This is a genomic window from Streptomyces sp. NPDC088157 (assembly GCF_044741545.1).
Lineage (GTDB): Bacteria > Actinomycetota > Actinomycetes > Streptomycetales > Streptomycetaceae > Streptomyces.
Window position 1 is genome coordinate 1 of the sequence record NZ_JBIUSU010000018.1, and the last position, 57,041, is coordinate 57,041.

Annotated in this window: 48 protein-coding genes and 1 pseudogene; 34 read left to right on the forward strand and 15 right to left on the reverse strand. The window is 71.2% G+C overall.

Annotation, left to right across the window (positions count from 1 at the left end):
• The 4 genes and pseudogenes from ACIPFH_RS41955 to ACIPFH_RS41970 all read left to right on the forward strand — a co-directional run.
• Positions 1-168, forward strand: a pseudogene (locus tag ACIPFH_RS41955) (4-hydroxy-3-methylbut-2-en-1-yl diphosphate synthase); the annotation flags it as partial.
• Positions 169-451: 283 nt separating this feature from the next.
• Complete coding sequence (locus tag ACIPFH_RS41960) at positions 452-1,300, forward strand: GNAT family N-acetyltransferase (protein ID WP_401835204.1); 849 nt, start codon at positions 452-454, stop codon at positions 1,298-1,300.
• Between the two features lie 21 nt (positions 1,301-1,321).
• A complete protein-coding gene (locus tag ACIPFH_RS41965) occupies positions 1,322-1,852 on the forward strand; it encodes a GNAT family N-acetyltransferase (RefSeq protein WP_356261223.1) in 531 nt (176 codons plus the stop codon).
• A gap of 106 nt (positions 1,853-1,958) precedes the next feature.
• The gene (locus ACIPFH_RS41970) at positions 1,959-3,659 is read left to right on the forward strand and encodes a proline--tRNA ligase (protein WP_401835207.1); all 1,701 of its coding nucleotides are present in this window, start codon (positions 1,959-1,961) and stop codon (positions 3,657-3,659) included.
• A 257-nt stretch (positions 3,660-3,916) separates the two neighbouring features.
• Here ACIPFH_RS41970 and ACIPFH_RS41975 read toward each other — a convergent pair whose 3' ends face one another.
• Genes ACIPFH_RS41975 through ACIPFH_RS41985 form a run of 3 tightly spaced genes read right to left on the reverse strand, consistent with a single transcriptional unit; the run spans position 3,917 to position 5,937 of the window.
• Positions 3,917-4,816 carry an aminoglycoside phosphotransferase family protein gene (locus tag ACIPFH_RS41975; protein WP_401835208.1) on the reverse strand — a complete coding sequence of 300 codons (900 nt, stop codon included), beginning with the start codon at positions 4,814-4,816 and terminating at the stop codon, positions 3,917-3,919.
• A gap of 27 nt (positions 4,817-4,843) precedes the next feature.
• Positions 4,844-5,359: a ferritin-like domain-containing protein gene (locus ACIPFH_RS41980; protein WP_401835210.1), complete on the reverse strand. Its 516-nt coding sequence runs from the start codon at positions 5,357-5,359 to the stop codon at positions 4,844-4,846.
• A complete protein-coding gene (locus ACIPFH_RS41985; protein WP_401835213.1) occupies positions 5,356-5,937 on the reverse strand; it encodes a hypothetical protein in 582 nt (193 codons plus the stop codon). Before ACIPFH_RS41985 ends, ACIPFH_RS41980 begins: the two co-directional genes overlap by 4 nt.
• A gap of 217 nt (positions 5,938-6,154) precedes the next feature.
• On the opposite strand from ACIPFH_RS41985, the gene rimP reads away from it, so the two are divergent.
• The 9 genes from rimP (at position 6,155) to ACIPFH_RS42030 (ending at position 18,550) form a co-directional block, all read left to right on the forward strand.
• The gene (rimP, locus tag ACIPFH_RS41990; protein WP_401835214.1) at positions 6,155-6,697 is read left to right on the forward strand and encodes a ribosome maturation factor RimP; all 543 of its coding nucleotides are present in this window, start codon (positions 6,155-6,157) and stop codon (positions 6,695-6,697) included.
• 2 nt (positions 6,698-6,699) lie between these two features.
• Complete coding sequence (gene nusA, locus ACIPFH_RS41995; protein ID WP_356261238.1) at positions 6,700-7,686, forward strand: transcription termination factor NusA; 987 nt, start codon at positions 6,700-6,702, stop codon at positions 7,684-7,686.
• Between the two features lie 122 nt (positions 7,687-7,808).
• Positions 7,809-8,105, forward strand: coding sequence for a YlxR family protein (locus ACIPFH_RS42000; protein WP_401835216.1), 297 nt, complete (start codon positions 7,809-7,811; stop codon positions 8,103-8,105).
• Positions 8,106-8,252: 147 nt separating this feature from the next.
• Entirely contained in the window at positions 8,253-11,390 is a 3,138-nt protein-coding gene (gene infB / locus ACIPFH_RS42005; RefSeq protein ID WP_401835218.1) for a translation initiation factor IF-2, read from the forward strand.
• A gap of 186 nt (positions 11,391-11,576) precedes the next feature.
• Positions 11,577-11,870, forward strand: a complete 294-nt coding sequence (locus ACIPFH_RS42010; protein ID WP_356261253.1) for a DUF503 domain-containing protein — start codon at positions 11,577-11,579, stop codon at positions 11,868-11,870.
• A gap of 44 nt (positions 11,871-11,914) precedes the next feature.
• Positions 11,915-12,364, forward strand: coding sequence for a 30S ribosome-binding factor RbfA (rbfA, locus tag ACIPFH_RS42015; protein ID WP_356261245.1), 450 nt, complete (start codon positions 11,915-11,917; stop codon positions 12,362-12,364).
• The gene (truB, locus tag ACIPFH_RS42020; RefSeq protein WP_401835221.1) at positions 12,364-13,272 is read left to right on the forward strand and encodes a tRNA pseudouridine(55) synthase TruB; all 909 of its coding nucleotides are present in this window, start codon (positions 12,364-12,366) and stop codon (positions 13,270-13,272) included. Before rbfA ends, truB begins: the two co-directional genes overlap by 1 nt.
• A 256-nt stretch (positions 13,273-13,528) precedes the next feature.
• A complete protein-coding gene (locus tag ACIPFH_RS42025; protein WP_401835224.1) occupies positions 13,529-17,464 on the forward strand; it encodes a trypsin-like peptidase domain-containing protein in 3,936 nt (1,311 codons plus the stop codon).
• Between the two features lie 141 nt (positions 17,465-17,605).
• Complete coding sequence (locus tag ACIPFH_RS42030; protein WP_401835227.1) at positions 17,606-18,550, forward strand: bifunctional riboflavin kinase/FAD synthetase; 945 nt, start codon at positions 17,606-17,608, stop codon at positions 18,548-18,550.
• Positions 18,551-18,625: 75 nt separating this feature from the next.
• On the opposite strand, the gene ACIPFH_RS42035 is transcribed toward ACIPFH_RS42030, so the two are convergent.
• From ACIPFH_RS42035 to eccE, 3 genes are all read right to left on the reverse strand, one after another.
• Positions 18,626-22,402, reverse strand: a complete 3,777-nt coding sequence (locus ACIPFH_RS42035) for an SCO5717 family growth-regulating ATPase (RefSeq protein WP_401835230.1) — start codon at positions 22,400-22,402, stop codon at positions 18,626-18,628.
• Positions 22,403-22,730: 328 nt separating this feature from the next.
• Positions 22,731-23,525 carry a hypothetical protein gene (locus ACIPFH_RS42040; protein ID WP_401835232.1) on the reverse strand — a complete coding sequence of 265 codons (795 nt, stop codon included), beginning with the start codon at positions 23,523-23,525 and terminating at the stop codon, positions 22,731-22,733.
• Positions 23,522-24,826, reverse strand: a complete 1,305-nt coding sequence (gene eccE / locus ACIPFH_RS42045; protein ID WP_401835234.1) for a type VII secretion protein EccE — start codon at positions 24,824-24,826, stop codon at positions 23,522-23,524. The genes ACIPFH_RS42040 and eccE overlap by 4 nt, the downstream gene beginning before the upstream one ends.
• 223 nt (positions 24,827-25,049) lie before the next feature.
• Here eccE and eccB point away from each other — a divergent pair, with 223 nt between their 5' ends.
• From eccB to ACIPFH_RS42105, 12 genes are all read left to right on the forward strand, one after another.
• A complete protein-coding gene (eccB, locus tag ACIPFH_RS42050; RefSeq protein ID WP_356255850.1) occupies positions 25,050-26,576 on the forward strand; it encodes a type VII secretion protein EccB in 1,527 nt (508 codons plus the stop codon).
• 14 nt (positions 26,577-26,590) lie between these two features.
• A complete protein-coding gene (gene mycP, locus ACIPFH_RS42055; RefSeq protein WP_401835237.1) occupies positions 26,591-27,868 on the forward strand; it encodes a type VII secretion-associated serine protease mycosin in 1,278 nt (425 codons plus the stop codon).
• A 51-nt stretch (positions 27,869-27,919) separates the two neighbouring features.
• Complete coding sequence (locus ACIPFH_RS42060) at positions 27,920-28,321, forward strand: hypothetical protein (protein ID WP_401835239.1); 402 nt, start codon at positions 27,920-27,922, stop codon at positions 28,319-28,321.
• 78 nt (positions 28,322-28,399) lie between these two features.
• The gene (locus ACIPFH_RS42065) at positions 28,400-28,927 is read left to right on the forward strand and encodes an SAV_915 family protein (RefSeq protein WP_401835242.1); all 528 of its coding nucleotides are present in this window, start codon (positions 28,400-28,402) and stop codon (positions 28,925-28,927) included.
• Positions 28,927-29,229, forward strand: a complete 303-nt coding sequence (locus ACIPFH_RS42070) for a DUF6317 family protein (RefSeq protein ID WP_401835244.1) — start codon at positions 28,927-28,929, stop codon at positions 29,227-29,229. The genes ACIPFH_RS42065 and ACIPFH_RS42070 overlap by 1 nt, the downstream gene beginning before the upstream one ends.
• A complete protein-coding gene (locus ACIPFH_RS42075; protein WP_401835246.1) occupies positions 29,229-30,503 on the forward strand; it encodes a hypothetical protein in 1,275 nt (424 codons plus the stop codon). The genes ACIPFH_RS42070 and ACIPFH_RS42075 overlap by 1 nt, the downstream gene beginning before the upstream one ends.
• Positions 30,481-31,017, forward strand: coding sequence for a hypothetical protein (locus ACIPFH_RS42080; RefSeq protein WP_401835247.1), 537 nt, complete (start codon positions 30,481-30,483; stop codon positions 31,015-31,017). Before ACIPFH_RS42075 ends, ACIPFH_RS42080 begins: the two co-directional genes overlap by 23 nt.
• A 213-nt stretch (positions 31,018-31,230) precedes the next feature.
• Entirely contained in the window at positions 31,231-31,614 is a 384-nt protein-coding gene (locus tag ACIPFH_RS42085) for a hypothetical protein (protein ID WP_401835249.1), read from the forward strand.
• Positions 31,614-33,323 (forward strand): WXG100 family type VII secretion target, encoded by a 1,710-nt coding sequence (locus tag ACIPFH_RS42090; protein ID WP_401835251.1) that lies wholly within the window; start codon positions 31,614-31,616, stop codon positions 33,321-33,323. Before ACIPFH_RS42085 ends, ACIPFH_RS42090 begins: the two co-directional genes overlap by 1 nt.
• Before the next feature lie 124 nt (positions 33,324-33,447).
• The gene (locus ACIPFH_RS42095) at positions 33,448-34,626 is read left to right on the forward strand and encodes a S8 family serine peptidase (protein ID WP_401835254.1); all 1,179 of its coding nucleotides are present in this window, start codon (positions 33,448-33,450) and stop codon (positions 34,624-34,626) included.
• A 48-nt stretch (positions 34,627-34,674) separates the two neighbouring features.
• The gene (locus ACIPFH_RS42100; protein ID WP_356255877.1) at positions 34,675-35,013 is read left to right on the forward strand and encodes a WXG100 family type VII secretion target; all 339 of its coding nucleotides are present in this window, start codon (positions 34,675-34,677) and stop codon (positions 35,011-35,013) included.
• A gap of 48 nt (positions 35,014-35,061) precedes the next feature.
• Positions 35,062-35,367 carry a WXG100 family type VII secretion target gene (locus ACIPFH_RS42105; protein ID WP_401835257.1) on the forward strand — a complete coding sequence of 102 codons (306 nt, stop codon included), beginning with the start codon at positions 35,062-35,064 and terminating at the stop codon, positions 35,365-35,367.
• Positions 35,368-35,457: 90 nt separating this feature from the next.
• On the opposite strand, the gene ACIPFH_RS42110 is transcribed toward ACIPFH_RS42105, so the two are convergent.
• From ACIPFH_RS42110 to eccCa, 6 genes are all read right to left on the reverse strand, one after another.
• Positions 35,458-35,631, reverse strand: coding sequence for a GntR family transcriptional regulator (locus tag ACIPFH_RS42110; protein WP_401835290.1), 174 nt, complete (start codon positions 35,629-35,631; stop codon positions 35,458-35,460).
• Positions 35,632-35,869: 238 nt separating this feature from the next.
• Entirely contained in the window at positions 35,870-36,085 is a 216-nt protein-coding gene (locus tag ACIPFH_RS42115; RefSeq protein ID WP_401835259.1) for a hypothetical protein, read from the reverse strand.
• A gap of 38 nt (positions 36,086-36,123) precedes the next feature.
• Positions 36,124-36,672, reverse strand: a complete 549-nt coding sequence (locus ACIPFH_RS42120; protein WP_401835261.1) for a hypothetical protein — start codon at positions 36,670-36,672, stop codon at positions 36,124-36,126.
• A gap of 68 nt (positions 36,673-36,740) precedes the next feature.
• The gene (locus tag ACIPFH_RS42125) at positions 36,741-39,005 is read right to left on the reverse strand and encodes a DUF6571 family protein (RefSeq protein ID WP_401835263.1); all 2,265 of its coding nucleotides are present in this window, start codon (positions 39,003-39,005) and stop codon (positions 36,741-36,743) included.
• On the reverse strand, positions 39,005-39,523 hold the full coding sequence (locus ACIPFH_RS42130; RefSeq protein ID WP_401835265.1) for a hypothetical protein: 519 nt from the start codon (positions 39,521-39,523) through the stop codon (positions 39,005-39,007). Before ACIPFH_RS42130 ends, ACIPFH_RS42125 begins: the two co-directional genes overlap by 1 nt.
• A 230-nt stretch (positions 39,524-39,753) precedes the next feature.
• Complete coding sequence (gene eccCa / locus ACIPFH_RS42135) at positions 39,754-43,719, reverse strand: type VII secretion protein EccCa (protein WP_401835267.1); 3,966 nt, start codon at positions 43,717-43,719, stop codon at positions 39,754-39,756.
• Between the two features lie 279 nt (positions 43,720-43,998).
• On the opposite strand from eccCa, the gene eccD reads away from it, so the two are divergent.
• A complete protein-coding gene (eccD, locus tag ACIPFH_RS42140; RefSeq protein WP_401835270.1) occupies positions 43,999-45,510 on the forward strand; it encodes a type VII secretion integral membrane protein EccD in 1,512 nt (503 codons plus the stop codon).
• Between the two features lie 237 nt (positions 45,511-45,747).
• On the opposite strand, the gene ACIPFH_RS42145 is transcribed toward eccD, so the two are convergent.
• Positions 45,748-46,044: a DUF397 domain-containing protein gene (locus ACIPFH_RS42145; protein WP_401835271.1), complete on the reverse strand. Its 297-nt coding sequence runs from the start codon at positions 46,042-46,044 to the stop codon at positions 45,748-45,750.
• Positions 46,045-46,381: 337 nt separating this feature from the next.
• Here ACIPFH_RS42145 and rpsO point away from each other — a divergent pair, with 337 nt between their 5' ends.
• From rpsO to ACIPFH_RS42170, 5 genes are all read left to right on the forward strand, one after another.
• Complete coding sequence (gene rpsO / locus ACIPFH_RS42150; protein WP_020128575.1) at positions 46,382-46,669, forward strand: 30S ribosomal protein S15; 288 nt, start codon at positions 46,382-46,384, stop codon at positions 46,667-46,669.
• 390 nt (positions 46,670-47,059) lie between these two features.
• Positions 47,060-49,279 (forward strand): polyribonucleotide nucleotidyltransferase, encoded by a 2,220-nt coding sequence (locus ACIPFH_RS42155; protein ID WP_401835292.1) that lies wholly within the window; start codon positions 47,060-47,062, stop codon positions 49,277-49,279.
• On the forward strand, positions 49,276-50,655 hold the full coding sequence (locus tag ACIPFH_RS42160) for a pitrilysin family protein (RefSeq protein ID WP_359128503.1): 1,380 nt from the start codon (positions 49,276-49,278) through the stop codon (positions 50,653-50,655). Before ACIPFH_RS42155 ends, ACIPFH_RS42160 begins: the two co-directional genes overlap by 4 nt.
• A gap of 44 nt (positions 50,656-50,699) precedes the next feature.
• Positions 50,700-51,458, forward strand: a complete 759-nt coding sequence (gene dapB / locus ACIPFH_RS42165; RefSeq protein ID WP_401835274.1) for a 4-hydroxy-tetrahydrodipicolinate reductase — start codon at positions 50,700-50,702, stop codon at positions 51,456-51,458.
• A 1-nt stretch (position 51,459) separates the two neighbouring features.
• A complete protein-coding gene (locus ACIPFH_RS42170) occupies positions 51,460-51,915 on the forward strand; it encodes a hypothetical protein (RefSeq protein WP_401835277.1) in 456 nt (151 codons plus the stop codon).
• Positions 51,916-51,991: 76 nt separating this feature from the next.
• Here ACIPFH_RS42170 and ACIPFH_RS42175 read toward each other — a convergent pair whose 3' ends face one another.
• Both ACIPFH_RS42175 and ACIPFH_RS42180 read right to left on the reverse strand, forming a co-directional pair.
• Positions 51,992-52,546, reverse strand: coding sequence for a hypothetical protein (locus ACIPFH_RS42175; protein ID WP_401835279.1), 555 nt, complete (start codon positions 52,544-52,546; stop codon positions 51,992-51,994).
• 89 nt (positions 52,547-52,635) lie between these two features.
• The gene (locus ACIPFH_RS42180; RefSeq protein ID WP_401835281.1) at positions 52,636-52,872 is read right to left on the reverse strand and encodes a hypothetical protein; all 237 of its coding nucleotides are present in this window, start codon (positions 52,870-52,872) and stop codon (positions 52,636-52,638) included.
• Positions 52,873-53,060: 188 nt separating this feature from the next.
• Between ACIPFH_RS42180 and thyX the strand changes: the two genes are divergently transcribed.
• From thyX to ACIPFH_RS42195, 3 genes are all read left to right on the forward strand, one after another.
• Positions 53,061-53,801, forward strand: a complete 741-nt coding sequence (thyX, locus tag ACIPFH_RS42185; RefSeq protein WP_401835283.1) for an FAD-dependent thymidylate synthase — start codon at positions 53,061-53,063, stop codon at positions 53,799-53,801.
• Between the two features lie 215 nt (positions 53,802-54,016).
• On the forward strand, positions 54,017-54,916 hold the full coding sequence (gene dapA, locus ACIPFH_RS42190; protein WP_401835285.1) for a 4-hydroxy-tetrahydrodipicolinate synthase: 900 nt from the start codon (positions 54,017-54,019) through the stop codon (positions 54,914-54,916).
• Positions 54,917-55,043: 127 nt separating this feature from the next.
• Positions 55,044-56,729 carry a ribonuclease J gene (locus tag ACIPFH_RS42195; protein WP_401835287.1) on the forward strand — a complete coding sequence of 562 codons (1,686 nt, stop codon included), beginning with the start codon at positions 55,044-55,046 and terminating at the stop codon, positions 56,727-56,729.
• The last annotated feature ends 312 nt before the right edge of the window (positions 56,730-57,041 follow it).

Genomic DNA, 57,041 nt, shown 5'->3' on the forward strand with positions numbered 1-57,041 from the left:
GCCTCCGGCAACGGCAAGGGCCAGATCTTCGTGAAGGGCGAGGTCATCAAGACCGTCCCCGAGTCGAAGATCGTGGAGACCCTCATCGAGGAGGCCATGAAGCTGGCCGAACAGATGGAGGCGGCCGGTACCCCGTCCGGCGAACCGTCGGTCTCCGTCGCAGGCTGACCCGCCGGCTTCCGGACGCCGGCCGGGCTGCGGTCCTTCGGCCCGCCCGGCGTTCGCACGCCCCGGGCTTCCGCTCCCGGCCGGCTGAATGCAGCCCGTCCGGCGTTTGAGGTCGAGGCCCGTTCAGGGCCGACAGCGGGGGCCTGGGGACGACAGACCCCCGAAGACGGCACGGCGAGCCGATGCTCGCGGCAGGCGAACGCCGACCGAACACAGGGCAGCACGCCAAAGCTTCCGCAGGTACAGTGCGGAGATCAGCAGACCTGAGTGTGAGGCCCCGCGCGTGTTGACCCAGACCACCTCCCGGGTCCTCGAACCGAGCGACCTGGACGCCGCGCTCGCCGTCCTCGACCGCGAGCCGGTCGCCAACGCCTTCGTCACCTCCCGGGTACAGGTCGCGGGCCTCGACCCGTGGCGGCTCGGCGGCGAGATGTGGGGCTGGTACGAGGACGGCATGCTGACCTCGCTGTGCTACGCGGGCGCCAACCTCGTCCCCATCTGCGCGACGCCGAGGGCGGTGCGGGCGTTCGCCGACCGCGCCCGGCGCGCGGGCCGCCGCTGCTCCTCGATCGTCGGCCCCGCCGAGCCGACGACCCAGCTCTGGCGCCTCCTCGAGCCCCACTGGGGTCCCGCCCGCGAGGTCCGCGCCCAGCAGCCCCTCATGGTCACCGACCGCATGCCCACCGACATCGCCCCGGATCCCTACGTCCGCCGCATCCGCAAGGACGAGATGGACGCGATCATGCCCGCGTGCGTGGCGATGTTCACCGAGGAGGTCGGCGTCTCCCCGATGGCAGGCGACGGAGGCCTGCTCTACCAGGCCCGGGTCGCCGAACTCGTGGGCGCCGGCCGCTCGTTCGCCCGCCTCGACGACCGGGGCAGGGTCGCCTTCAAGGCGGAGATCGGCGCGGCGACGTCCCACGCCTGCCAGATCCAGGGCGTGTGGGTGGCCCCGGAGTACCGGGGCCAGGGTCTGGCGGCCCCCGGCATGGCAGCGGTCCTGCGCTACGCCCTGGCGGACGTGGCCCCCGTGGTCAGCCTCTATGTGAACGACTTCAACACCCCGGCGAGGCGCACCTACAGGAGGGTGGGCTTCCAGGAGGTCGGCGCTTTCATGAGCGTCCTCTTTTAGGCCCCCTGTAGGCTCCCCGCCATGGACCTCGTGATCGGCCCCTTGGACCTCCCCGCCCATGTGGACGAGGCCCTGGCCGTCCAAGCGATCGCCTTCGGACTGGGCCCCGACGAGGTGGCCGTGCGCAGACAGATCGTCCTGCGCCACATGGCGCATCCGGGTGCGAGGGCCTTCGGCGCGACCGCCGGGGACAGACTGGTCGGCTTCGTCTACGGCATGCCCAACGACCGCACCCACTGGTGGTCGACGGTCGTGCAGCCCTACCTCCGGGCCCAGGGCAACGAGCACTGGCTGGACGACTCCTTCGTGATCACGGAACTGCATGTGCACCCCGCCCATCAGAACCGCGGCGCGGGCCGGGCCCTGATCACCACGATCACCGACACCGCGGCCCAGCCCCGCTCGATCCTCTCCGCGATCGACACCGAGAGCCCCGCTCGCGCCCTCTATCGCGCTCTGGGCTACCAGGACCTGGCCCGCAGGGTGCTGTTCCCCAGCGCCCCCCGCCCGTACGCGGTGATGGGCGCCCCGCTTCCGCTCCTGCGCGGGTAACGGATTTCCGGCCCGCCACGCTCCCGGCTAACCTCCTAGCCATTACCCTCCCCACTCTCGGTTTCGCCCGAGCGGGGGGACCCCCATCGGCAGGAGTACGAGAACCATGGCGAACGCACCGGTCCAGCGCATGTCCCAGTTGATGGCGAAGACGCTGCGCGACGACCCGGCGGACGCGGAGGTCCTCAGCCACAAGCTCCTCGTCCGGGCCGGCTACGTCCGCCGCACCGCCGCCGGCATCTGGTCCTGGCTGCCGCTCGGCAAGAAGGTCCTCGCCAACGTGGAGCGCATCGTCCGCGAGGAGATGGACGCGATCGGCGCCCAGGAGGTCAGCCTCCCCGCGCTGCTGCCGCGCGAGCCCTACGAGGCGACCGGCCGCTGGGACGAGTACGGCCCGGAACTCTTCCGCCTCCAGGACCGCAAGGGCGGCGACTACCTCCTCGGCCCCACCCACGAGGAGATCTTCACGCTGATCGTGAAGGACCAGGCGTCCTCCTACAAGGACCTGCCGGTCATCCTCTACCAGATCCAGACGAAGTTCCGTGACGAGGCCCGCCCCCGGGCCGGCATCCTGCGCGGCCGCGAGTTCCTCATGAAGGACTCCTACTCCTTCGACACCGAGGACGAGGGCCTCGCCCGGTCCTACGCGCTGCACCGCCAGGCGTACCAGAAGGTGTTCGAGCGTCTCGGCCTCGACTACCGCATCTGCGCCGCGACCGCGGGCGCGATGGGCGGCTCCAAGTCGGAGGAGTTCCTCGCCCCGGCCGGCGCCGGCGAGGACACCTTCGCGGACTGCCCGAACTGCGACTTCGCGGCCAACACCGAGGCGATCACGTACGAGCTGAAGCCGGTGGACGCCGACGGCGTGGCCGCGCTCGAAGAGATCCCGACCCCCGACACCCCCACCATCGAGACCCTCGCCGCCTCCCTGGGCGTCCCGGCCTCCGCGACGCTGAAGAACCTCCTCGTGAAGGTGGACGGCGAGATCGTCGCCGTGGGCGTGCCCGGCGACCGCGAGGTCGACCTGGGCAAGGTCGAGGCGCACTTCGCCCCGGCCGCCGTCGAACTGGTCACCGCCGAGGACTTCGTGGGCCGCCCGGACCTGGTCCGCGGCTACGTCGGCCCGCAGGGCCTGGAGAAGGTCAGGTACATCGCCGACCCGCGCGTGGCGCCCGGCACTTCCTGGATCACCGGCGCCAACAAGGAGAACACCCACGCGAAGAACGTCGTCGCGGGCCGTGACTTCGAGGTCGGCGAGTACGTCGACGTCGTCGTCGTCAAGGAGGGCGACCCCTGCCCGAAGTGCGGCACCGGCCTCCACCTGGACCGCGCCATCGAGATCGGCCACATCTTCCAGCTGGGCCGCAAGTACGCCGACGCCCTCAAGCTCGACGTCCTCGGCCAGCACGGCAAGCCGGTCCGCGTGACCATGGGCTCCTACGGCATCGGCGTCTCCCGCGCGGTCGCCGCCCTCGCCGAGCAGAGCGCCGACGACAAGGGCCTGTGCTGGCCCGCCGAGGTCGCCCCGGCCGACGTGCACGTCGTCGCCGCGGGCAAGGCCCTGCAGACCGAGCTGGCGCTCGACGTCTCCGAGCGGCTGCGCGCGGCCGGTCTGCGCGTCCTGGTCGACGACCGGCCCGGCGTCTCCCCGGGTGTGAAGTTCACCGACTCCGAGCTGATGGGCGTACCGAAGATCCTGGTGGCGGGCCGCCGCTCCGCCGAGGGCGTCCTGGAGCTGAAGGACCGCAGGACCGGTGAGCGCGAGGAGCTCACGGTCGACGAGGCGATCGCGCGGCTGACGGCGTGATCCGACGCAACGTCTCAGGGAGTTCTGCCGGGGCGTATGGCTGCCTCACGGACTTCTCTCAGGCCGTTCCCCGACCGTAGGGCGTAATGACGTCACCGCGGAGGGGAACGGTCATGGCGCCCGGAGGAACGGGGGCCGCGGCAGCGGTCCGCGGGGTTGTGCGGCGCCGGCCGCCCTGGCCGCGGCCGTGACGCTCGCCGCGGCGGCCGGGGTGTTCGCCCTGGTCGGCACCATGCGGGCCGACGCCGACACAGTGGTTAAAGCCAGCTCGCGAACTCGAGCAGCAGCTCGGCGTCCCGCGTCCGGCCGACCCGCCGCGCCCGGACCCCCGACTCCACCGCCCGGAACAGCGTCCAGCCCCGCAGTCGGTCCTGGTCCAGTTCGAGCGACTCCGCGAGCCGCTTCACCCGGCGCCGGGTCGTCGCCGCTCCGGACGGTGAGGCGATCAGGTCCTCCACCCGGTCGCGGACCAGCCGGGCCAGGTCGAAGGCGCATTCGCCGACCACCGGATCCGGCCCCACGGCCAGCCACGGCATCCGGTAACCGGCCAGCACCTTGCTCTGCCGGAACGTGCCGTGCAGCAACCGGTGCTCGGGCGGCGCCGCCAGCAACTCCGCGCGGGCGGCGAGCGCCGCGTCCACCAGGGCGGCCACCTCGGGATCGGCCTCCGCACTGGCGCGCATCGCCGCCGCCTGCCGTCCCGTCCGGTCGGCCACGGACTCGAAGGAATGGCCGGCCGGTGGCTCCACCCACAGCCGCCGCAACGCCCCCGCCGCCTCCAGCAGGGCCTTCGCCTCGGCCAGCGACCGCACCGACACGTCGGGATGCAGCCGCTCGAGCAGCAGCGCCCCCGCGGTCTGCGGTCCTTCCAGCAACTGGACGGCGCCCAGGCCGTCCCAGTGCGCCAGCGCGGCCCGCTCGGCCTCCGGCCGGAACCGGGGCGGGGCCAGCTTCAGCACGGCCGGTGTCCCGTCCACCCGGCGCACGAGCACGACCAGGCTGGTCCGGCCGCCCGGCACCTGCACCCGGTCGACGGTCGACTCGCTCAGCGCCACGGCCAGTCGGGCCGTCTCCGGCAGCTTCTCCAACCAGCCGTCACCGTCCGGTGCCGTCTCACCGAGCGCCCTGACCAGACGCTGCGGCGGTTCGAAAGCCATGCGCGAGTCGTTCCCTTCGCTCTTCGGTCAAGCCGCCGGTGTCCCCGAGGGCGCCGCCGCCGTCGGCGTGGCCGCTGCCGGTGCGGAGGCCGAGCCCGTGGCCGGATCCGTACCGGTCCGCTCGGCGAGACCAGGGAAGGCTACGCTCCCGCCGCGCCAGCGCACCGCACGGACCGCCGCCTCCCGCAGCGCGCCCGCGGCCTCCCGGCGCCGTGCGTCCCCGGCTGCCCGCACCAGGTCGGAGTACACCCCGGCCACGCGTTCCTCCAGCTCCGCGGCGAGCCGGACCGCCGCGGCCGAGTCCGGCACCGGGAACGGCAGCGCGTAACCGGCGCTCGCGGCGACCGGTTCGGCCCCCAGGTCGCGCACCTCGCGCCCCAGCGCGTCCCGGCGCGCGCGGTGCGCGTCGTAGGCCGCCCGTGCCTCGGAGCGCCGCCCCTCGCCGATCCGGCCGCCGACCACCCCGTACCCGTACACGGCGGCGTGTTCGGCGGCCAACGCCGCCTGGAGTGCGGTCAGTTCCGGACTCGTCTCCTCACTCATCGCGTCCCCTCCGTCAGCAGATAGGCGTGCGCCGCACCGGCCGCCGCCACCGAGGCCAGCAGCCGGGCCAGTTCACCGGGGACGTCCAGCAGCTCCGTGGCCCTGCGGTCGGCGAGCGCCCGTTCGGCGGCGGCCAGCTCGGCGAGTGCGGCCGTGTCGGTGATCGGCACGGCGGACGGCACGGCCGCGGCACCGGCCGTGGGATCGGCGGATGCGGACGAGGCGGAGGTCGTGGAAGGAACCGTGGGGGAGTTCGTGGAGGAAGCGGAGGGGGACGTCTTCCCCGCACCGCCGAACGCCTCCATGTGCCGTACGAGCTCCGCCCGCAGCGGCTCCAGCCGCCCCGTCAGCGCCGGATGGACGGCGAGGACGGCGTCGTACCGTGCCACCAGCACGCTGCTCTCCCGAGCCGCACGCGCGCGTGCCCGGTCGGTGGCCGACGGGGTGCGGCTCGCGCTCTTCTCGGTCTCCTGCGTACCGGACGAGCAGCCCACGAGCAGCGCCGCTCCCGCGGCCGACGCGAGCAGGGATCTTCGGCGCGGTCCCGACGGGGTGCGCGAGGGGAGGGGCAACGGCACGGCGGACGTCCTCGGGGAAGTCGTACGGAACTGGTGGGCGGCGGGCCCGTGATCACCGTACCCGCGCGCCCGGCCCGCACCACTCAGCGGCACCGCACCGCGAGGGGCCGCCACCCTCCGTGCACAGGTGGACGGCAACACACCCTGCGACCGGATACCCTTTGACCAGACACGCGCCCCATCCCACAACAGCACACGCGGCCGAGGAGTCACCCGGATGAGCACCACCCAGAGCGAGAGGCTGCGAGAGCTCCTGGAACCGCTCGTCGTCTCCCAGGGACTGGATCTGGAAGAGATCGCCGTGGACTCCGTCGGACGCAAGCGGGTGCTGAGCGTCGTCGTCGACTCCGACTCCGGAGCGGACCTGGACCAGATCGCCGATGTGAGCCGCGCGCTCTCGGCGAAGCTCGACGAGACGGACGCGATGGGCGAGGGCGAGTACACCCTCGAAGTCGGCACCCCGGGCGCGGAGCGCGCCCTCACCGAGCACCGGCACTACCTGCGCGCCGTCGACCGGCTGGTGCGGTTCCAGCTCACCGAGGACGGCGAACTGGTCGCCCGGATCCTCGCGGTCGACGACGAGGGGCTCGACCTCGAGGTGCCCGGCGTGAAGGGCCGCAAGGCCACCGCCCGCAGACTCTCCTTCGGTGACATCGACAAGGCGCGCGTGCAGGTCGAGTTCAACCGCAAGGACAAGAGCGACAAGAACGTGAACGACGAGAACGACAACGACGAGAACGAGATGGAAGAGGAGGCGTAGCCGTGGACATCGACATGAGTGCCCTGCGGGGCTTGGTGCGGGAGAAGGAGATCTCCTTCGACCTGCTGGTCGAGGCGATCGAGTCGGCCCTCCTCATCGCCTACCACCGCACCGAGGGAAGCCGCCGTCACGCGCGCGTGGAGCTCAACCGGGAGACCGGGCATGTGACCGTGTGGGCGAAGGAGGACCCCGAGGACCTCGAGGAGGGGCAGGAGCCCCGGGCGTTCGACGACACCCCGTCCGACTTCGGCCGTATCGCCGCCACCACGGCCAAGCAGGTGATCCTGCAGCGCCTGCGCGACGCCGAGGACGACGCGACGCTCGGCGAGTACGCCGGCCGTGAGGGCGACATCGTCACCGGCGTGGTCCAGCAGGGCCGCGACCCGAAGAACGTGCTCGTGGACATCGGCAGGCTGGAGGCCATCCTGCCGGTGCAGGAGCAGGTCCCCGGTGAGACGTACCGGCACGGCATGCGGCTGCGGTCGTACGTCGTCCGGGTGGCCAAGGGTGTGCGCGGCCCGTCCGTGACGCTCTCCCGCACTCACCCCAACCTGGTGAAGAAGCTCTTCGCCCTGGAGGTGCCGGAGATCGCCGACGGTTCGGTCGAGATCGCCGCCATCGCACGTGAGGCCGGTCACCGTACGAAGATCGCCGTCAGGTCCACCCGTTCGGGTCTGAACGCCAAGGGCGCCTGCATCGGCCCCATGGGCGGCCGGGTGCGCAACGTGATGGGCGAGCTGAACGGCGAGAAGATCGACATCGTCGACTGGTCCGACGACCCGGCCGAGATGGTGGCGAACGCGCTGTCCCCGGCCCGGGTCTCCAAGGTCGAGGTCGTCGACCTCGGGGCCCGCTCCGCGCGGGTGACGGTGCCGGACTACCAGCTGTCGCTGGCGATCGGCAAGGAAGGGCAGAACGCCCGGCTCGCCGCCCGGCTGACCGGCTGGCGCATCGACATCCGTCCGGACATCGAACAGCCCTCCGAGTAGCTCCGAGCAGCAGAGGAATAGATCTCGGCCTGCCGGGGCTCAGATCACGACAGATGTAACGCGGCACCTGTTCGAATCCTGACCCGAAGGGGTGAGGTCGCCGCGGGGAGGTAGACTTAACAGTGTCTGGCCGGACGCACGCCGGAGCATGCCCTGAGCGCACCTGTCTGGGGTGCCGGCAGCGGGCGGCCAAGACGGAGCTGCTGCGCATCGTGGCGATCAAGGACGCATGCGTCCCCGATCCACGCGGTACGCTGCCCGGCCGGGGTGCGTATCTGCATCCCGCCCCGGTCTGTCTCGACCAGGCGGTACGCCGCCGGGCGTTCACGAGGGCGTTGCGAGCCCCGGGAGCGCTCGACACAAAGGCGTTGCGCCAGTACGTCGAGCAGACGACCGTTGCCGAACAGGCAACACCGTAAGAAGGCGTCGCACGGAACCTCCGTGCGGCTCTGGTACCCCGCGAGTTGGAAGTAGGTCGAGATTGCGATGAGCACTCGATGAGCACGCGATGAGTACGCCCATGAAGTAGCGACGGTCCGGACACACCCGGACCTAAAAGGAGCGAAGTGGCTAAGGTCCGGGTATACGAACTCGCCAAGGAGTTCGGGGTGGAGAGCAAGGCCGTCATGGCCAAGCTCCAGGAACTCGGTGAATTCGTCCGTTCGGCGTCTTCGACCATCGAAGCGCCCGTTGTCCGCAAACTGACTGATGCCTTCCAGGGCGGCGGCAAGCCCGCCCCGCGCAAGGCAGCCCCCAGGCCCGGCGCGCCTTCCCCGGCGCAAGGAGCCCGTCCGGGCCCGGCCGCACCGCGGCCGGCCGCCCCCAAGCCTCCCGCGGCGCAGACGCCCGCGGCCCCGGCTGCTCCGGCGGCCCCGGCCGCCTCGTCGGCCCCCGCGCCGGCGGCCTCCGGCCCGCGTCCGGGTCCCAAGCCCGCGCCGCGTCCGGCCCCCGCCGCCCCGGAGTTCACCGCTCCGCCGGCTGCTCCGGCCGCCCCCGCGGCTCCGGCCCAGTCGTCCGGCCCGAGGCCGGCCTCCCAGGGCCCGCGCCCCGGCGCGCCCCGTCCCGCCGGCCGTCCCGCGCCCGGTCAGGGTCAGGACCGTGGCGACCGCGGTGACCGCGGTGACCGCCCTGACCGCGGTCAGGGCCAGCGTCCGGCCGCCGCGCAGGGCCAGCGCCCCGGTGGCGCCGGTGCCCCGCGTCCGGGCGGTGCCCGTCCGTCGGGTCCGCGTCCGGGCAACAACCCCTTCACGTCCGGCGGCAACGCCGGCATGGCGCGCCCGCAGGCGCCCCGTCCGCAGGGCGCCCCGCGTCCCGGCGGCCCCGGTGGCGCTCCCGGCGCGGGTCCCCGTCCGCAGGGCCCCGGTGGCCAGGGCGGCGGTCCTCGTCCGCAGTCTCCGGGCGGCGCGCGTCCGTCTCCGGGCGGTATGCCCCGTCCGCAGGGCGCAGGCCCCGGCGGTCCCCGTCCCGGCGGTCCGCGTCCGAACCCGGGCATGATGCCGCAGCGTCCCGCTGCCGGCCCGCGTCCCGGCGGTGGCCCCGGCGGCCGCGGTCCGGGTGGCGGCGGCGGTGCGGGTCGTCCCGGCGGCGGTCGTCCGGGTGGCGGCGGCGGTTTCGCCGGTCGTCCGGCCGGTCCCGGTGGCGGCGCACGTCCGGGTGGCGGCGGCGGTTTCGCCGGTCGTCCCGGTGGTGGCGGCCCCGGCGGCGGTGGCGGCTTCGGTGGCGGCGGTGGCCGTCCCGGTTTCGGCGGTCGTCCCGGCGGTCCCGGTGGCCGTGGTGGCACGCAGGGCGCCTTCGGTCGTCCCGGCGGTCCCGCGCGTCGCGGTCGCAAGTCGAAGCGGCAGAGGCGCCAGGAGTACGAGGCCATGCAGGCCCCGTCGGTCGGCGGCGTGATGCTGCCTCGCGGCAACGGCGAGACCATTCGCCTGTCGCGCGGTGCGTCCCTCACCGACTTCGCCGAGAAGATCAACGCCAACCCGGCGTCGCTCGTCGCGGTCATGATGAACCTCGGCGAGATGGTCACGGCCACGCAGTCCGTCTCCGACGAGACGCTGCACCTCCTCGCGGGCGAGATGAACTACCAGGTTCAGATCGTCAGCCCCGAGGAGGAGGACCGCGAGCTGCTCGAGTCCTTCGACATCGAGTTCGGCGAGGACGAGGGCGAGGACGAGGACCTGGTGGTCCGTCCGCCGGTCGTCACCGTCATGGGTCACGTCGACCACGGTAAGACCCGACTGCTCGACGCCATCCGCAAGACGAACGTCATCGCGGGCGAGGCCGGCGGCATCACCCAGCACATCGGTGCCTACCAGGTCGCGACCGAGGTCAACGAAGAAGAGCGCAAGATCACCTTCATCGACACCCCGGGTCACGAGGCGTTCACCGCCATGCGTGCGCGTGGTGCGAAGTCGACCGACATCGCGATCCTGGTCGTCGCGGCCAACGACGGCGTCATGCCGCAGACGGTCGAGGCGCTCAACCACGCCAAGGCGGCCGAGGTCCCGATCGTCGTCGCGGTCAACAAGATCGACGTCGAGGGTGCCGACCCGACCAAGGTGCGCGGTCAGCTGACCGAGTTCGGTCTGGTGGCCGAGGAGTACGGCGGCGACACGATGTTCGTCGACATCTCCGCCAAGCAGGGTCTGAACATCGACTCGCTGCTGGAGGCCGTGATCCTCACGGCCGACGCCTCGCTCGACCTTCGGGCCAACCCGAGCCAGGACGCGCAGGGCATCTCGATCGAGTCCCGTCTCGACCGCGGCCGTGGTGCCGTGGCGACGGTCCTCGTCCAGCGAGGCACGCTGCGGGTCGGCGACACGATGGTCGTGGGCGACGCCTACGGTCGTGTGCGCGCCATGCTCGACGACAACGGCAACAACGTCGCCGAGGCCGGCCCGTCGACGCCGGTCCAGGTCCTGGGCCTGACCAACGTCCCGGGTGCGGGCGACAACTTCCTCGTCGTCGACGAGGACCGCACCGCCCGCCAGATCGCCGAGAAGCGTGCCGCCCGCGAGCGGAACGCCGCCTTCGCCAAGCGGACGCGCAGGTTCTCCCTGGAGAACCTGGACGCCGCCCTGAAGGCCGGCGAGGTCCAGCAGCTGAACCTGATCATCAAGGGTGACGCTTCCGGTTCGGTGGAGGCCCTCGAGTCCTCCCTGCTCCAGCTGGACGTCGGCGAAGAGGTCGACATCCGTGTCCTGCACCGCGGCGTCGGTGCGGTCACGGAGTCGGACATCGACCTGGCCATGGGCTCGGACGCCATCGTCATCGGCTTCAACGTCCGTGCGGCAGGCCGCGCGGCGCAGATGGCCGAGCGCGAGGGCGTGGACGTCCGGTACTACTCGGTCATCTACCAGGCGATCGAGGAGATCGAGGCGGCCCTGAAGGGCATGCTGAAGCCGGAGTACGAGGAGTTCGAGCTCGGTACGGCGGAGATCCGCGAGATCTTCAAGTCGTCCAAGCTGGGCAACATCGCCGGTGTCCTGGTCCGCTCGGGCGAGGTCAAGCGCAACACCAAGGCGCGCCTCATCCGCGACGGCAAGGTCATCGCGGAGAACCTCAACATCGAGGGCCTGCGTCGCTTCAAGGACGACGTCACCGAGATCCGTGACGGTTACGAGGGCGGTATCAACCTCGGTAACTTCAACGACATCAAGATCGACGACGTCATCGCGACGTACGAGATGCGGGAGAAGCCGCGGGTGTAAGCACCCATGGTCCGGACCGGCCGGCGGGGGATCGCTCCCCGCCGGCCGGTCCGGCGTCCGGCGGACGCATGAGCGGGGTAAAACCCCGTCGAGCCGCCGCCGGGATCGTTGTACCGTTCTCGATGTCCCTGCCGCATGGACGGCAGGGCCATCGATCCCGTACCGGCGGGTGAACCGGTTACACACATGTACGTGGGGACTCTGTCCTTCGACCTCCTCCTCGGCGACGTACATTCGCTGAAGGAGAAGCGCTCCGTCGTCCGTCCGATCGTCGCCGAGCTCCAGCGCAAGTACGCGGTGAGCGCGGCCGAGGTCGACAACCAGGACCTCCACCGCCGGGCCATGATCGGCCTGGCCGTGGTCTCCGGTGACGCGGAGCACCTGACCGATGTGCTGGACCGGTGCGAACGGCTGGTCGCCGGGCGCCCCGAGGTGGAGCTGCTGTCGGTCAGACGCCGCCTCCACGGCGAAGACGACTGACCGACCGACACAATGCAAGCGAAGAAAGAACGGGAGACGGACCAGTGGCCGACAACGCGCGCGCCAAGAGGCTGGCGGACCTCATCCAGCAGGTGGTGGCCCAGAAGCTGCAGCGCGGGATCAAGGACCCGCGGCTCGGCTCCAACGTCACCATCACGGACACCCGGGTCACGGGTGACCTCAGGGAGGCGACGGTCTTCTACACCGTGTACGGGGACGACGAGGATCGGGCGGCAGCGGCCGCCGGCCTGGAGAGCGCCAAGGGCGTGCTGCGTTCCGAGGTCGGCCGCGCGGCGGGCGTGAAGTTCACGCCGACGCTGGCCTTCGTCGCCGACGCCCTGCCGGACAACGCCCGCACCATCGACGACCTCCTCGACAAGGCGCGGGCCGCCGACGAGAAGGTCCGCGAGGTGTCCGCGGGCGCCGGGTACGCGGGCGACGCCGACCCGTACAAGAAGCCCGGCGACGAGGACGAGACGGACGACTCCGCCTGATGAACCGCAAGCAGACCGCGCCCGACGGCCTTGTCATCGTCGACAAGCCGTCGGGCTTCACTTCGCACGACGTCGTGGCCAAGATGCGGGGGATCGCCAAGACCCGCCGCGTCGGCCACGCCGGCACGCTCGACCCGATGGCGACGGGCGTCCTCGTCCTCGGCATCGAGAAGGCGACGAAACTCCTCGGGCACCTGGCGCTCACCGAGAAGGAGTACCTGGGCACGATCCGGCTCGGCCAGACGACCCTGACGGACGACGCGGAGGGCGAGATCACGGGGTCCACGGACGCCTCGAAGGTCACCCGGGACGCGATCGACGCGGGCGTCGCGGAGCTCAGCGGCGACATCATGCAGGTGCCGTCCAAGGTCAGCGCCATCAAGATCAACGGCGTCCGTTCCTACAAGCGGGCCCGCGACGGCGAGGACTTCGAGATCCCGGCCCGTCCGGTCACCGTCTCCTCCTTCTCGGTGTACGACGTCCGTGACGCCGTCGCCGAGGACGGCACCCCGGCCCTGGACCTGGTCGTGTCCGTCGTCTGCTCCTCCGGTACCTACATCCGGGCGCTCGCCCGCGACCTGGGCGCCGGCCTCGGCGTCGGCGGACACCTCACGGCTCTGCGCCGCACCCGCGTCGGCCCCTACAAGCTGGACTCGGCGAAGACGCTCGACCAGCTCCAGCAGGAGCTGAGCGTGATGCCGATCGCCGAGGCGGCCACCGCCGCGTTCCCCCGCTGGAACGTGGACGCCAAGCGGGCCCAACTGCTCACCAACGGCGTACGCCTGGAGATGCCCGACGAGTACGCCGACGCGGGCGCCGTGGCCGTCTTCGACCCCGAGGACCGCTTCCTGGCCCTGGTGGAGCAGCAGAAGGGCAAGGCCAAGAGCCTGGCCGTCTTCGGCGGTTGAGACTGGGTCCCGGACGTCTTCCGGTGCCCGTGGAGCGGCGAACACGGGGTTGTGCTGCGCCGCCGCTCCACGGTCCCCCCTCGGTTCCCCCACCCCTAGGGTGTATCCAACGGCCCCCGTTCATTCACCCGTCCGGGCAGGCGCTCGGAGTGAACCGAGGGAGCGCAGGGGGGCGCGTTCGTTCCGTGATCTGTCCCGCTGATCATCCCGCCCCTACCGTCGGACGCAGGGCACGGGCGCGGCGGGAGGTAGGACGATGGCGGGACGAGGCCCGCGGACACCGCGGCACGACTTCCTGCGGGGCGCGACCCGGCATTCCCCGCCGGATCTCCCCGGTATCTCGGACACCTCGGAACCCCCGGTCGCCTTCGCCGCTCCTGACGCCGAGGCCTGTCTCGTCCGTATCCGCGACCTCGCCGGCCGGCCGCGCGGCACCGGCTTCGTCGCCGACCACCACGGCACGGTGATCACCAGCCACGAGGCGGTCGACGGCCTGCCCCGGCTCGTCCTGTACGCCGCGGGCGACCGCAGCTGCGTGGTGACCGCCGACGCGGTCACCCCCGTCCCGGAACTCGACCTGGCCCTCGTGCGCACCGAGGGTCTCGGCGTGGCCCCGCTGCCGGTGACCGTGCGGGAGGGCGTCGAGACCGGCAGATACGTCAGGCTGGCCGCCGGCTGCTGGCGCGAGGCGCGGGTGCTCGCCGAGACGTCCGCGACGTACACGGCCACGGACCGCTTCCACGTCCTCGACGGCGCCCTGGAGCTGGCGATCGGCACGGCGGGCCGGGACGCGCTGCGGCTGGGCGGGGGCGCGGCCGGGGGACCGGTCCTGGACGCCGGGACGGGCGCGGTCGTCGCCGTCCTCGGCACCGCGCTCCGGTCGGGCCACCGCGACGTCGGCTTCGCGGTGCCGCTGCGTCCCCGTGTCCCGGGCGCCGACGACATCCCGACGACCGGAGACAACACCGCGGACCCGCCGCCGAGCGGCCGTGCGAGCGGCGGCGAGGCCATGACAGCGTCGCCCGGGGAAGCGGGGGAGGCGCTGACGCGTGCGGGTGCGGATGTGGGTACGGGTGGCGGCTCCTGTGCCTTCGGCGCTGCTGGTGCTGGTGCGGCGGGGATTGGGGCCGTGGCGTGGGCGGCCTCGCGGGCGGCGGCCCCGGCCGGCGGTCCGCTCGCCGAGCTGCTCGCCCGTAACGCGGCCACCGTGCCCGCGTACGGCGCCGACCTCAACCTGGCGGGACTCCTCGAACTGACGGCCACTTCGGTCGGCTCGGACGGTCCCCCCGGGGCGCTGTCCGGCCACCTCGGCAGCACCGGGACCGACTCCTTCGCGGTCGAGGTGGAGCCGGTCGAACGCGTGGGACCGGCACGGGAGTTCGCCGCCTTCGCGACGAGCCCGGCGGCCGTCCTCGGTCTCGTCGGCGCACCGGGCAGCGGCCGTACGACGGCCCTCGCCACCCTCGCCGCGCACCGCGCCCGGGGCGCGCGGCCGGCCCCCACGCTGTGGCTGCGCGGCGCGGACCTGAGGGGCGGGGACGACTCACTCGCCGACGCGGCCCGCCGCGCGCTGAACCGCGCGGCACGCATCGTGGCAGCCTCCGGTTCGGGATCGGCGTCGGCATCGGCAACGACGTCGGGTTCGGTGTCGGGCTCGGGTTCGGTGTCGGGCTCGGGTTCGGGTTCGGGCTCGGGTTCGGTGTGGGGTACGGCAGCGGTGTCGGTTGCTCGGCGGGTGTCGGGATCCGTCCCGTCCGGAGCCTCGGGCGCGGGCGGCCTCGGTGACGTCACTCCCGAGCGGCTCGCCCGCTTCGCCCGGGCCGTCGGACGTCCCTTGTTGCTCCTCCTCGACGGGCCCGAGGAGATGCCCCCGGTCCTCGCCCACCGGCTCGCCGAGTGGACCGAGGGCACGGCGGACTGGTTGCGGGAGACGGGGACGCGGCTGGTCGTGGCGTGCCGGGCGGAGTACTGGGAACGGGCGGGCGCGGAGTTCCCGCCCGAGCTCCTGTACGGGAGCGCGACGGCCGGGGACACGCTCCCGCCCTGCGTCCGCCTCGGCGACCTCACCGCCGACGAGGCCCGCGAGGCCCGCGCCCGCTACCGCCTGCCCGAGGCCGCGCTCGCGGCTCCCGACGACCGTCACCCCCTCACCCTCCGCCTCCTCTCGGAGGTCCGCGCCGCCCTCCCCGGCCCGCCGACCCCGGCGCCCGTCGACCGCGACGACGTCCTCGCCGCGTACCTCGACCTGATGTGCCTGCGCGTCGCGGTACGCCTCGCCGTCGAGAACGGGCTGCGCGGCACCGCCGTACGACGCCTCGCGGCGAAGGTCTCCGGCCAGGTGCACGAAGCCGCCCGCCGCAGTCTCGGGCCGGGGCAGGGCGAACTGGACCGGGCGTCGTTCGAGGCGGTGTTCCCCTGGGGCCCGGCGCCGGCCCGGCTCGGCGGCGGCGCCGGATGGGCGTCCGCCGTCCTCGCCGAGGGCCTCCTCGTACCCGCGGGCCGTGGCTACCGCTTCGCCCACGAGGAACTCGCCGACTGGATCCAGGGCATTCATCTCGACCTGGACGGGGCCCTGCGTGCCCTGGTCCACCGCCGTCGCGCGCCCGACGGAGGGCACCCGCTGCCCGTCCCGCACCATCGGGTCGGCCCTGTGGTGCAGGCTCTGCTGCTCCTCGCCCGCCAGCAGGGCCCGCACCAACTCGCCTTGCGACTGCGTGAGTTGATCCATGCGCTGGATGCCGAACCGGACTCGTGGTGGGCCGCTCGGCTGCTCACCGAGACCCTGCTGCGCGTCCCGGACGCGACGCCGTACACGGGTGTCCTGCGCCTGCTGGCCGATCTGATCGGCGCGGGTGCTCAGACACACGGCCGGTTCGCGGACTTCGGCCCGGCGTTCTGGGCGGAGCTCGCGCTTCCGGCCGACGCCCGCCTCGACCTCCTGCGCCGTCTGGTCCTCGCCGACGGCGCCCCGCACGACGCCGACGGGCCCCGCTACCTGGACGTCGTCGCCCGGCTGCTCGCCTCCGACGCCACAGCCGTACAGCCGTACCTCACCCACTGGTTCGACGACGAGCGGCCGTTGCCCGCGACCCCGCACGCCACCGTGGCGACGGCCGCGCAGGCGCTGCTGCACACCCACCGGCACCGGGCGCTGGACGACCTCACGGAGGTCCTCGTCGACTGCGCGCATCCCCGCGCCGACGAACTGCTCGCCGTGCTGGCCGAGGACGAACCGTCCGCCCTGTGCCGGGCCGTCGACCGGTGGTCGCACGACGAACGGCCGCCCCGGCGGGTCGCGGCGGTGACGTCCGCACTGCGCGCCGCCCCCCACATCCGGACGGAGGCGGACCGCCGGCTGCTGCGCTACGCGGCCCTCGTCCTGCTCGCCCGCCCCGCCGACCACACCCTGCACGGGGGCGCCCTCGCGCTCCTCGTCAGGGACCCCGAGACCCGCTCCCGGCACCTCCCGCAGACCCTGGAGCGGTTCGCGGAGGGCGACCCGCAACTGCCGCCGAGCGCCCTGCTCGCCGCACTGAGCACCCACCCCGAGCCGGTCCTCGACGCCTTCCGGTCCCGACTGCTCGGCCCCGGCCGCGCGGACCCCGGCAGCATCCTGGGCGCGCTCGCCGACGTCACCACGCCCGCCCTGGCCCCCCGGGTCGCCGCCCTCGTCCGGGAGGCGGTGGAGCGGCGACCGGAGGCCGCCGGGCACGTGGCCGAGTACGTCGACCGGCGCCTCGACCACGGCGCCGGCGCCCGGGCGGTCCTCCTGCCGCTGGTCACGGGGATGCTGGACGGCGGCGGGCCCGAGCAGGTGCGGGCCGCCCTGGCCGGCGTACTGGCCGCCCCCGGCCCTCCGGAGTCCCGGCCCCTGCGGGACGAACTGCTGGAGCACCTCCTCACCCGGGAACGCGACCCGGCGGTCCTGGACGCCGTGCTGCACGCGGCCGCCGGGCGCAGCGGCGAGGAGCTGCGCGCCCTCGTCCACCGCACCGGTCTGCTCCTGGTCCGCACCCCCGAGGGCGCGACCCGCTTCGACCGCGGCCTGGTCGAGTTGGCGCGGCACGTCCCGGGTTTCGCCGTCCGGGTGGTGGACTGGCTCACGGCCGCGCCGGAGGAATGGGCGGCCGTGGTCGGCCCCAGCGCCCGCCGGACGATCGAGAACGCGGCGGGGGTGCGGGTGTCCGCGTGACACGTCGTTCGCGTGGCCCGGATCACGTGGGTCGGGTCACAGCCCCCATGCCGATGCGGGCCGGAGGCACCCGGCATGGCACCCTTGGTCCTGCGTAAGAGGCAATGGCAGATACGGACAAGGGTTCGAGGAGCGGTCACAGTGCAGCGCTGGCGTGGCTTGGAGGACATCCCCGAGGGCTGGGGACGCAGCGTCGTCACCATCGGTTCCTACGACGGGGTCCACCGCGGGCACCAGCTGATCATCCGGCATGCCGTGGACCGCGCCCGCGAACTGGGCGTTCCCGCCGTCGTCGTCACCTTCGACCCGCACCCCAGCGAGGTCGTCCGCCCCGGCAGTCACCCCCCGCTGCTCGCCCCGCACCACCGCCGCGCCGAACTGATGGCGGAACTGGGCGTGGACGCGTCGCTGATCCTTCCCTTCACCACGGAGTTCTCGAAGCTGTCCCCGGCGGACTTCGTGGTCAAGGTCCTGGCCGACAAGCTGCATGCCAAGGCGGTCGTCGAGGGCCCGAACTTCCGCTTCGGCCACAAGGCGGCGGGCGACGTCGAGTTCCTCACCGAGCAGGGCAAGGTCTACGACTTCGACGTCGAGGTCGTCGACCTGGTGCTGTGCGGTGAGGCGGGCGGCGGTCAGCCGTTCTCCTCGACGCTGACCCGGCGGCTGGTGGCCGAGGGCGATCTCGCGGGCGCCGGGGAGATCCTCGGCCGTCCGCACCGGGTGGAGGGGGTCGTGGTGCGCGGGGCGCAGCGGGGGCGCGAGCTCGGTTTCCCGACGGCCAACGTCGAGACGCTGCCCCACACCGCGATCCCGGCGGACGGCGTCTACGCGGGCTGGCTGCACGCGAACGGCGAGGCGATGCCGGCCGCGATCTCCGTCGGGACGAACCCGCAGTTCGACGGTACCGAGCGCACGGTGGAGGCGTACGCCATCGACCGCGTCGGCCTCGACCTCTACGGCTTGCACGTCGCCGTCGACTTCCTCGCGTTCGTGCGCGGGCAGGCGAAGTTCGAGTCGCTGGAAGGGCTGCTGGAACAGATGGCGAAGGACGTGCAGCGCTGCAGGGAGCTGGTGGCGGCGGAGTAGCCGCTCCGCGGGTCCGACCCGTGAACGGCCGAAGGGCGGCCGGTGTCCTGGGACACCGGCCGCCCTTCGGCGTTCTCACTGCTGCGGTGGCTGGCCCGGCTGGCCCGGCTGGCCCGGCTGCGGGGCCTGGGGATGTTGCGGGTAGCCGTAGCCGGCCGGGGGATACCCCGGGTGCGGCTGCTGCGGCTCCTGCGGCTGGGCGTACGGCTCCTGCCCTGGCTGCGGTTGCGGATACGGCTGACCCTGCTGCTGCGGGTACGGCCCGCCCTGCGGGGGGTACGGCTGGCCGGGACCGGGCTGGGGCGCCTGCGGATACGGCTGGCCCGCCTGCGGCGGATACGGCTGCCCGGGCATCTGCTGGCCCGGCATCGGCGGGGCGGCCACCGGCGGCGGGTTGCCGTCGCTGGTCCACAGTCCCTGGCGCTGCTGGTGGCGGATGAAGTCCTCCGCGACCATCGCCGTGAGGTTGAAGTACGCCTCCCGGACCTTCGGCCGCATCATGTCGAGGTCGACCTCGGCGCCGGCCGCGAGGTGCTCGTCGAACGGCACGACGACGACACCGCGGCAGCGGGTCTCGAAGTGCGACACGATGTCGTCCACCTTGATCATCTTTCCGGTCTCGCGCACTCCGGAGATGACGGTGATCGACCGCGAGACGAGCTCGGCGTATCCGTGCGCGGACAGCCAGTCCAGCGTGGTGCTGGCGCTGCTCGCACCGTCCACGGACGGTGTGGAGATGATGATCAGCTGATCGGCGAGGTCCAGCACACCGCGCATGGCGCTGTAGAGCAGACCGGTACCGGAGTCGGTGAGGATGATCGGGTACTGGTTGCCGAGCACGTCGATCGCGCGCCGGTAGTCCTCGTCGTTGAAGGTCGTGGACACGGCCGGGTCGACGTCGTTGGCGATGATCTCCAGTCCGGACGGCGCCTGCGAGGTGAACCGCCGGATGTCCATGTACGAGTTGAGGTACGGGATCGCCTGGACGAGGTCACGGATCGTCGCCCCGGTCTCGCGCCGCACACGGCGTCCGAGCGTGCCGGCGTCCGGGTTGGCGTCGATCGCGAGGATCTTGTCCTGGCGTTCGGTGGCGAGGGTGGAGCCGAGCGCGGTGGTGGTGGTCGTCTTGCCCACCCCGCCCTTGAGGCTGATCACGGCGATCCGGTAGCAGGACAGCACCGGCGTGCGGATCAGCTCGAGTTTGCGCTGCCGCTCCGCCTCCTCCTTCTTGCCGCCGAGCTTGAAGCGGGAGGAGGAGGCGGCCGGCCTGCCGCTCTTCGCCTTCTGCTTCTTGTTGTTGAGCAGCCGGTCGGAGGACAGCTCCACGGCGGCCGTGTAACCCAGCGGCGCGGCACCGGGGTTGACCGGCTGCCGCTGGTCGTGCTGGATCGGCTGCGGCCAGGCGGCCCCGGCCCGGGGATCGACGGGCTGCTGGGGCGGCTGCGGGGCCTGCGCCGTGTCGGGCGCCGGCGGCTGAGGGGCGTGCGCGGCCGGCGGCTGGGACTGCGGGAACTGCCCGGGGTAGCCCTGAGGCGCGCCTTGCGGGAAACCCTGAGGGGCGGCTGCCGGGGGCTGACCGTCCGCCTGCTGCGGGATGCCCGGGTGCGGGAGGCCGGGGTGCGGGAGGCCGGGGTGCGCCTGCGGTGCCGGGGACTGGGGGAAGCCGTATCCGCCGGGAGCGTGGGGATGGACGTCGGCGGGCGGCTGCGGTGCCACAGGGGCAGGCTGGGGGGTGTGGGCGGCGGGGGGTGCCGTGGGGCCGGTGTTCTGCTGGGGGAAGCCGTAGCCGCCGGGGGCCGCGGGTGCGGCGGTGGGTTGAGGGAAGCCGTAGCCGCCGGAGGCGTCGGGCGCGGACGGCTGGGGTGCCGGAGGCGCCGACTGCGGCGGGGTGTGGGCGGCGGGGGGCGCCGTCGGGCCGGTGTTCCGCTGGGGGAAGCCGTAGCCGCCGGGGGGTGCCGGTACGCCGGTGGGCTGTTGCGGGAAGCCGTAGCCGCCCGGAGTGTCGGGCGCGGGCGGCTGGGGTGCGGGAGGCGCTGCGTGCTGCTGGGGGAAGCCGTAGCCGCCGGGGGGTGCCGGTACGCCGGTGGGCTGTTGCGGGAAGCCGTAGCCGCCGTGGGCGTCGGCGGGCGGCTGGGGCGCCGACGGGGCCGGCTGAGGCGCGGGGGCCTGAGCGACACCGGGGTGCGGGAAGCCGTAACCCGGCTGCGGGACAGGGGGCTGCTGGGTCGCCGGGGCGGGCGCGGGCGGCTGGGGGAAGCCGTGACCCGGCTGCGGTGCGGCCGGGCCCTGCTCCGGGGCCGACGGATTCCAGCCGACCGGCGCGGGCGGGGCTGCCGGTGGCTGAACGGGCGGCTGTTGGGCGGGCTCGGGTGCCGCCACGGCATCGGCGGGCTGCGGCTGTGCCGGCCACTGGGCCGCGGCTGCGGGTGCCGCCGGCTGGTACGACGGCGGCAGCGGGGGCAGCTCGCCCTGCGGGGCGGGCGGAGGGGTCCAGGCGGGCGGCGCGGCGGGAACGGCGTCCTGGGGCGCGTTGTCCTGGGGCGTGTTGTCCTGCGGCTCGGCGCTGCCCGTCGGCGCGGCATCCGAGGGTTCGTCGGCGACGGACTCGTTCCGGGAGACCGTGTCCTCGACGACGGCAGCGCCGTCCGGTGCGGAGCCCGTCACGGCAGCGGCGTCCTGAACCGCCGGCTCGTCACCTGCGGCAGCGCCGGAGGCGGCCTCGCCGGCCTCCGGCCCGGCGACGGCGGGTTCGGGCCCGGTGCCGCTCTCGTCGGTCGTACCGTCGGCCTCGACTTCTGGCTCGGCAGCCGCAGCAGAGGTGTCCGCTGCGTCGGCCGTGTCCACGCCCTCGGACGGCACGGAGCCCGGCGAGGTGGAATCGGCAGACCCGGCGTCCGGCTCGGCAGGCTCCACGGGCTCGGCCTGTACCGCCGCTGCGTGCTCCGCGATCTCCCGCTTGAGGGCGGCCGAGGAGAAGCGCATGGTGGCACCGCTCTCCAGGTCCCCGTTACCGGCACCGCTCTCCTCGGCGCCCGCCGAACCCTCCGGGGCTCCCCAGTGGGACTGGGCCTGCTGCTGGTGGGGCTGCGGTTGAGGCTGAGACTGCGGCTCGAACCCGCCGCCCACCGGAAGGCCCGGCACGGCGGCGGAGCTCACGCCGGGAGGCGCGGCGGGCGGAGCAGGAGGAGCAGACGGCGCCGCCGGAGCGACCGGTACTTCAGGTGCGGTCAGGGTGAACGCCGCCTCCGACGCGGGAGGCGCGGCCGGTGCGAACGGCACCTCCGGCGCGGGCGGTACGGCCTGAGTGACGGGAACTTCCGGTGCCGGCGGTGCCGGCGGTGCCGGCGGTGCGGGTGGCGCTGCCGGAGCGGACGCAACCTCTGGTGCGGCAGGTGCGGGCGGCGGGAACGGCATGTCCGGTGCATGCGGTGCATGCGGTGCGGCCGGGGTGAACGGTGCCTCCGGCGCGGGCGGCGTGGCCGCAGTGACCGGAACTTCCGGTGCAGGGCTCGCAGCCGGCGTGAACGGCACCTCCGGGACAGGCATCGCGGGCGGTGCGGCCGGCGTGAACGGCACCTCCGACGCCGGTGCTGGCGCGGGCGGTGCGGGTGGCGCAGCCGGGGTGACCGGCGGGCCGGGCGTGCCAGGCGCCCCCGCGTTCGCCCCGGGGCCCGCGCCTGCCCCCGCGTCAGGCGCCGGACCCGGCCCGCCGCCCGTGTTCTGCGTGTACCAGGCCGGCGGCGCGTAGTCGATGGTGAACTCGCCCGTCGCCTCGACGGCGGACTCCGCGTCGGGCTGGTCATCGCCGGGTGTGGCCCAGCCCCCGCGGATCCCGTCCCGATCGCTGCTCACAATTCCTCCTGGTGTGGTCGAGCACCCTCATGCCGTGCGGGGGCGACCATTCGCTTGTCGTCCTTGAGTGGTTCGAGGCCGTCTGACGTCGTCCGATGCGGCCCTTCCCGGGAGACGCCGACGTCCACCCCACGGTTTCCGGCATCGCGCCCCGTACCAGCCTAATCATCAGACGGCCCGGCACGGCAGGCCCGCCCACCCCTCAGCACCAGTCCACCATGTCACGCACCCCCAGAGGGCCGCGCATGCGCTTCGGAGCACTCGACAAAACGGCCATAGCGGCCGAAGTGCCGCACGGGTAAAGGGAGAAGCCGCCGAGACCGACGCCTCAGTCCATCCGTCTCGGGGTGCCCAGCAGCCCGATCTCCGCATCCGTGGGCTGGGTCATCACATACTGCCGGTCCCGGTCGGCGCACCACAGTGTGAAGCCGTCGGCGAGCGAGGGGAGTGCTTCGACGTCCCGTCCGGGCAGCGCCAGCGCCCGGCCCAGTTCCGCGGCCTCGTCCGGCGAGATCCGCTGCACGCCGACGAGCCGGGCCTGCCGGACCAGTAGGGGCGCGACCGGACTGAGATAGGGCAGCAGCGTCAGCACGGACTGCCACGGGCCGGAGGTGACCCGACCGCGCGGCGGCCGCATCCCGCAGTCCCGCACCACCAGCACGGGCGTACCCGCCGAAGCGCCCTGCGGAGGCACCCGGCCGACCTCGTAGACGGCCAGGCCGTTCTGCCCGCCGCCCATCGCGTGCACCATCTGCACCCAGGCCTGCGGCCGTCCCGTCTCCACGGCGACCCGCGCCCCGGTCGCCGCCGTCCTGAGCGCGAGCACCTGCGCGGTCCACAGACCGCCGATGAGGACGACGTCGTACGGCGTGGGCCGGTTGATGCCCAGCACGGCGGGCCGGCCCTCGGCGCCGACGCCGATGACGACACCGTCGTCCCCGATCGGCAGCGCGAGCGCCGCGAGTTGGTCCGCGGACACCGAGTGCCGTCCGTGCCGGGGCCCGATCAGGCCGAAGCCGCTGCGGGGAGAGCGGCGTCCGGAGCGCCCGAAGCGCCCGGACCGGACGGCGGACGGCTCCGGTTCGCCGGGAGCGGCGGCTCCACGTGTCGTCGTCGCCGTCACCGGGCACCTCCGAGGGGCAGCGTCGCGAGCATGCCGGGCACCTGCTCCCGGTCGAGACGGGCGAGTCCCGCGCCGGTGTGCCGGGCCGCGCCCTGCACCGCCCGCCGGGCCGCGACGAGTTCGTCGTCGCTGCGCCCCGTCACCCGGACGTGCCCGGACAGGAACACCTCCTGCCGGTCACCGCGCGCGAGGGTCACACTGAACGTGGTGGCGAGCGCGGGAACGGCCGTGACCAGGGCGACGAACTGCGGGAGCGACGGGCCGTCGCCGCCCAACGCGGGCCACCGGCGCATCCAGTACGTGGTGTGACGGCGGTTGTCGCAGCGCCAGCTCCGGCCGGACTCCTCGGTCCGCCGCTCCACCGTCCCGGTCCGTCCGGCCTCCGCCGTCACCAGCGGGTTGGCGCAGGCGGACGTGGCGAAGGCGGCCGTCAACTCCTCCTCGTCGAGGACGGTCGCCCGGAATCCCGCGCCGGTCAGCCGGCTCGCGAGGTGGTCCACCGCTCGCACGACGCACTTCTGCGCCCCGACCAGCCCACCCCCGCGGACGGCCACGGCCTCCGGACACAGCTCCGGATCCAGCTTCAGCGCGATCCAGGTGATCCGTACCGCGGGCGCTCCGGTCTGCTCCTGCAGGGGCGCGTAGTTGGCCACGGCCACGGACTGCCGGGGCAGGTGCAGAGCGGGCGCGGGCTGTGTGTGCAGCACGATCTGCGCGGACTCCAGCCGGATGCCGTCCACATCGAGGGCGTCCCGCACCAGGGCGAGCGGCAGCGGCTGCCGGCCGCGCTCGGAGCGCATCGCGGTCGCGTCCGCCTCCACCTGGAGGACGGCGGTGACGAACGTGCCGTCCCCGACGATCCCGACGGGCCGCCGGTCACGGCCGCCGTACGCGTACGTGCGCAGTCCGGGATCGCACTCCACGACCGGTCCGAACCCCGGTTCCGTCCCGGGCGGTATCTCCAGCCGGTCGGCCAGCCGCCGACGGGCCTTCAACTCCCGTGCCGTGGCCAGCCACTGCGGAAGCGTGCGGCCGCGACGGCGGACGAACGCGAGGGCCACCAGCAGGGCGGCCACGACCACCGCCGCCACGAGCACCGCCGGACCGATCACCCAGCCGACGAGCAGGACGGCGGCCGCGAGCTCCAGGAGGAGGAGGCGTTGCAACCGGAATGTCCCGCCCTGCCCGGCCCGCGTCCTGAGGTGGAGCGCGCCCGATGCCGAGGACGACGCGGACCGCTCGGGCGGCCGCGGACCGGGAGTCGAGGAACCCCGGCTCCGTGACCGGCCGTCGGAGCGCACGCCCGTACCCGAAGCCCTCACCGCGTCCCCCCGTTCCGCTCACATCCCGCCCGTGTACCAGCACCGCACAGGCACTCCACGGCCCAGGAACCCTACCCGCTCCTCAAGTCCCCACGGTTACCGGGCATAGTAGGTGGCCGCTCTGACATCGGAGACGGGGAGTCGGGTCACCCGCGCCGCGGATCGCGCGAATCGGCCGGAAAACGGGGAGAGACGGGCACAGATGGCATCTCGGCGGGACCAGCTCAACGCCTACACCTTCGCGAAGCGGCGGATGCTCGCGGCCTTTCTCCAGTCGTCGCCCGACGGCTCGGAGGAGGGGGCGCCGCGGCCGGTGCGCGCGATCCTGCCCGGGATCGTCGTCGGGGTGCTCGTCATGGCCGTCTTCGGAGCGTGGGGCATGTTCCGACCGACCGCCCCCAAGGGCTGGGACGTGCCCAACGCCAAGGTGATCGTCGCGAGCAAGTCCACGACCCGCTATGTCGTGCTGCGGACCGGCGACGAGGTCCAGCTGCACCCGGTGCTCAACATGGCCTCCGCCAAACTGCTCCTCGACGAGGGACAGGGCGACGTGGTGACCGTCTCGGAGTCGGTGCTCGACAACGGCAAGATCCCGCACGGCGTCACCGTGGGCATCCCGTACGCCCCCGACCGGCTGCCCTCGGCGTCCGAGGCGGGCAGCACGAAGCGGTGGGTGGTCTGCGAGCGGCCGAGCGCGGGGGGCGGGGGTTCCGTCCAGAAGGCGGCGCTGGTCCTGGCCGCCCGGGAGAAGGACGCCACCGAGGGCGCGGAGCGCCTGCGCGGCGGCCAACTCCTCTACGTGGCGGATCCGGACGGCAGGCGCTACGTCGTGGACGCGGGCGGCACGGCGTACCCGGTGGGCAAGACCGACGAGTTGCTGCTGCGCGCGGTGGTCGGCTCCGGCCGCGAACCCCAACGGGTGTCCGCGGAATGGCTGGCGACCCTGCACCAGGGCGACCCGATCGCCTTCCCCGACATCCCCGGTCAGCCGGGCGGGGCGGCCGGCGCGCCGGGCCAGTTGGACACGTCGGCCGACAGGGTCGGCATGGTGCTCAAGGCGTTCGACAACAACACCGAGCAGTACTACGTGGTGCTGAGCGGCCGCGTCGCCCCCGTGTCCGCCTTCGTCGCCCAGCTCCTGCTGTTCAGCAAGGAGCTGGCCCCCCTCGGCCAGGCCGGCCACGCCCGTGAGCTGAGCCCCGGCGCGATCGTGCCGGGCCAGGCGTTCGGCACCGAGCGTCGCTGGCCCACCGGTGACCCCGCGCCGGTCAACGACGCCTCGGGGGCCGCCGGGAGCCGCAGCACGGTCTGCACCGTCCTGCGCGGCGTGAACGCCGGCTCGGGCGCCACGACCCTGAGCACCTGGGCGGGCACGGACTTCCCGGCCAAGCTGCCCACCGGCTCCTCCAGCGCCTATGTGACGCCGGGTTCCGGCCAGCTCTACCGCCAGTTCCAGGGCGAGGCGACCAAGGCCGGCCCGGTCTTCCTCGTCACCGACACGGGTCTGCGCTACGTGCTGCAGTCCAACGGCGACAGCGCGACGGACGACGCGGGCATCGGCACCACCGCCGAGCAGCGCGCGAAGCAGCAGCAGGAGGCCCAGCAGGCCCAGACCCTGCTGGGCTACAAGGACATCGATCCGGCTCCCGTCCCGGCCGCCTGGTCGACGTTCCTGCCCACCGGCCCCCGTCTGTCGACGGCGGCGGCCCGTCAGCCCCAGGGCTCGTGAGGAGGAGGACGACGGTGCTGCGGACTGCGACGACGCCTCGTACGGCCCCTGTGCTGCGTACCGCGCTGCTGGTGGTGACCGCGACCCTCCTCACCACGGCCACGGTCCTCGCGCCCCCCGCGTCGGCCGCGGACAAGCTGCCCTACTCGGACGAGTGCACGTTCCCCAACGGCGAGTACCCCGGCCGACCCTGGGCCCTTCAGCGCGTCCTCCTGGACGAACTGTGGAGTCGCTCCCAGGGCGAGGGCGTCCGCGTGGCCGTCATCGACACGGGCGTGGACGTGAAGAACCCGCAGCTCACCGGGGCGGTCGACGCGAAGGCCGGCCGCAACCTGCTGCCGAAGAACCTCAAGGACGACGACGGCGACCCGATCGAGCGGGGCGCCGAGAACGGCACGACGGACACCGTCGGGCACGGCACCAAGGTCGCCGGCATCATCGCGGCCCGCCCCCTCGACGGCACCGGCTTCGTGGGCCTCGCCCCCGAGGCGACGATCATCCCGATCCAGCAGAACGACGCCGAGGGCCATGGCGACACCAAGTCCCTGGCGGAGGCGATCCGTTACGCCGTGCGGGCCGGGGCCGGGGTCATCAACATCTCCCAGGACACGTCCGACGCGGCCCGGCCCTCCGACGACCTGGAGCGGGCCGTCGACGAGGCCCTGGACCGCAAGGTCGTGGTCGTGGCGTCGGCGGGCAACAACGGCGTCGGCGGCAACGTCAAGAAGACCTACCCGGCGTCCTACGAGGGCGTCCTCGCGGTCGCCGCCTCGGACCGCAACAACGAACGCGCCTCCTTCTCCCAGTCCGGGGACTTCGTGGGCGTGGCGGCCCCCGGCGTCGACATCGTCTCCACGGTCCCCCAGGGCGGCCACTGCTCCGACAACGGCACGAGCTTCTCGGCGCCGTACGTGGCGGGCGTGGCGGCGCTGCTCAAGGCGAAGCACCAGGACTGGACCGCGCGCGAGATCGTCGCCCAGATCGAACAGACCGCGGAACGCACCATCGCGGGCCACGACCGACTCGTCGGCTGGGGCGTCGTCGACCCGGTCCGTGCCCTGACGGAGGACGACCACCCCATCGAGTCCCCGACCCCCCAGGACGGCCTGACCAGAGCAGAGGCCCCGAGCCCCGCCAGGTTCCACACCGGCGAGACCCCCGACGAACGCAACACCCGCCTCGCCACCTATGTCTTCGTGGCAGCGGCGGTACTGGTCGCGGGCCTCGGCGGCACAGCCACCGCGATCCGGGACGCACGGCGACGGGGGCGCAGGGTCGCGGGGGCGGAGTAGGGGGCGGCGGTCGGCTCGCCGAGCCTGGGAGCGATGAGTGAGGAGACAGCCATGGTCGAACTCGACGAGCGTTCGTGGTCCGATGCGATCGACATGTACGAGCGTCGGGCGACCACTGCCAAGGTGACGAACAGGGAGCACGAGAACTGGGTGCTCGACCTGTCCACCCTGATGCGCGGCGACACCCGCGACACCCGCGACACCCGCGACACCCGCGACGCCCGCGGTTGGCGCACGGTGGACAATCCGTGCGCACCTACGACTTCGGCTTGGTGCTGGTTTCCGAGACGGAAGTCGGGATGGTCTGGTCATTCCGCTGATGCGATCCACCGTGCTACCCCGCTCCTCCGTCGGAACGCGCCGCGCCGGTCATCCCACGGTCAAGCGCTGACCGCGCCCCGGCCAAACACCCGTATGGGTTCCGCATGCTCCTGCCCGGCCAACCTGAAATAGCCTGACTTGCCCGGAAGTTCCCTGGCTACGGTGGTGCCGCCACATCATCCGCGGGGCCACGGGGAACAGGAGACGGCGGTGGGCATACCGATCCGTTCGCGCCTTCTCGACTATGTCGACCATGCCGGCTGTGCCGGGACGGAACCGCCCGTTGGCCCGGCCGAGGCCCCGGCGTCCCCGTCGACGCCCCGCAGGTCCCGCCTGCTGGAGTACGTCGAAACCGTCGCGCCCGCCGAGGTGGCACCGCCCGAGCCATCCGGCCCCCGACCCGGCGTCCCCGCCTACCACACCCCGGTGTTCGTCCCGGCCCACCCGCGCCACGTCGCCATCCCGGATCCTTCCGGCGCCCCCACCCTGATCCCCCTGATCACCTACGAACTCTTCGAGCACCCCGCCGACGGGACCGTGGCCCTGGCCTTCACCGCCCTGGACGGACTCGTGGCCGCCCTGGGTGAGGCGCAGCCGTGGGTCGCGACCTCGCTCGGCCCGCTGGCCGAGGGCGTGGGGGAGCAGGGCGTCACGGTCCACGTCGACCCGTGTATCGCGCCCGGACCGGACAACTGGCAGCCGGCCGACCTGGCGGCCTACGCCCGGGAGGCCCACTGATGGCGGTCGACTTCAAAGCGGTGCTGAGCGACCTCACCGCCATGTCCCGGACCTTCCACGACGAGGCCGTCAACTACCGCAAGCTGCACGCCGACGTGGCCCCGCCCGTCGTCGACGGCGGTGACGCGGGGCTCGACCACGCCGTCAAGGAGATCGCGGACCTCGTCGTCGCCCTGCACATCGGCTTCGCCGACCGCCTCGACGACCACGGCGACAAGGTGACCCACGCCCGCGACTCCTTCCAGCGGCACGACATCGACGTCCACGGACTGTTCGAGGACCTGATGGCGGGGGACGGCTGATGGGCGACAGCTGGGTCGGCGGCGACATCGGCGGACTGCGCACGATGGCCGACACGTACAAGAACGCCAAGCGGAAGCTGGAGGAGGTCGTCCACCCGCTCGGGCAGGCCGTCGAACGGCTGGTCGGTGACACGAGCTGGAAGGGCGAGGCGGCCGAGACCTTCCGCGCCGCCTGGAGCGAGGACGCGCTCGCCGCGGGCGCCTTCGCGGCCCTCGTGCACAGCGCGGGAGACATCCTCGACACGCTCGTCGGCGCCCTCTCCACCTGCGAGACGGCGCTCCAGAACGCCGAGCACGTCGCCACGGCCAACGGCGTGCCGATGGGGGAGAGGGGCGTCCCGCTGGACATCCTCACCGCCGACCCGCCCAGCGCCGACGACCAGAAGACAATTGCCGCGCTCGGCGAGTACGGCAAGGCGCGCGACGAGATCCTGCACACCGCCCAGCACGCACGGCTGGTCGCCGCGGACGGACTGCGGGGCCTGTACGCGCAGGTGACGGCGCCGGTCTCGACCGGTGACAAGATCACCATCGCCGACGCCCTGCGCGGCCTGTACGCCTACGACGCGGAGGACGCCCGGGCCGGTGGCAAGGAGGCCCGCGAACTGATCGACGGCGCGAAGGCCGAGGAACGTTCCGCCAAGAAGGAACTGCGCGCCGAGCGCAAGGCGTTCCAGAAAGCGGGCCGCAGACTGCCCGACGACCTCCCCGCCAAGGGTGCCTACCGCGACGCGCTCACCCAGGTCGACTCCCTCGAGGACGCCATCGCCCGCGCCGACCACGGCAGTACCGCCCTTCCCTACGACCGGGCCCTCAACGTCAAACTGGCCGACGCGGCGGACGCGCTGCGCCTGGGCAAAGGCGTGGCCGAACTACCGGAGTTCCTGCGGGAGATCCCGGTGCTGGACGTGGCGGCGGCCGCCGCCTGCGGGCTGGTGGAGGCGAAGGACGACCACGACAAGGGCTGGTCCTGGCAGCACGCGGTGGTCGTCGACGGCGGTATCGCGCTCGGCGGCCTGGCCGTCGGCGCGGCCGTGGTGGCCGCCCTGCCGGTCGAGGGCGCCGCAGCGGTCGCCGTGGTCGGCGTCGGCTCGGTGATCCTCGCGACGGACGTCCTCGACCACACCTTCCACGAGCACTGGAGCGAGGACATCCACGACCACGGAGTGGTCGGCGGAGCGCTGCACGGTGCCGGAGACGTCGCCACGGAGACGGGGGGCGACGTCGTACGCCTCGGGAAGGACATCTGGCATGGCGTCACGAGCATCTTCTGAGGCTGCCGCCCGCGAAACACCCCTCCGTGTCCCGGCGCTGCCGAAGCTCGGTACGACCTGGTACACGCGCGGGGCGCTCTACTGGCTGTGCCGCGCCCGCACAACCGTCTTCCTCCTCGTGGTGATGGCCATGGTCTGCTTCTTCGCACTCGGCCTCTACCGGGGGTTCACCAGCGAGTGGACGCCGACCGCGCGCACCGTCGCGAATTGGGTCCAGGCCGGGGCGTCCTGCGTGGCTCTGGTCCGGGGCTGGACCAAGCAGCGCCGCAGCCACCACGAAGCCCTCCTGAACCCGCCCACCCCCGAGCAGACCCTCCGGGCCAAACGCGACCACGACAGACGCGCCCCCGGCCGGGTCGCCGCCGGCCGCGGCCTGGTGCTCCTCGCCGCACCCCTCATGCCGGCCTTCGCCGCGTACCTAGTCGGCTGGCTGACCGCCTGGCTCACGGTCCGCGAGTACCCGAGCGAAGTCGGGGCGCGTCGCTGGATGCAGGAGAAAACGTCCCGAACGTGAGGAATGTGCCGCTTGCGTCTCGGCAGTGGCAGGGTTGTTGCATAAGGCAGTTGGGGCTGTCAGAGGGAGTCATTAGAGTGGTTGCGTTGCGGTCATGAACACGTGAAAGGCGCGGGCGGTGCCGCCCAGGACGGGCGGCGGGAAACGGGGAGAGTGGCTGTCGTGATTCCTGCGGACATGGGCGGGGGCTCCGCCGACGTACGGCGCGGTTATATGGCCCTGTCGACGTTCAAAAAACGGGTGGACGACCTGCTCACGGCCTTCGAGAAATCCGCGGGCGGCTCGGCGAAGGTCGGGGGGCACAGTCTGCCGGAGGGCACGTTCGGAGCGGGGCAGTTCCCGGAGGCAAAGGCACTCCACCTCCAGTACGAGCGCGTCCACGAACGCATCACGACTCTCTCCAAGTCCCTCGGGCTCCAGTTGGAGGCCATGCAGATCGCCGTGCACGGCGTGGACGTCACCTTCGACAACCTCGAAGAGGACCTCCGGTACCGGTTCCACGAGATCCGGACCGAGGTCAACCGGGACCGTGAAGAGGCGCTGAACAAGCAGACCGAGCGGACCAACGACGCCGACCACACCGACGCGGGGTACTGATGGCCGACCACAAGAACAAGTCGGACCACTACCAGACGGAACGCCAGGAAGCCGCCCAGCAGAACACCGGCGTGGACGACGCGGTGAACAAGGCCGTGGTGATCAGCCCTGGGTCCCTCAGCAGTCCTGGCGGCTTCGGCAAGACCAGCTTCGAGGGCTACGACCTCAACGCGATGATCGACATCGTCGAGTCGGCGAACCCGGAGACCCTGGAGACCGCGGCCACGGCCCTCGTCGACGCCCGGGACGCCATCAACGACGCCGCCAACGAGCTCAGCCGCAACCTGGGCGACGTCGACTGGGAGGGCGAGGCCCACACCGCCTTCTACACCTGGGGCATGAACCTCACCACCACCGCCCTCGCGCTCGCCGGCTACACCGACGAGGTGGGCACCCAGGTCCTGGCGGCAAGCGCCGGCCTCGCCTCCGTCCGCAAGTCCATGCCCCCGCGCGACAACCGCCTCGCCCCCAAGAAGGTCGACGACATCCCGACGCCTCAGCGGGTCGAGGGCAACGCGGAGTACACGGCGGCGGTCAAGGCCGAGAAGGACCGCCAAGAGGCGATCAACCAGATGTACCGGCTGGCGTCGTTCTACACGGTGTCCAGCGGGATGATGGAACTGGCGGAGGAGCCGGTGTTTCCGGAGATGCCGAGGGTGGGGGTGCCGGCGCCGGATCCATCGGTTCGTGACCCCATCGAGCCGAGAAACGGCCAGGATTCACTCTCGACCCTGCAGGATTCTGCGGGCACGCACCGAAGCTCGGCCGATACGGGAGTGGTTCGGGCGCGTTCGGACCAACAGTTGCCTCACGAGAACGTGGAACACTCGGTCACATCGCCGGAACAGCACGTCGGTACGGAGATCGACAGCGTCGGCACGTTGCCGCCGCAGCAACCCGTGACGCCGCCGACCGTCACATCGCCTTCGGTGACAGGCCCCACCGTCAATCCGGTGGGTACGGCTCCTCCCTTCTCTCCCGTCGGAGTGCCCCCTGCCTTGCGGGGGCCGGCCGGGCGCACATCCAAGTTCGGCGGCACGCCTGGAGCCAAGACCCCACCTTCGGCGCAGGGCAGGGTCGGCGGCGTGACGGGTCGCATCCCCGCAGGGCGTACGGGAACCGGCCCCATGGGCCCGGTGGGACGTACCTCCGGCTCGGGGCAGACAGGCGGCCGCACCACTGGTCCGATGGGGCGAGGTGTGGTCGGCGGAGTACCGAAGGTCGGCGGGCAGACGGCAGGACGTACTGGCGGTGTCCCACGTGGTTCCGTCACCGGCATGGGCGTCACGAACCCCGGGCGTCCAGGCGCGGGGCGTACCGGTGCAGGACCTACAGGCGACGGCGTTGTCGGCGGGAGACCTGTCACCGGGGGCGCTTCCGGTACCAAGGGTTCCAGGTTGCCGCGCGGTACGGTCGTCGGCGGTGAGGGCGGGTCCACCTCGCGTGCCACCGGTGAGAAGCCCGGCCAGCGTGGGGTGATCGGAAAACCCAACTCCACGGGAAAGAGTGCGGGGCAGCCGGCTAGCCGCCCCGTCGGCAGCTCTGACGGTGTGGCCGGAACGCCGAATGGACGAGTCTCCGGACGCAGGAACAAAAGGATCACTCCCGGTGGCCCGGGCGCGGCCCGTGGTTCTTCGCGCAACCAGGGTTCAAGCGAGACACGTTCGCGCCGTGACGAGCGGCGCGATGACGCGTCGGCGACCGACTGACCGGACAAGAGCAAGGACAGACAGAGGCATGGTGGCAGGAATCAGCCGACGTGGCGGGTGGAGCGCGCCTTTCGCGGGACGGAATGGGAGACGGTTTTCCGCCGTCTGCTCAGCGCTCGGCGCCTTGGCCGTGCTGTCGGCTGGCCTGGCTCCGAGCGCGGCAGCCGCCGACGTCCAGTCCCAGCAGTGGTACCTGTCGGCGATGAAGGCCGACGAGATGTGGAAGGTGAGTACCGGCAAGGGCGTCAAGGTTGCCGTGGTCGATTCGGGAGTCAATCCCAACACGCCGTCGCTCAAGGGGCAGGTGCTCGCTGGCGAGGTACCGAAAGCTCTTGCCTACAAAGCGACTGACGACTACCTGGGCCACGGGACGAGCATGGCGGAACTCATCGCCGGCACTGGTGCAGGAGGCGGGCTGAAAGGCCTTGCCCCAGGCGCGAAGGTCGTTCCATACCGGATTGCGCTCAAAGGCCTGACGGACAAGGCCGATAAGGAGAAGGCGCCGGATGAGGCGGCGGTGATCAAGGCTGTCGCCGACAGTGACGTGAAGATCATCAGTATGTCCTTCACCATCGACGTGGCCTATCCCGAGGTGGAAGCTGCGATCAAGTACGCCCAGTCCAAGGGAAAGCTATTGGTTGCCGGTACGGGTAACGGCGCAGAAGAAAAGAACTTCATTGGATACCCCGCTGCCTACCCTTATGTAGTCGGCGTTGCCGCTTCTGACGAGTCCGGAAAGGTCGCAAAGTTCTCGGAACACGGCAACTACGTAGACTTGGCTGCCCCGGGGCTCGACGTACCCACCTGGTGTGACGAGAAATTTCGCTCGTACTGCGACGGTGAGGGAACGAGTATCGCCACAGCCATCGCTTCCGCCTCCGCCGCCCTCGTCTGGTCCGCCCACCCCGAGTGGACCGCGAACCAGGTCCTCGCCAGCCTGATCGACACCGCCGGACGTGACTGGGCGAAGGACGACCCGAGCACGTACCTCGGCTACGGACTGATCCGCCCCCGCATGGTGCTGGAGCAAAGCAACTTCAATCCGGGCGCGGCCAACACCGACCCGCTCGCCAGGGAGAACGCGACGGGCGTCACGGACGCGGCGGGCAACTCGCCCTCCGGGTCGGCATCGACGTCGCCCCAGCCCCCGAAGGCCACCGCAGGCGGCCAGACCTCGGCGGCAGCATCAACCTCGGACACCTCCGACAACACCACGATGTGGGTCGCGCTCGGAGCCGCGGCAGCCGTCCTGGTGATCGGGGGCGGCGCTTTCGCCGTGCTCCGATCCCGGCGAGCCACATGACCCAGACATGACGAACCACAGCTCACGAAAGCGAAAAGGAGTGCCGAAATGGTCGACCGCAAGCTAAACGACGGCGATGTACAGAAGCTCCAGAAGGAAGTCGTCGATCGTTACGACAACATCCGTGGCTCCCTCGCGAAGCTGCAGGGCACGATCGACATGATCGAGAGGGCGTGGACGGGCCAGGGTGCCAACGCGTTCAACACCAAGCAGACGGAGATCAACGGCCATATGGTCGCGATCGGCAAGATGCTCGACGACTTCCTCGAGGGCATCCACATGACGAAGACCGACAAGCAGAACCTCGAAGACCAGATCACGGCCGACATGAACAAGATCTCGGTCGACGATCTCGGTGGAAAGACTTCAGCGCTCAACAGCTACTGACCATCGATCCGGCAAGTCCGGCTGAAGTCTTCAGAGAAACGAGGGGAAATGTCTTCCGGAGCACATTACGAGGAACTCGCCGTCACCTACGGCACCATGGACGCGCTCGCCACCGAGCTCGGTGACCAGGCCAAAAAGCTCGAGGAGGACCTCGAGGCGCTGCGCCAGGCCGTGCTCAATGTGTCCTCGGGCTGGGGCGGCGAGGCGTTCCAGCAGTTCCAGAGCAAGAGCGAGGAGTGGAACAGGCACGCCCGTGGCATCCACGCGGCGCTGCTCCAGATCTCGCACCAGGTCCACGGCGCCGGCGGTGACTACCGCGGCGGCGACCTGAAGGGTGCCAGCTACTTCATGTAGCAGCACGTACTCCGCAACGCCAGGGTGGGCACGCACGGGAGGTGCCCACCCTGTGGTGTGCTCTGCCCGTCAGTCGTCGGCCTTGTCGTCCTAGGACGTATGGGCGGGCACGGCGATGACGAACACCCCCTTGCCTTGGACCCCTTGAACGCTTCCCTCGGCCTGCAGTGCCTCGATGGCGGACTTGATGGTTCGGCGGCTGACTGTTCCGCCCGTCTCCTGCTCGAGCTCGTGGCGAGAAGGGATACGTCGGCCAACCGGAATCTAGCCTTCCGAGGAAGGGGCCTGAGGATGAGGGGGTGGTGGGGGGATCGCTGGCCTGGGCGGAACCCGGGGCCGGGGCGGGCCCACGACGGATCGTGGCGGAGGCGGGCCCTCGGGTACCTGGAACCGCTGCCGGGATGGGGGCGGCGGGCCCGGCAGGGGCGGCGGTGGCGGCGGCGGGGGCAGAGCCTCGTCCCTCTCCGGCAGCACCGGGCCCCCGCCCGCAGTCGTTCGATGGTCAACTCGGCGCGGCGGCGGGAGCCAGGAGCGTCGTCGCGTTCGTAGAAACGGGGGACTCCCCACGGCCGAGAGTGCCGGTGAACAGCGGCTTGTAGCCGAGTACGTGGGCGATCGCCATCATGCGGCGACAGCGCTCGGCACTCGTGGCGTGGGGAAACTGCACATGCACGCGGCCCCGTCCGTCGAATTTCCTGATGATTTCCTCGTCCGTCATCACTCCTCCCTCGGGATCGATTTGAGCCGAGATCGAGGTCAGGTACAGTCACTCCCCTGCTGTACTTGCCCGGTGTATTGAGTGATAAGACGTTTCATCGTGGACGAGCTCTCCCGACCGGAGGCGAAGACCTGAACAACGGTGAAGAGAGCCTGGTCCGGGTGAGACGGATCCGTGCACCCCACGACCTTCCCCACCGCGCCGGTCCCCGAATAGAGGAAGTCGTCGCCAGTGATCACGTCTCCCTCGTTGACCTGAGCGTGCACGGCGGCGACGTCGACTACGCTTCCTTTCTTCTCCCACCACAATCGGCCTGCCACAAGAGCGAGTTCACCGTCGACGCTCACGTTGCAGCGCTGGGTTCCACCGTTGGGTGTGGTCTTCCGGGTGGAAACCTTTTCTCCGGGCGGCAGGAACGGTGCCAGAGAATCAGGGTCCACGGACACCCCGCACAAGGACTGTGGAAGGGAATACTCCCTCTCCTCGCCGCTCGAGCATCCGGACAAGGCGGTTGCGGCAGTGAGCGATACCGTCAGGATGACAAGGCGTCGAAGCGTTGTTGAGAGCGTGAGCGATGCGTACTTCAAGGTCAAGGACCTCTCTGGACGGGCGGATCCCTGTGCGGGCGTGCGACCGGCGCGGCCGGGGTACCGCATCAGACGTCCGTCTTGAGATCGGGAGCCATCGCGGTGACGTTCGTCCCCGAGTCCTTGAATCCGCGCTCTGCGCCGACGCGGGCCCATTCTCCGACGTCCGGGAGATCAGTCCTGCTGGCGTTCTTCGCCGCGGCCTCTGCCGCCTTCTCGGTGTAGCCGTTGTTGCTGTCGAGGCCGCTCTCCCAGTACTTGCCCATGAGAGGACCGGCGTCGCCCTTGGCCTTTCCTTCCGCGTCCTTGAAGAGCTCTTCCAGAATCACGCTGGTCGCGGTGCCTGCGATACCACCGGCTGCCGCACCCCCGGCCGGGCTGACGATGAAGGTTGTTCCCACACCGGTGACGGTCCCGACCGTCCCGGAGATCACGTTCTTCCACTGGGCCACGGAGTGCTCGTAGGCCTTGTCCTTTTCTTCGCCCTCGTGGGCGACGACTTCGGCGCGGCCTTGAGCGAGCGTTCCCGATACTTCGCCCGACCCGCTCGCGATCTGTTCGACGACGAACTGGGGATCGTTGGCATAACGCTCGTTCGCCGGGAGGTGAGGGTCGAGGTGGTACTCCATCAGATTGCCCATGTAGGCCTTTTGGCCCACCTCCACGGCGGCGTATCCCTCGGGGTTCTGTCCGACAGTGAACAGGAACCGTGTCACGTCACGGTGTTCGAAGTTTGCCTCGGTGCCGGCGATCGGGAAGAGCCGGTCAGTGTCGCCGTCGGAGTCGTCGGTCATGGCCCGGTTGATGTCCGGAAGGTATTCCGAGGCGATCTGACCGATGCTGTCGCCCATGTAGCCGTTGTCGGTGATGCGTGACGGCTGTTCCGAGACGGACGACACCAGGCTCTGCATCAGCTTCGCCTGCTCCGCGGTGTGTGGAGGCGTGTCCGTTGTCGGCATCTCTCCCGCCGGGTGCCCCGTGGTAGCCGCCTCCAGCGCGAGAGCCAGGTTGTTCCGCCCGGCGACGCTGTCCTCGGCCTTGTCGTCCTGGTCCTGTGGCCAGTCGCGCTCTTCGAAGAGGTAGTCGAAGTTGGTCAGCGACTCCCGCTTGCCCTTGTCGTCCTTGAAGTCGTGGTCCTCGTCCTTGGTGACGAAGGTGTCGTTGAAGAACTCCGTGGCCGCGTCCGGGCTGTTGGAGAGGGCTTTGAGGTAGCCGGTCATCGGGTCCCAGCCGGAGTCGGTGCCCGTGCGGTTGAGGAGGGGGTCCGCTCCCGTCCGCTGCCAGGCGCCGTGACGGCCGTTGCCCGTGAACTTCTTCTCCGTCTCGATCAGCTTGTCGCCGTAGTCGACGAGGAACCGGTCGTCGAAGTCACCCCACCGCATGAGGTTGGTCATGACCTGCCCGCCGAGAGGAAAGCCGCCGTTGCGGCCGACCGGTTTGTCGACCAGGTCGATCATCGTGGACTTCCACCGGGTCATGTCGGCGTTGTCGCTCTGCGAAGCCGTGGCGAGTGTGAGACCGAGGTTCTTCTGCAGGTCGTCGTACTGGTCGACCCGCTGCTGTCCGATCTTCCAGGCGCTGTGCGGGTCGTTGATGCCGGTCCAGAAGTCGAGAGTTCCCTGCGGGCCCAGGCGCGTGGCGAAGCGTTCCGCGAACAGTTCGTCGTCGGCGTATTCCCTGAGCCCCTTGTTGAGCCGGTCGAACTCCTCGACAGACAGGTCCTCGGGCTTCTGCTTCGCGAGGTCCGCCAGTTCGTCGGCCTCCTTGAGTGCCTTGGCCGCGGAGTCCCGGTCGGCGTAGTCGACGTCCGAGAAGCCCAGTTTGCTCTGGTCGGCGATCGCCATGAGGACGGTGTTGGCCGAGGTGTCGCTCGTAGTGGCCTGATTCAGAATTGCCTGAATTTCATCCCGTAGAGCGACGATTTCGGACTTGTTGTCCTGGTTCTGCTGGGCGCGGCCCTCCGGCGGGACGTTCGTCGTGACCGTGAACCCGCCCTCGTAGCCGATGACCGTCAGGTTCTGCTGGCGGCCACGCTCGATGGCGTCGTTGAGCTGCCCCCTGTACTTCTTCAGCTCGTCCCGGGTGTCCTGGAGGATCTTGTGGATGGACGAGGCCTGGCTGTGCGCGTCCGTGAACTCGCCGGCCGTCCTGCCGATGAACTCCTTGGAGACGGTGGCGTTGTAGCCGGCCCAGCTCGCCTGGTTCGCGGCCCCGCGCAGACCCTTCTCGGCCGCGTCCATCAGCGTCTCCAGATCGCTCACCATCGTCGACCAGTCTTCGACGGCGTCGTCCAGCAGGCTCAGGTCGGTGTTCCGAAGGGCGTCGAGATCCATCAGCTCTTGCCCTCCTTGTCGTCCTTCTCGCCATACACCGGGTTGTGCTTGCCCGGCTCGCCGACGCGTTCGTCGAAGCCCGCGTCCAGCAGGTCGATGCTGCTCATCTGACTGCGGATGTAGTGGTCGTCGCGGGCGTGCAGCTTCTTCGTGACGGTCATGTGGTTCGAGATGTGCGCGCAGGCGTCCCTGAGGGAACCCAACTGCTCGTCCCAGCGCAGGGCGACGTGCTGGAGTGCGCCGCCCAGGGCGAAACCGCCCTTGCTGAGGGTGCCGGCGGCGCTCTCGCTGGTGGGCACCGCCCTGCGGCCCTTGTCCCAGAGGTCGTTGTAGAGCTTGAACGCGTTGGTGCCGATCTTCGCGAGATCGCCTTGGTTGGCCCTCAGCTCGCCGTACTGGCCGGGGTCCGGCGCGGGGCGTACGGGACCGCTGCCGGGATCCAGCTGGTTCAGCCGCATGTGGGGGGCGGCACCCGAGACCGCCCCGGCTTTGAGCTGCTCCCACTCGTCCCACGCCATGCGTGAACCCCTTCCCAGTGTCCCCGTGAAGCTGCAGCGGCTCGAGCGGGCGCGTCCCGTCAGCCACCAACAGGCCAGATCCGTGAACCCGGTTCAAGTGAGTTCACGGATCTCACCATACTTTCCACAATTCACTGGCGTACGGCTTGACGGTGGGGGAGCAGAACCCTCCTGTGACACCGCTGCGGACGTCTCGTCGGGGCCAAGGACACGGCTTGGTACACCCACCCCTACCCCTCCTCCGGCGCCAACCCCACCTGCACCAACGGCTTCCCTCGTCGCCGTGAGACGAAGACCCCGCGCCCCGCGGGCATCGGCCGGGGGCGGACTCCGCCGAGGAGGTCGCCCTCTCCGGGGTCGCCGGCCAGGACGACACCCTGGGCGCCCAGTTCCTTGATGCGCTGCATGAACGCCTCGTACGACGCCCGCCCCGCACCCGCCGTCGACCGCGCGACGATGAACCGCACCCCCACGTCCCGGGCGAACGGCAGGAGTTCCGTCAGGCCCGCCAGCGGATTGCCGCTCGACGTCGCCACGAGGTCGTAGTCGTCGACGACTACGAACACCGTCGGCCCGCGCCACCAGCTCCGGTCCCGGAGTTGCCGTGCCGTCACCTCGGCCGTCGGGGCACGGCGCTTCATCAGGTCGGCCAGCGCGGCCATGTGGTGGTCCATGGCGTTGGACATCGGGATGTATTCGGCCAGGTGGGAATCCGGGGTCACGTCCAGCAGGGAACGCCGGTTGTCGACCACGAACAGCTTGCACTCGTCGCCCGAGTAGCGCTCCGTCAGCTGCTTGATCAGCAGCCGCAGCAGGTTCGACTTGCCGGACTCGCTCTCGCCGAAGACGAGGAAGAACGGATCCTGCTCGAAGTCGACGTAGACCGGCTCGAGACGGTCCTCGTCGAGGGCGAAGGCGACCCCGCGCTGCGGGAAGCGGTCGCCCGGCGGCAGCGACCCGGCCGCGAACTCCCTCGGCAGCAGTCGTACTTCCGGTGCGGGCGCCGCCTGCCACTGCCGGGATACCTCCGCGGTCAGCGCCTGCGTGGCGTCGGCGAGGTCCGTGTCGGAGGTGAGGCCGTCGATCCGGGGCACCGCCGTCATGAAGTGCATCTTCTGCGGCGACTGGCCGCGGCCCGGAACGCCTGCCGGGACGTTCGCGGCGACCTTGCGGTCGATCTCGGAGTCCATCGTGTCGCCGAGCCGCAGCTCCAGGCGGTTCATCAGGTGGTCCTTGAGAGCGGCCCTGACCTCCATCGAACGCGAGGCCGTCAAAACCAGGTGGACGCCGTAGCCGAGACCACGCGCCGCGATCTCGTGGATGACCTGATCCATGGCCTCGTAGTCCGCGCGGAAGTTGCCCCACCCGTCGATGACCAGGAACACATCGCCCCAGGGCTGGTCCGTGACCGAGATGTCCCCGCGGGCCCGCCTGGCCCGGAACTCCGCGATCGACGGAATGCCGGCCGAGCGGAAGTACTCCTCGCGACGGGTGAGCACGCCGTACACCTCGGCCACCGTGCGCCGCACCCGCTCCGGGTCGAGCCGGGAGGCGACCCCGCCCACGTGCGGCAGGCCGGCCACCGACGCCATCCCGCCGCCGCCGAAGTCGAGGCCGTAGAACTGGACCTCGTGCGGCGTGTGGGTGAGGGCGAAGGAGCAGATCAGTGAGCGCAGCAGGGTCGACTTGCCGGACTGCGGGCCGCCGACGATCTGCATGTGGCCCGCGGCGCCGGAGAAGTCCACCCACAGGGAGTCACGGCGCTGCTCGAACGGCTTGTCCACCAGACCCACCGGCACGACCAGCCGGCCCGCGCCCTCGTATCCCGGCTGCGTGAGGCCGCGGCCCGGCACCGCCGTGAGCCCCGGCAGCAGTGCGTCCAGCGACGGCGGGCTGTCCAGCGGCGGCAGCCACACCTGGTGCGCCGCCGGACCCTGCGACTCCAGTCGGCGCACGATCACGTCGAGCACGGTGTCCGCCAGCGCGTCGTCGACCTCCGCGTCGCCGGACGGGCGGGCCTGGGGCACGGCCGCGTACCGCACCGGCACCTCCGCCGAGGTGAACAGCACGGGCCGCCGGTCCACCGGCAACGGGCCGCCGCCCGGCGCCGTACGCTGACCGCCCGAGCGGTAGACCCCGGACACATACGCCGCCTTGAACCGCACCATCTCGTCGGTGCCGAACTTCAGGAAGCCGGAACCCGGCACGTTCGGCAGCGAGTACGCGTCGGGCACGCCCAGCGCCGCCCGCGACTCCGCCGCCGAGAAGGTGCGCAGACCGACGCGGTACGACAGATAGGTCTCCAGGCCGCGCAGCCGGCCCTCCTCCAGGCGCTGCGAGGCCAGCAGCAGGTGGACGCCGAGCGAGCGGCCGATCCGGCCGATCTGCACGAACATCTCGATGAAGTCCGGCTTCGCCGTGAGCAGTTCGCTGAACTCGTCGATCACCAGTACCAGGGAGGGGATCGGCTGGAGGGCGGCTCCCGCGGCCCGCGCCTTCTCGTAGTCGTGGATGTTGGCGTAGTTGCCCGCGTCCCTCAGCAGTTCCTGACGGCGGTTGAGTTCACCCCGGATGGAGTCGCCCATCCGGTCCACCAGCGTCAGGTCGTCCGCCAGGTTGGTGATCACGGCCGCCACGTGCGGCATCTGCGCCATGCCGGCGAAGGTCGCGCCGCCCTTGAAGTCGGCGAGGACGAAGTTCAGGGTCTCGGAGGAGTGGGTGACCGCCAGGCCCAGCACCAGGGTGCGCAGCAGCTCGGACTTGCCGGAACCCGTGGCGCCCACGCACAGACCGTGCGGACCCATGCCCTCCTGCGCCGCTTCCTTCAGGTCCAGCATCACCGGACGGCCGTCCTCGCCCACCCCGATCGGCACCCGCAGACGCTCCGCCAGCGAACGAGGCCGCCAGGTGCGCAGCGTGTCGACGGACGCCGCGTCTCCGAGGTTCAGCAGGTCCGTGAACTCCAGGTTGGCCAGCAACGGCTCGTCGTCGTCCCCGCCGGAGGCCATCCGCAACGGGGCGAGCTGCCGGGCGAGCGCCTCGGCGGACTCGGGGGAGAGCGCGTCGGGCATCCCCTCGTAGACGGCGCCGTGCCCCGACTCCAGCCGCAGCGCCCCGGGCTGTACGACGATGTCGAGCTCCCCGCCCGCGCCCGTCAGTTCACCGGGGACGATCTCGAGGACCGTCACCCCCTGGAGCCCCTCCGCGCCGGCCAGCACCGAGTCCGGGGGGAGGGAGACGCCGTCGAGGACGACGACGATGTGCGGCTCCTCGGGCAGCGGCGTCGCGTGCGGATGGAACCGCGGGCGACCGGTCAGCCGAGCCCCGAGCAGGTTCTCCAGCTCGCGGGTGTCGGAGCCGATCAGCCTGCGGCTGCCCGCCCCGTCCACGGCCCCCGAGGCCTGGACGTGCGGCAGCCACTTCGCCCACTCCCAGTGCGGGAGTTCCTCCCGGCCCGCCGCGACGACCAGGAGAAGGTCCTCGGACGAGTGCAGCGCGGCCAGCGAACCGGCCAGGGCACGGACACAGGAGCGGACCGACCGGGCCTCGCCGCTGACCGTGACGTGGTAGAAGGCGCGCAGGGAGACGGCCATCGGCAGGTCGTCCAGGCTGTCGTGGACGGCGAGGAAGCGTTGCAGCGCTCCTGCGGTCAGCGGCTCCAACTGCTCAACCGGGCCGGTCTCCGGGGCGACCAGCGGGGTGGCCAGGGTCTGGGCGCCGAGACCGACGCGGACCTGGGCGAAGTCCTCGTCACCGGGCCGCCGTTCCCACACCCGGCTGCCCTCGGCGACCAGCGCCCACAGCTGCTCGGGGGAGGGGTGCAGGTAGTACTGCGCGTCACGCTGCGCCCGGGCGGTGTCGAGTGCGGTGCGCCGCATCTGCGCGAGATAGCTCAGGTAGTCGCGGCGCAGGTCCGCCAACTGCCCCTGGGATCCGCGCCGGAAACGCACCACCATCGCGATCGACATGGCCACGGTGGAGGCGATCATGACCATGCCCATGATGCGCATGAACGGCTGCCCGCTCGTGAAGAAGAAGACCACCGAGCCGCCCATACCGAGCGTCGGCAGCAGTTGCATCAGCACGCTCTCCTGATGGCCCCGCGGCAGTTCCGGCGGAGGCTGCAGAACGACCTCGCCCGTGGGCACCTCGGACGGCAGCGCCCGTGGCTGGCGCTTCACGACGATGTGGCTCACTGCTCACCAATCCCCTTGCGGGGCCCCGAAACCCCTTGCGAGGCCGCGGAATCCTCTTGCGAGGCCCCGAAAAAATATCGCCCGCCACCCCGTGTCGGACGGACGCAGGCCGCCGCGTGATCCTACTGACTGCCGGTACGACCGGGGGGCGGTAGGGTGCCGGATGTTCGCGTGAGCACACCCGCGGGCCGCGCGGCGCACCAGCCGGCGCGGAACCTTCACACCGCCGACAGCCGCCGAACACGCCGACGCGCAACCATCACTGAGGGGGATCAGCAGGTGAGTATCGCGGCCTCCGCGGCAGCCACCGGAGAAGGGCGCGGCACGGGAGCCGCTCCCGCGGCGGGGACGGGGCTCGGCTTCTGCCGGGTCACCATCGTCGCCCCCGACAGCCGGATCGACGTGGCGCTGCCCGACGACGTTCCCGTCGCCGACATCCACCCGGAGATCCTCAGGCTCTCCCGGCAGAGCCCCGCCGAGGGCGCCCCGGTCGGCTACCACCTCGTCCGCCGGGACGGCACCGTCCTCGACAGTTCCCGCTCGTTCGCCGCCCAGCACATCCTCGACGGCGAACTCCTCACGCTGCGGCCCTTCTCCGAGTCGCTGCCGCCCGCCGTCTTCGACGACGTGTCGGAGGCGGTCGCCTCGGCCGTGACGCGTGAGCACACCCTGTGGAGCGGCGAACTGACCCGCGCCGCGGGCCTCGTCGGCGGAGGAGTCCTGCCGGCCCTGCTCGCCTTCGTCGCCTGGACCGGCGACCCGCACCACGACATGCACGGTCTCCCCGGCGTCCTCGCCGCCGTCGTGGGCGTCCTGCTGGCCGCCCTCGCCTGTGTCCGCGCCCGGGTCTACGACGACCGGGGCTCCGCCGTCGCCCTCGGACTCGGCGCGCTGCCCAACGTGGGCGTGGCGGGCTCGGGACTGCTGCCGCTCGCCGACGGCCAGGGCATCGGCAGACTCCAGTTCCTGCTGGCCTGCGCCGCGGTGCTGCTCGCCGCGGTGCTCCTCACCCTGTGCTCCCCGCGCGGCGACGGTCCGTTCGTCGCCTTCGTGGTCGCCTCCGGCGCCGGCCTGGCGGCCGGGTTCGCGGCGACCCTCGCGCACTGGACACCGGCCGAGACCGCCGCCCTGTGCGCCCCCGTCGGCGTGGGCGCGCTGGCCTTCCTGCCCGGCCTCTCCATGCGCTTCGCCCGCCTGCCGATCGGCTTCGACGCCCCGGCCTCCGCTCCGCGCGGCGCGTACGGCGCCGATCCCGCCCCGCGGGAACCGGTCGACGCCGAGCGGATCGCGGCCCAGGCCCGCCGCGGACATGAACTCCTGGTCGGCCTGGTCGGCGGTTGCGCGGTGATCACGGTGGCCGCCTGCGCGGTCCTCGGGTTCTCCGACGGAGTCTGGACCCGGCTCCTCGCCCTGGCCGCGGGCATCGCCCTGCTGATGCGCGCCCACCTCTTCCGCTACACCGCACAGGTCGCCCCGGTGCTGGCCGCGGGCCTCGGTTCCCTCGTGCTGCTCGGACTCGGGCTGGCGCTCGACCCGCCGCACTCGGCGATCCGCGACGCGCTGACGGGCGACCGCACCGACCTGGACATCCGTACCGTCTGGCTGGTCGCGGCGATCGCGGCGGCGTCCGCGATCATCACCGCGATCGGCCTGATCGGCTCGCGCGGCGGCCTCACCCCGTTCTGGGGACGTTTCATGGAGATCGCCGAGGGCTTCGTGCTGCTGACGCTCGTGCCGTTGGCCCTGGCCGTCTTCGACGTGTACGCGGCCGCCCGGTCGATGACGGGCTGATTCGCGGACAACCGCGAAAGGAACGTCGAGGGTCGGCCTCGGCCCGCCGCCGAGGCCGACACCTCCACACCGTTCGAGCCACACCCGGAGCAGCGCCGAGAACCAACCGCCGACGCCGGCACTCCCGCAGCCGCAGCAGCCGCAGCAGCCGCAGCAGCCGCCACATTCGCCGCCGCCGCCGCAGCCGCCGCGGCGACGATCGAGCGGCGGTCGGCCCACTCCGGCTGTCGGCTTCGTCTACTGCGCGGCGGCCCCTCGGTCGGCCGGCGCCGGCTCGAGATCGAACTCGCCGTCCCGAGCGCCGAGCACGAAGGCCCGCCACTCCGCCTCCGTGTAGCGCAGCACCGTCCCCGGGTCGAGCGACGACCGCATCGCGACGGCGCCCTCCGGCAGGTGGGCGATCTCGACGCGCTCCTCGTGTTCCTCCGTGCCCGGCGCGCACTGCCACTCGACGCCGGAGATGTCGAGCGCGTACAGCTCGTCCCGCTCCCGCTCCTTGCGCGCTTTGAGTTCCGTGTCCTCGGCATCGGCCATGTCGGCTCCGACCCTTTCCTCTGTGCCAACGAGCTGTCCCGCCACCCTACTTGCCGTCGTTCTCCCAGCTCAGAGGTTCACCGTTCGCACTCGAGCCAGGCCCCGTCCCCGTACACTGCCCCCGCGCGGCAGGACCCGGTCCGGACAGGCCCGGCGCGTCGGCCTGCTACCCTGGCTTTCGGCCGTTTGTGTACGCACCCCCGGAAACACCCTCAAGCAACGCTTGAAGGTTCTGGAGGCCGCGCCCAGCGGATCCCCGCCACCCGAGTAACGGAAGCTCCCCCGAGACCAAGACCGGGGGCACTCGGTGGCCACTCAAAGACTACGAGGAGTACGCGTGCCGCTCGATGCCGCTACGAAGAAGCAGCTCATCACGGAGTTCGGCCAGAAGGAGGGCGACACCGGCTCCCCCGAGGTCCAGGTCGCCATGCTGTCGCGCCGGATCTCGGACCTGACCGAGCACCTCAAGACGCACAAGCACGACCACCACTCCCGTCGTGGTCTGCTGATCCTGGTCGGTCAGCGTCGCCGCCTGCTGCAGTACCTCGCCAAGAAGGACATCCAGCGCTTCCGTGCGCTGGTCGACCGCCTCGGCATCCGCCGCGGTGCGGCGGGCGCCAAGTAGAACGCCGTGAGGGGAGCGGTTCCCGGACGATCGGGGCCGCTCCCTTTGCTGTACTCGCCGGTAGGCACCGGCGACAGAGCCCGTCGCACACCCTGGCGTCGCACGGAAACGTGCGGAGTGTCACCCACCCTTTGTAGTGTGGTAGCACAACGCAATACGTACGACACAGCGTGATGACGTGTACTCGTTGCGGGTAGACGTCACCACGCACCCCGAACGAGGAGAAGCGCGCCCTGCCGCCGCCGGTCCTCGGTAGTGGCCCCCGGGAAAGAGATCCCCGGGTGCTTCGATCGAAGACCGGCCCGCACCGAACGGAGCGCTTCTCCGCACCGTCCCCCTGCCACACGGGCAGCGAGGGACGAAAGACGACAAGTAACGGAGAAAATGCTAGTGGAGAACGAGACCCACTACGCCGAGGCCGTCATCGACAACGGCTCCTTCGGCACCCGCACCATCCGCTTCGAGACGGGCCGCCTGGCCAAGCAGGCCGCCGGCTCCGCCGTGGCGTACCTGGACGACGACACCATGGTGCTGTCGGCCACCACCGCCTCCAAGAACCCCAAGGACCAGCTCGACTTCTTCCCCCTCACGGTGGACGTCGAGGAGCGGATGTACGCCGCCGGCAAGATCCCCGGCAGCTTCTTCCGCCGTGAGGGCCGTCCCTCCGAGGACGCCATCCTCACCTGCCGCCTGATCGACCGCCCGCTGCGCCCGTCCTTCAGGAAGGGCCTGCGCAACGAGATCCAGGTCGTCGCCACGATCATGGCGCTCAACCCCGACCACCTGTACGACGTCGTGGCGATCAACGCCGCGTCCGCGTCCACGCAGCTGGCCGGTCTGCCCTTCTCCGGCCCGATCGGCGGCGTCCGCGTCGCGCTGATCAACGGCCAGTGGGTCGCGTTCCCGACGCACACCGAGCTCGAGGACGCCGTCTTCGACATGGTCGTCGCCGGTCGCGTCCTGGAGGACGGCGACGTCGCGATCATGATGGTCGAGGCCGAGGCCACCGATAAGACCATCCAGCTGGTCGCGGGCGGCGCCGAGGCGCCGACCGAGGAGGTCGTCGCCTCCGGTCTGGACGCCGCGAAGCCCTTCATCAAGGTGCTCTGCAAGGCCCAGGCCGACCTCGCCGCCAAGGCCGCGAAGCCGACCGGCGAGTTCCCGGTCTTCCTCGACTACCAGGACGACATCCTGGAGGCGCTGTCCGCCGCCGTCCGCCCGGAGCTCGCCTCCGCGCTGACCATCGCGGGCAAGCAGGACCGCGAGGCCGAGCTGGACCGCGTCAAGGCGCTCGCCGCCGAGAAGCTCCTGCCGGAGTTCGAGGGCCGCGAGAAGGAGATCTCCGCCGCGTACCGCTCGCTCACCAAGCAGCTGGTCCGTGAGCGCGTGATCAAGGAGAAGAAGCGCATCGACGGCCGCGGCGTCACGGACATCCGTACGCTCGCCGCCGAGGTCGAGGCCATCCCGCGCGTGCACGGCTCGGCGCTGTTCGAGCGTGGCGAGACCCAGATCCTGGGCGTCACCACCCTCAACATGCTCCGGATGGAGCAGCAGCTGGACACCCTCTCCCCGGTGACCCGCAAGCGCTACATGCACAACTACAACTTCCCGCCGTACTCCGTCGGCGAGACCGGCCGCGTGGGTTCCCCCAAGCGCCGCGAGATCGGCCACGGCGCCCTCGCCGAGCGCGCCATCGTGCCGGTCCTGCCGACGCGCGAGGAGTTCCCCTACGCGATCCGTCAGGTGTCCGAGGCCCTCGGCTCCAACGGCTCGACGTCCATGGGCTCGGTCTGCGCCTCCACCATGTCGCTGCTGAACGCCGGTGTGCCGCTGAAGGCCCCCGTCGCCGGTATCGCCATGGGCCTGATCTCCCAGGAGATCAACGGCGAGACGCACTACGTCGCCCTCACCGACATCCTCGGTGCGGAGGACGCCTTCGGCGACATGGACTTCAAGGTCGCCGGCACCAAGGAGTTCGTCACCGCCCTCCAGCTCGACACCAAGCTGGACGGCATCCCGGCCTCCGTCCTGGCCGCGGCCCTCAAGCAGGCCCGCGACGCCCGCCTCCACATCCTCGACGTGATGATGGAAGCGATCGACACGCCGGACGAGATGTCCCCCAACGCCCCGCGGATCATCACCGTCAAGATCCCCGTGGACAAGATCGGTGAGGTCATCGGCCCGAAGGGCAAGATGATCAACCAGATCCAGGAGGACACCGGCGCCGAGATCACGATCGAGGACGACGGCACCATCTACATCGGTGCCCAGGTCGGCTCGCAGGCCGAGGCCGCCCGCGCCACGATCAACGGCATCGCCAACCCGACCATGCCGGAGGTCGGCGAGCGCTACCTGGGTACGGTCGTCAAGACCACCACCTTCGGTGCGTTCGTGTCGCTGCTCCCGGGCAAGGACGGTCTGCTGCACATCTCGCAGATCCGTAAGCTCGCCGGCGGCAAGCGCGTGGAGAACGTCGAGGACGTGCTCGGTGTGGGCTCCAAGGTCCAGGTCGAGATCGCCGAGATCGACTCCCGCGGCAAGCTCTCCCTGATCCCCGTGATCGAGGGCGAGGAAGCTGATGAGGACACGAAGGACGACACCGACAAGTGACGTCGAGTAGCTCGCAGGCGACGGCCCGCACCTCTTCGGAGGCGCGGGCCGTCGCCCGTACCCAAACCCTGATCAAGGGCACGGCCGGCATCGGTGTCGTCCGCAAGACCACCCTCCCGGGCGGCCTGCGCATCGTCACCGAGACCCTCCCCTCGGTCCGCTCCGCCACCTTCGGCATCTGGGCGCACGTCGGCTCCCGCGACGAGACGCCGTCCCTGAACGGCGCCACCCACTACCTGGAGCACCTCCTCTTCAAGGGGACGACCCGCAGGTCCGCGCTGGACATCTCCTCCGCCATAGACGCGGTCGGCGGCGAGATGAACGCGTTCACGGCGAAGGAGTACACGTGCTACTACGCGCGCGTGCTCGACGCCGACCTGCCGCTCGCCATCGACGTCGTCTGCGACATGCTCACGGGCTCCCTCATCCTCGAGGAGGACGTCAACGTCGAGCGCGGCGCGATCCTCGAGGAGATCGCGATGACCGAGGACGACCCCGGTGACTGCGTGCACGACCTGTTCGCGCAGACCATGTTCGGCGACAACCCCCTCGGCCGTCCGGTCCTCGGCACCGTCGACACGGTCAACGCCCTCACCGCCGACCGCATCCGCCGCTTCTACAAGAAGCACTACGACCCGACGCACCTCGTCGTCGCGGCCGCCGGCAACATCGACCACAACAAGGTCGTACGCCAGGTCCGCGCGGCCTTCGAGAAGGCGGGCGCCCTCAAGAACACGGACGCCACGCCCATCGCCCCGCGCGACGGCCGTCGCGCGATCCGTTCCTCCGGCCGCGTCGAGCTGATCGGCCGCAAGACGGAACAGGCGCACGTCGTCCTCGGCATGCCGGGTCTGGCCCGCACGGACGAGCGGCGCTGGGCGCTCGGCGTGCTGAACACGGCCCTCGGCGGCGGCATGTCCTCCCGTCTCTTCCAGGAGGTCCGCGAGAAGCGCGGCCTGGCCTACAGCGTGTACTCGTACACCTCCGGCTTCGCCGACTGCGGCCTCTTCGGCGTGTACGCGGGCTGCCGCCCGAGCCAGGTGCACGACGTGCTGAAGATCTGCCGCGACGAACTCGACCAGGTCGCCGAGCACGGACTGTCCGACGAGGAGATCGGCCGCGCCATCGGCCAGCTGAGGGGCTCCACGGTCCTCGGCCTCGAGGACACCGGCGCGCTCATGAACCGCATCGGCAAGAGCGAGCTCTGCTGGGGCGAGCAGATGTCGGTCGACGACATGCTGACCCGGATAGCGGCGGTGACCCCGGACGAGGTCCGTTCGGTGGCCCACGACATCCTGGGACGGCGCCCGTCGCTGTCGGTCATCGGCCCGCTCAAGGACAAACAGGCCTCCCGGCTGCACGACGCGGTCGCCTGACCCCTTCGCAGGCCTTCGGCAACTTCGGTAAGGAAGCACAAGAGATGAGCAAGCTGCGCGTGGCGGTCCTCGGCGCCAAGGGCCGGATCGGCTCCGAGGCGGTACGGGCGGTCGAGGCCGCCGAGGACATGGAGCTGGTGGCCGCCCTCGGCCGGGGCGACAAGCTGGAGACGCTGACCGAGAGCGGCGCCCAGGTCGTGGTCGAACTGACCACGCCGGCCTCGGTCATGGACAACCTCGACTACTGCGTACGGCACGGCATCCACGCCGTGGTCGGCACGACCGGCTGGACCGACGAGCGTCTCGCCCAGCTGAACGGCCTGTTGGCCGCGTCCCCGGAGACGGGTGTGCTCATCGCGCCCAACTTCTCCATCGGGGCCGTTCTGACCATGAAGTTCGCCCAGATCGCCGCGCCGTACTTCGAGTCCGTCGAGGTCGTCGAACTCCACCACCCCAACAAGGTGGACGCCCCCTCCGGCACCGCCACACGCACCGCCCAGCTCATCGCCGAGGCCCGTCGGCAGGCGGGCACGGCCCCGGCTCCGGACGCCACGGAGACGGGTCTGGACGGCGCGCGAGGCGCCGACGTCGACGGCGTCCCGGTCCACGCCGTCCGGCTGCGCGGCCTGCTGGCCCATCAGGAGGTACTGCTGGGCGGCGAGGGCGAGACCCTCACGGTCCGCCACGACTCGCTCCACCACAGCAGCTTCATGCCGGGCATCCTGCTGGGCGCCCGGCGGGTGGTGTCGACGCCGGGCCTCACCTTCGGCCTGGAGAACTTTCTGGACCTCGGCCGAGGCTGACATGCGCGCCAAGCTCTCCTACGCCGTCACGGCCGCCGTCCTGGTCTTCTACTTCGTCCTGGTCGGCAGCCGGGGCGTCATGCTCATCGAGTCCGGCACGCTCCTGACCGTCACCTTCGGCATGGCGGTACTGATCCTGCCCGTCATCGGCGTCTGGTTCCTGTGGAAGAACACCCAGTTCGTCCGCCGGGCCAACGCCCTCGCCGCCGAACTCGACGCCGAGGGCGGGCTGCCCGTCGACGAACTGAAGCGCACCGCGGGCGGCCGCGTCGACCGCGACTCCGCCGACGAGGTCTTCTCCCGGCGCAAGACCGAGACCGAGGCGGCTCCCGACGACTGGCGCACCTGGTTCCGTCTCGCCGTCGCCTACCACGACGCCCGGGACACCCCACGGGCCCGCAAGGCCATGCAACGCGCCATCAGCCTGCACGACGGCAAGCCGGTCCGGACCGCCTGAGCGGTACGTCGAAGGGGCCGGCCCGCACCTGTGGCGGACCGGCCCCTTCGACGCGACCGATCGGGTGTCCGGGTGCTCAGGCGCGCCGGTTCTCCGCGGCCCACGCCTCGACGGCGTCCGCCGCCCGGTCGAACGCCTCGGCACGCGCCAGGAAGTCCGCCCCGTGCGAGGTCAGCAGCGCCGTGGACTCCTCGGCGGTCCGGTCCCGCCGTACGACGGTCAGGGCCTGCCCCTGTACGGTCCGCGGCAGCCCCAGCCAGCGCACCGGCTGCTGCACGGTCCGCACGGCCACGACCCGCTCCCAGGGCAGCGTGCGGGTGAAGAGGAAACTCACGTGCCGCAGCCCGCGCTCGCTCACCCACACACCCACGCGCAGCAGCCGCAGGGCGCCGACGATCACGGCCAGGGAACAGCCGAAGACCGCACCGGCCTCGGACACCGACCCGGTCAACGCGATGATGACGGCCGCGAACAGCACGTACGAGGCGAGCAGCAGCGCCAGCGCGGCCACTCCGACCCGCCAGGGTCCGGGCCGGTAGGGACGCCGCCAGCGCTCACGGTCGTCGAAGGGCAACGGGACGTCGTCCGCCGCCTCGAATGCGTGGTCGGCCGTCAGGAAGGGCAGGGGCACGACTGGTCCTCACTCGTCCATACGTGGGCTGTGCCTGGTGAGGCTATCCGTCCGTGTCACCGCTCACCACCATCGGGGTCCGGATGGCGTCAGTGCCCCCGGGACGCCTGCGACTGCTGTGCCTGCGAGGAGTGGTCCAGGCTCAGCGCCGGCATCCCGATGACCAGGGAGCCCACCAGCGAGGCCACGATGGTGAGCCCCAACAGCCAGCGCCCGGCGATCTGCCCGGCGGAGGACCGCTCGGAGGGTGGGGGAGTGACGTTGCTACGGAACCTGTCGGCCTCGGCGAGGAAGGCGAAGGGTACGGGCTCGCGCCGGCGGAACATGATGGGTACTTCCTCCTGGGGCTGTCGATCGGACGCGTTCACTGATACAGACGAGCGGGTGCCCGAAAACGTGCCCCATATCAGCAGACGTCCCGCACGAATCCCGCGGCACGCCCGTCGGCGTCCGGCGCCGCGGCCCCCGTAGAGTTGGCGCCGCTCCGAAGACGCGATGGAAGGACCCCCGTACCGTGACCGACAGTCCCGCCGACGACCTCAAGCCCGGCTTCCGCAGCGACGTCACCGTCGAACTGGTCAAGCACACCGCGTCCGACGCCGACGTGCTCTTCGCCGCCCGCGTCTCGACCGTCGGTGAGCAGTCCCTGGACGAGCTGGGCAAGGACCCGGAGCGCTCCAAGGGCCTGATCAACTACCTGATGCGGGACCGGCACGGCAGCCCCTTCGAGCACAACTCGATGACGTTCTTCATCAGTGCCCCGATCTTCGTCTTCCGCGAGTTCATGCGCCACCGCGTGGGCTGGTCGTACAACGAGGAGTCCGGTCGCTACCGGGAGCTGCAGCCCGTCTTCTACGTCCCCGGCGAGTCCCGCAAGCTCGTTCAGCAGGGGCGTCCGGGCAAGTACGTCTTCGTCGAGGGGACACAGGCCCAGCAGGAGCTCGTCGGCCGCGCCATGGAGGATTCCTACCGCCGGACCTACGAGGCCTACCAGGAGATGCTCGCCGCCGGCGTCGCCCGCGAGGTCGCCCGCGCGGTCCTGCCGGTCGGTCTCTTCTCGTCGATGTACGCCACCTGCAACGCCCGCTCGCTGATGCACTTCCTCGGCCTGCGCACCCAGCACGAGCTGGCGAAGGTCCCGTCCTTCCCGCAGCGGGAGATCGAGATGGTGGGCGAGAAGATGGAGGCCGAGTGGGCCAAGCTCATGCCCCTCACGTACGCGGCCTTCAACGGCAACGGTCGTGTGGCGCCCTGACGGACGCCGCGAAGACGAGCGACGGAGACGTATGTGCGGATCATCCGTGCGAAGTGTCCGTATTGCGGCATTTAGAGAAGTTCATCTAGCCTGATCAAACGGACCCGGCACTGCTTGAACCCCCGAGCAGGCAGTGCCGGGTTCCACCTTTGTCATGACTTTTCACAACCCCCCGAGGGCAGACCCCACGGTGAGCAACGAGTAGCGTGTTACCCATGGCTCCGACCTCCACTCCGCAGACCCCCTTCGGGCGGGTCCTCACCGCCATGGTCACGCCCTTCACGGCGGACGGCGCACTCGACCTCGACGGCGCACAGCGGCTCGCCACCCACCTGGTGGACGCAGGCAACGACGGCCTGATCGTCAACGGGACCACCGGCGAGTCCCCCACCACCAGTGACGCGGAGAAATCGGACCTGGTACGAGCCGTCCTGGAGGCCGTCGGAGACCGTGCCCACGTCGTCGCCGGCGTCGGCACCAACGACACCCACCACAGTGTGGAACTCGCCCGCGCGGCCGGGAAGGCGGGCGCACACGGCCTCCTGGTCGTCACGCCGTACTACAACAAGCCCCCTCAGGAGGGCCTGTACCGGCACTTCACGACCGTCGCCGACGCAGCCGAACTGCCGGTCATGCTCTACGACATCCCCGGCCGCAGCGGCGTCCCGATCAGCACCGAGACGCTGGTCCGCCTCGCGGCGCACCCGCGGATCGTCGCCAACAAGGACGCCAAGGGCGACCTGGGCCGCGCGAGCTGGGCCATCGCACGCTCCGGTCTGGCCTGGTACTCCGGCGACGACATGCTGAACCTTCCGCTGCTCTCCGTGGGCGCGGTCGGTTTCGTCTCGGTCGTCGGCCACGTGGTCACGCCGGACCTGCGCGCCCTCGTCGAGGCGTTCACCGCCGGGGACGTCCAGAAGGCGACCGAGATCCACCAGAAGCTGCTCCCCGTCTACACCGGGATGTTCCGCACCCAGGGCGTGATGACGACCAAGGCGGCGCTCACCCTGCTGGGCCTGCCCGCCGGCCCGCTCCGCCCGCCCATGGTCGAGTGCTCGCCCGAAGAGATCGAACAGCTCAAGATCGATCTTGCGGCGGGCGGGGTACAGCTCTGACAACGGACTTCACAACTGAATAGCAGGCCACCGGTGCCTGCGATCCACAACGACAACTGCTACTGCACGAACGTCATGCACGCCACGTGCCCACCGGTACGTGGCGTGTGTGGTTGAGGAGAGTCTTTTGAGTCATCCGCATCCCGAACTTGCCCCGCCGCCGCCGCTCCCGACGGGCGGCCTCAGGGTCACCCCGCTCGGCGGCCTCGGCGAAATCGGCCGGAACATGACGGTCTTCGAGTACGGCGGCCGCCTGCTGATCGTCGACTGCGGCGTGCTCTTCCCCGAGGAGGAGCAGCCCGGAATCGACCTGATCCTGCCGGACTTCACGTCCATCCGGAACCGCCTCGACGACATCGAGGGCATCGTCCTCACCCATGGTCACGAGGACCACATCGGCGCCGTCCCCTACCTCCTCCGGGAGAAGCCGGACATCCCACTGATCGGCTCAAAGCTGACCCTCGCCTTCATCGAGGCCAAGCTTCAGGAGCACCGGATCCGCCCGTACACCCTCGAGGTGGCGGAGGGACACCGTGAGCGCATCGGCCCCTTCGACTGCGAGTTCATCGCCGTCAACCACTCGATCCCGGACGCCCTCGCCGTCGCCATTCGCACGCCGGCGGGCATGGTGGTCCACACGGGCGACTTCAAGATGGACCAGCTTCCGCTGGACGGCCGTCTCACGGATCTGCACGCGTTCGCACGGCTGAGCGAGGAAGGCATCGACCTCCTTCTCTCCGACTCCACGAACGCCGAGGTCCCCGGTTTCGTGGCGCCCGAGCGGGACATCTCCAACGTCCTGCGCACGGTCTTCGCCAACGCCCGCAAGCGGATCATCGTGGCCAGCTTCGCCAGCCACATCCACCGCATCCAGCAGATCCTGGACACCGCGCACGAGTACGGCCGCCGGGTCGCCTTCGTCGGCCGCTCGATGGTCCGCAACATGGGTATCGCCCGCGACCTGGGCTACCTCAAGGTCCCACCGGGCCTGGTCGTGGACGTCAAGACGCTCGACGACCTTCCGGACCACGAGGTGGTCCTGGTCTGTACGGGTTCCCAGGGCGAACCGATGGCCGCCCTGTCCCGCATGGCCAACCGCGACCACCAGATCCGGATCGTGCCCGGCGACACGGTGATCCTGGCGTCGTCGCTCATCCCCGGCAACGAGAACGCCGTCTACCGCGTGATCAACGGCCTGACCCGCTGGGGTGCGCACGTCGTCCACAAGGGCAACGCCAAGGTGCACGTCTCGGGCCACGCGTCCGCGGGCGAGCTCCTGTACTTCTACAACATCTGTCGCCCGAAGAACCTGATGCCGGTGCACGGCGAATGGCGCCACCTGCGGGCCAACGCCGAGCTGGGCGCTCTGACCGGTGTCCCGCACGACCGCATCGTGATCGCCGAGGACGGCGTGGTCGTCGACCTCGTCGAGGGCAAGGCGAAGATCTCGGGCAAGGTCCAGGCGGGCTACGTCTACGTCGACGGCCTCTCGGTCGGTGACGTGGGTGAGCCGGCCCTCAAGGACCGGAAGATCCTGGGCGACGAGGGCATCATCTCGGTCTTCGTCGTCGTGGACTCCTCCACAGGCAAGATCACCGGGGGCCCGCACATCCAGGCCCGTGGCTCGGGGATCGAGGACTCGGCCTTCTCGGCCGTCACTCCGAAGATCGCGGAGGTCCTGGAACGCTCGGCCCAGGACGGCGTGGTGGAGCCCCACCAGCTCCAGCAGCTCATCCGCCGCACGCTGGGCAAGTGGGTCTCCGACACCTATCGCCGCAGGCCGATGATCCTCCCGGTTGTGGTGGAGGTCTGAGCGACGTACGACCCCTCGTACGCGTGAACCTGGAGCGGGGCTCCCCGATTTGCATCGGGGAGCCCCGCTCCAGTACGTTTACGGCTCCGCCAGAACGGGAAGCCGGGCGCCTCGTGCGCCAGGATCGATCCCGGGAAGGGCCGGGAAAACCGACTCAGAACTTCTGATAAAGTCGGAACCGCCGGAAAGGAAACCGCGAAACAAAAGCGGGAACCTTGAAAGCACCGAGGAAATCGGGTCGAGAAAAGATCTGATAGAGTCGGAAACGCAAGACCGAAGGGAAGCGCCCGGAGGAAAGCCTGAGAGAGTCTC

What these genes read in the sequence shown, in the direction of transcription:
- ACIPFH_RS42100 (WP_356255877.1), top strand. Translation starts at nt 34,675, where the DNA reads ATGGTCGACCGCAAGCTAAACGACGGCGATGTACAGAAGCTCCAGAAG.
- ACIPFH_RS42115 (WP_401835259.1), bottom strand. Translation starts at nt 36,085, where the DNA reads ATGACGGACGAGGAAATCATCAGGAAATTCGACGGACGGGGCCGCGTG.
- ACIPFH_RS42130 (WP_401835265.1), bottom strand. Translation starts at nt 39,523, where the DNA reads ATGGCGTGGGACGAGTGGGAGCAGCTCAAAGCCGGGGCGGTCTCGGGT.
- ACIPFH_RS42090 (WP_401835251.1), top strand. Translation starts at nt 31,614, where the DNA reads ATGGCCGACCACAAGAACAAGTCGGACCACTACCAGACGGAACGCCAG.
- ACIPFH_RS42025 (WP_401835224.1), top strand. Translation starts at nt 13,529, where the DNA reads ATGGCGGGACGAGGCCCGCGGACACCGCGGCACGACTTCCTGCGGGGC.
- ACIPFH_RS42080 (WP_401835247.1), top strand. Translation starts at nt 30,481, where the DNA reads ATGGCGTCACGAGCATCTTCTGAGGCTGCCGCCCGCGAAACACCCCTC.
- ACIPFH_RS42085 (WP_401835249.1), top strand. Translation starts at nt 31,231, where the DNA reads ATGGCCCTGTCGACGTTCAAAAAACGGGTGGACGACCTGCTCACGGCC.
- dapA (WP_401835285.1), top strand. Translation starts at nt 54,017, where the DNA reads ATGGCTCCGACCTCCACTCCGCAGACCCCCTTCGGGCGGGTCCTCACC.
- ACIPFH_RS42145 (WP_401835271.1), bottom strand. Translation starts at nt 46,044, where the DNA reads ATGGCCGATGCCGAGGACACGGAACTCAAAGCGCGCAAGGAGCGGGAG.
- ACIPFH_RS42180 (WP_401835281.1), bottom strand. Translation starts at nt 52,872, where the DNA reads ATGTTCCGCCGGCGCGAGCCCGTACCCTTCGCCTTCCTCGCCGAGGCC.
- ACIPFH_RS42170 (WP_401835277.1), top strand. Translation starts at nt 51,460, where the DNA reads ATGCGCGCCAAGCTCTCCTACGCCGTCACGGCCGCCGTCCTGGTCTTC.
- ACIPFH_RS42125 (WP_401835263.1), bottom strand. Translation starts at nt 39,005, where the DNA reads ATGGATCTCGACGCCCTTCGGAACACCGACCTGAGCCTGCTGGACGAC.
- dapB (WP_401835274.1), top strand. Translation starts at nt 50,700, where the DNA reads ATGAGCAAGCTGCGCGTGGCGGTCCTCGGCGCCAAGGGCCGGATCGGC.
- truB (WP_401835221.1), top strand. Translation starts at nt 12,364, where the DNA reads ATGAACCGCAAGCAGACCGCGCCCGACGGCCTTGTCATCGTCGACAAG.
- ACIPFH_RS42105 (WP_401835257.1), top strand. Translation starts at nt 35,062, where the DNA reads ATGTCTTCCGGAGCACATTACGAGGAACTCGCCGTCACCTACGGCACC.
- ACIPFH_RS41965 (WP_356261223.1), top strand. Translation starts at nt 1,322, where the DNA reads ATGGACCTCGTGATCGGCCCCTTGGACCTCCCCGCCCATGTGGACGAG.
- ACIPFH_RS41975 (WP_401835208.1), bottom strand. Translation starts at nt 4,816, where the DNA reads ATGGCTTTCGAACCGCCGCAGCGTCTGGTCAGGGCGCTCGGTGAGACG.
- eccB (WP_356255850.1), top strand. Translation starts at nt 25,050, where the DNA reads ATGGCATCTCGGCGGGACCAGCTCAACGCCTACACCTTCGCGAAGCGG.
- ACIPFH_RS42060 (WP_401835239.1), top strand. Translation starts at nt 27,920, where the DNA reads ATGGTCGAACTCGACGAGCGTTCGTGGTCCGATGCGATCGACATGTAC.
- ACIPFH_RS42070 (WP_401835244.1), top strand. Translation starts at nt 28,927, where the DNA reads ATGGCGGTCGACTTCAAAGCGGTGCTGAGCGACCTCACCGCCATGTCC.
- ACIPFH_RS42075 (WP_401835246.1), top strand. Translation starts at nt 29,229, where the DNA reads ATGGGCGACAGCTGGGTCGGCGGCGACATCGGCGGACTGCGCACGATG.
- rimP (WP_401835214.1), top strand. Translation starts at nt 6,155, where the DNA reads ATGAGCACCACCCAGAGCGAGAGGCTGCGAGAGCTCCTGGAACCGCTC.
- ACIPFH_RS41980 (WP_401835210.1), bottom strand. Translation starts at nt 5,359, where the DNA reads ATGAGTGAGGAGACGAGTCCGGAACTGACCGCACTCCAGGCGGCGTTG.
- ACIPFH_RS41970 (WP_401835207.1), top strand. Translation starts at nt 1,959, where the DNA reads ATGGCGAACGCACCGGTCCAGCGCATGTCCCAGTTGATGGCGAAGACG.
- ACIPFH_RS42010 (WP_356261253.1), top strand. Translation starts at nt 11,577, where the DNA reads ATGTACGTGGGGACTCTGTCCTTCGACCTCCTCCTCGGCGACGTACAT.